Source organism: Streptomyces calvus (genome assembly GCF_006782915.1).
GTDB lineage: Bacteria > Actinomycetota > Actinomycetes > Streptomycetales > Streptomycetaceae > Streptomyces > Streptomyces calvus.
Genome location: NZ_VCNP01000047.1, coordinates 1 through 57,671, shown reverse-complemented (window position 1 = coordinate 57,671; position 57,671 = coordinate 1). Strand labels below are relative to the sequence as shown.

At 71.5% G+C, this 57,671-nt stretch carries 43 protein-coding genes, 2 tRNA genes and 2 pseudogenes; 13 read left to right on the top strand and 34 right to left on the bottom strand.

All coding sequences use genetic code 11. The features are described 5' to 3' along the window. Positions 1–8: 8 nt before the first annotated feature. The 8 genes and pseudogenes from obgE to FGW31_RS23005 form a co-directional block, all read right to left on the bottom strand. Entirely contained in the window at positions 9–1,454 is a 1,446-nt protein-coding gene (obgE, locus tag FGW31_RS23040) for a GTPase ObgE (RefSeq protein WP_142195383.1), read from the bottom strand. Between the two features lie 125 nt (positions 1,455–1,579). Next, positions 1,580–1,834, bottom strand: coding sequence for a 50S ribosomal protein L27 (gene rpmA, locus FGW31_RS23035; RefSeq protein ID WP_006132816.1), 255 nt, complete (start codon positions 1,832–1,834; stop codon positions 1,580–1,582). 14 nt (positions 1,835–1,848) lie between these two features. Beyond that, positions 1,849–2,169, bottom strand: a complete 321-nt coding sequence (gene rplU / locus FGW31_RS23030; RefSeq protein WP_004931419.1) for a 50S ribosomal protein L21 — start codon at positions 2,167–2,169, stop codon at positions 1,849–1,851. Between the two features lie 219 nt (positions 2,170–2,388). Beyond that, positions 2,389–3,450 carry an iron-containing alcohol dehydrogenase family protein gene (locus tag FGW31_RS23025; RefSeq protein ID WP_142195382.1) on the bottom strand — a complete coding sequence of 354 codons (1,062 nt, stop codon included), beginning with the start codon at positions 3,448–3,450 and terminating at the stop codon, positions 2,389–2,391. Then, complete coding sequence (locus FGW31_RS23020) at positions 3,438–4,199, bottom strand: phosphocholine cytidylyltransferase family protein (protein WP_142195381.1); 762 nt, start codon at positions 4,197–4,199, stop codon at positions 3,438–3,440. The genes FGW31_RS23025 and FGW31_RS23020 overlap by 13 nt, the downstream gene beginning before the upstream one ends. A gap of 166 nt (positions 4,200–4,365) precedes the next feature. Then, positions 4,366–8,526, bottom strand: a complete 4,161-nt coding sequence (locus FGW31_RS23015; RefSeq protein ID WP_142195380.1) for an Rne/Rng family ribonuclease — start codon at positions 8,524–8,526, stop codon at positions 4,366–4,368. Between the two features lie 261 nt (positions 8,527–8,787). Continuing rightward, positions 8,788–9,564 (bottom strand): TIGR03936 family radical SAM-associated protein, encoded by a 777-nt coding sequence (locus tag FGW31_RS23010; protein ID WP_142195379.1) that lies wholly within the window; start codon positions 9,562–9,564, stop codon positions 8,788–8,790. A 48-nt stretch (positions 9,565–9,612) separates the two neighbouring features. Then, positions 9,613–10,688, bottom strand: a pseudogene (locus FGW31_RS23005) (hypothetical protein). A gap of 271 nt (positions 10,689–10,959) precedes the next feature. On the opposite strand from FGW31_RS23005, the gene FGW31_RS23000 reads away from it, so the two are divergent. Further along, positions 10,960–11,745, top strand: a complete 786-nt coding sequence (locus tag FGW31_RS23000) for a DUF2637 domain-containing protein (RefSeq protein ID WP_142195378.1) — start codon at positions 10,960–10,962, stop codon at positions 11,743–11,745. A gap of 234 nt (positions 11,746–11,979) precedes the next feature. Beyond that, a complete protein-coding gene (locus FGW31_RS22995; protein WP_233452558.1) occupies positions 11,980–12,702 on the top strand; it encodes a hypothetical protein in 723 nt (240 codons plus the stop codon). A gap of 88 nt (positions 12,703–12,790) precedes the next feature. Here FGW31_RS22995 and FGW31_RS22990 read toward each other — a convergent pair whose 3' ends face one another. The 12 genes from FGW31_RS22990 to FGW31_RS22935 all read right to left on the bottom strand — a co-directional run bounded on the left by FGW31_RS22990 (position 12,791) and on the right by FGW31_RS22935 (position 29,563). Beyond that, on the bottom strand, positions 12,791–14,764 hold the full coding sequence (locus tag FGW31_RS22990; protein WP_142195377.1) for a TIGR03960 family B12-binding radical SAM protein: 1,974 nt from the start codon (positions 14,762–14,764) through the stop codon (positions 12,791–12,793). Positions 14,765–14,885: 121 nt separating this feature from the next. Further along, a complete protein-coding gene (locus tag FGW31_RS22985) occupies positions 14,886–16,391 on the bottom strand; it encodes a CYTH and CHAD domain-containing protein (RefSeq protein ID WP_142195376.1) in 1,506 nt (501 codons plus the stop codon). 173 nt (positions 16,392–16,564) lie between these two features. Continuing rightward, positions 16,565–17,767: a rod shape-determining protein RodA gene (gene rodA / locus FGW31_RS22980; protein ID WP_142195375.1), complete on the bottom strand. Its 1,203-nt coding sequence runs from the start codon at positions 17,765–17,767 to the stop codon at positions 16,565–16,567. Next, a complete protein-coding gene (gene mrdA, locus FGW31_RS22975) occupies positions 17,764–20,103 on the bottom strand; it encodes a penicillin-binding protein 2 (protein WP_142195374.1) in 2,340 nt (779 codons plus the stop codon). Before mrdA ends, rodA begins: the two co-directional genes overlap by 4 nt. A 115-nt stretch (positions 20,104–20,218) precedes the next feature. Continuing rightward, positions 20,219–20,887, bottom strand: coding sequence for a rod shape-determining protein MreD (gene mreD / locus FGW31_RS22970; RefSeq protein WP_142195373.1), 669 nt, complete (start codon positions 20,885–20,887; stop codon positions 20,219–20,221). A gap of 14 nt (positions 20,888–20,901) precedes the next feature. Beyond that, positions 20,902–21,843 (bottom strand): rod shape-determining protein MreC, encoded by a 942-nt coding sequence (gene mreC / locus FGW31_RS22965; protein WP_142195372.1) that lies wholly within the window; start codon positions 21,841–21,843, stop codon positions 20,902–20,904. 170 nt (positions 21,844–22,013) lie between these two features. Beyond that, positions 22,014–23,033 carry a rod shape-determining protein gene (locus tag FGW31_RS22960; RefSeq protein ID WP_142195489.1) on the bottom strand — a complete coding sequence of 340 codons (1,020 nt, stop codon included), beginning with the start codon at positions 23,031–23,033 and terminating at the stop codon, positions 22,014–22,016. Positions 23,034–23,338: 305 nt separating this feature from the next. Further along, positions 23,339–23,752: a nucleoside-diphosphate kinase gene (ndk, locus tag FGW31_RS22955; protein ID WP_142195371.1), complete on the bottom strand. Its 414-nt coding sequence runs from the start codon at positions 23,750–23,752 to the stop codon at positions 23,339–23,341. Positions 23,753–23,817: 65 nt separating this feature from the next. After that, entirely contained in the window at positions 23,818–24,168 is a 351-nt protein-coding gene (locus tag FGW31_RS22950; RefSeq protein ID WP_142195370.1) for a DUF4233 domain-containing protein, read from the bottom strand. A 6-nt stretch (positions 24,169–24,174) separates the two neighbouring features. After that, positions 24,175–25,695, bottom strand: coding sequence for a bifunctional tetrahydrofolate synthase/dihydrofolate synthase (folC, locus tag FGW31_RS22945; RefSeq protein ID WP_142195369.1), 1,521 nt, complete (start codon positions 25,693–25,695; stop codon positions 24,175–24,177). A gap of 44 nt (positions 25,696–25,739) precedes the next feature. Next, positions 25,740–26,789: an acyltransferase family protein gene (locus FGW31_RS22940; RefSeq protein ID WP_142195368.1), complete on the bottom strand. Its 1,050-nt coding sequence runs from the start codon at positions 26,787–26,789 to the stop codon at positions 25,740–25,742. A gap of 149 nt (positions 26,790–26,938) precedes the next feature. Beyond that, positions 26,939–29,563 carry a valine--tRNA ligase gene (locus tag FGW31_RS22935; RefSeq protein WP_142195367.1) on the bottom strand — a complete coding sequence of 875 codons (2,625 nt, stop codon included), beginning with the start codon at positions 29,561–29,563 and terminating at the stop codon, positions 26,939–26,941. 138 nt (positions 29,564–29,701) lie between these two features. On the opposite strand from FGW31_RS22935, the gene FGW31_RS22930 reads away from it, so the two are divergent. Next, the gene (locus tag FGW31_RS22930; RefSeq protein WP_142195366.1) at positions 29,702–30,664 is read left to right on the top strand and encodes a hypothetical protein; all 963 of its coding nucleotides are present in this window, start codon (positions 29,702–29,704) and stop codon (positions 30,662–30,664) included. 76 nt (positions 30,665–30,740) lie between these two features. Here the strand turns inward: FGW31_RS22930 and clpX are convergent, their stop codons facing one another. The 5 genes from clpX to FGW31_RS22905 form a co-directional block, all read right to left on the bottom strand. Next, positions 30,741–32,027, bottom strand: coding sequence for an ATP-dependent Clp protease ATP-binding subunit ClpX (gene clpX / locus FGW31_RS22925; RefSeq protein ID WP_030818444.1), 1,287 nt, complete (start codon positions 32,025–32,027; stop codon positions 30,741–30,743). A 181-nt stretch (positions 32,028–32,208) separates the two neighbouring features. After that, on the bottom strand, positions 32,209–32,889 hold the full coding sequence (locus FGW31_RS22920) for an ATP-dependent Clp protease proteolytic subunit (RefSeq protein WP_142195365.1): 681 nt from the start codon (positions 32,887–32,889) through the stop codon (positions 32,209–32,211). A gap of 111 nt (positions 32,890–33,000) precedes the next feature. Beyond that, on the bottom strand, positions 33,001–33,606 hold the full coding sequence (locus FGW31_RS22915; protein WP_161173871.1) for an ATP-dependent Clp protease proteolytic subunit: 606 nt from the start codon (positions 33,604–33,606) through the stop codon (positions 33,001–33,003). Between the two features lie 378 nt (positions 33,607–33,984). After that, positions 33,985–35,373 carry a trigger factor gene (gene tig, locus FGW31_RS22910; protein ID WP_142195363.1) on the bottom strand — a complete coding sequence of 463 codons (1,389 nt, stop codon included), beginning with the start codon at positions 35,371–35,373 and terminating at the stop codon, positions 33,985–33,987. Between the two features lie 170 nt (positions 35,374–35,543). Continuing rightward, positions 35,544–35,620 (bottom strand) — tRNA-Pro (locus FGW31_RS22905). A 166-nt stretch (positions 35,621–35,786) separates the two neighbouring features. Between FGW31_RS22905 and FGW31_RS22900 the strand changes: the two genes are divergently transcribed. Next, a tRNA-Gly gene (locus FGW31_RS22900) sits at positions 35,787–35,857 on the top strand. An 83-nt stretch (positions 35,858–35,940) separates the two neighbouring features. Here FGW31_RS22900 and FGW31_RS22895 read toward each other — a convergent pair. Further along, positions 35,941–36,135 (bottom strand): hypothetical protein, encoded by a 195-nt coding sequence (locus FGW31_RS22895; RefSeq protein WP_142195362.1) that lies wholly within the window; start codon positions 36,133–36,135, stop codon positions 35,941–35,943. Positions 36,136–36,781: 646 nt separating this feature from the next. On the opposite strand from FGW31_RS22895, the gene FGW31_RS22890 reads away from it, so the two are divergent. Next, positions 36,782–37,975 (top strand): acyltransferase family protein, encoded by a 1,194-nt coding sequence (locus FGW31_RS22890; protein ID WP_142195361.1) that lies wholly within the window; start codon positions 36,782–36,784, stop codon positions 37,973–37,975. Positions 37,976–38,027: 52 nt separating this feature from the next. Here FGW31_RS22890 and FGW31_RS22885 read toward each other — a convergent pair whose 3' ends face one another. Together FGW31_RS22885 and FGW31_RS22880 are read right to left on the bottom strand one after the other, a co-directional pair. Further along, positions 38,028–38,465: an HD domain-containing protein gene (locus FGW31_RS22885; protein ID WP_142195488.1), complete on the bottom strand. Its 438-nt coding sequence runs from the start codon at positions 38,463–38,465 to the stop codon at positions 38,028–38,030. Between the two features lie 41 nt (positions 38,466–38,506). Beyond that, the gene (locus tag FGW31_RS22880; RefSeq protein ID WP_142195360.1) at positions 38,507–39,685 is read right to left on the bottom strand and encodes a PP2C family protein-serine/threonine phosphatase; all 1,179 of its coding nucleotides are present in this window, start codon (positions 39,683–39,685) and stop codon (positions 38,507–38,509) included. A 195-nt stretch (positions 39,686–39,880) separates the two neighbouring features. On the opposite strand from FGW31_RS22880, the gene FGW31_RS22875 reads away from it, so the two are divergent. Next, entirely contained in the window at positions 39,881–41,131 is a 1,251-nt protein-coding gene (locus tag FGW31_RS22875) for a GNAT family N-acetyltransferase (RefSeq protein WP_233452557.1), read from the top strand. Between the two features lie 108 nt (positions 41,132–41,239). Here FGW31_RS22875 and FGW31_RS22870 read toward each other — a convergent pair whose 3' ends face one another. Together FGW31_RS22870 and FGW31_RS22865 are read right to left on the bottom strand one after the other, a co-directional pair. Then, positions 41,240–42,076, bottom strand: coding sequence for an Fpg/Nei family DNA glycosylase (locus FGW31_RS22870; protein WP_142195358.1), 837 nt, complete (start codon positions 42,074–42,076; stop codon positions 41,240–41,242). A 50-nt stretch (positions 42,077–42,126) separates the two neighbouring features. Next, complete coding sequence (locus FGW31_RS22865) at positions 42,127–42,612, bottom strand: ribose-5-phosphate isomerase (protein WP_142195357.1); 486 nt, start codon at positions 42,610–42,612, stop codon at positions 42,127–42,129. Positions 42,613–42,851: 239 nt separating this feature from the next. Here FGW31_RS22865 and FGW31_RS22860 point away from each other — a divergent pair, with 239 nt between their 5' ends. Then, on the top strand, positions 42,852–44,318 hold the full coding sequence (locus FGW31_RS22860; RefSeq protein WP_142195356.1) for an amino acid permease: 1,467 nt from the start codon (positions 42,852–42,854) through the stop codon (positions 44,316–44,318). Positions 44,319–44,473: 155 nt separating this feature from the next. On the opposite strand, the gene FGW31_RS22855 is transcribed toward FGW31_RS22860, so the two are convergent. Further along, positions 44,474–45,058, bottom strand: a complete 585-nt coding sequence (locus FGW31_RS22855) for a biotin transporter BioY (protein WP_142195355.1) — start codon at positions 45,056–45,058, stop codon at positions 44,474–44,476. A gap of 366 nt (positions 45,059–45,424) precedes the next feature. Here FGW31_RS22855 and FGW31_RS22850 point away from each other — a divergent pair, with 366 nt between their 5' ends. Further along, positions 45,425–46,843, top strand: coding sequence for an amino acid permease (locus FGW31_RS22850; protein WP_142195354.1), 1,419 nt, complete (start codon positions 45,425–45,427; stop codon positions 46,841–46,843). Between the two features lie 252 nt (positions 46,844–47,095). Continuing rightward, complete coding sequence (locus FGW31_RS22845) at positions 47,096–47,338, top strand: hypothetical protein (protein WP_142195353.1); 243 nt, start codon at positions 47,096–47,098, stop codon at positions 47,336–47,338. Positions 47,339–47,341: 3 nt separating this feature from the next. Here the strand turns inward: FGW31_RS22845 and FGW31_RS22840 are convergent, their stop codons facing one another. Next, positions 47,342–47,989 carry a mycothiol-dependent nitroreductase Rv2466c family protein gene (locus tag FGW31_RS22840; protein ID WP_142195352.1) on the bottom strand — a complete coding sequence of 216 codons (648 nt, stop codon included), beginning with the start codon at positions 47,987–47,989 and terminating at the stop codon, positions 47,342–47,344. A 139-nt stretch (positions 47,990–48,128) separates the two neighbouring features. Here FGW31_RS22840 and pepN point away from each other — a divergent pair, with 139 nt between their 5' ends. Together pepN and FGW31_RS22830 are read left to right on the top strand one after the other, a co-directional pair. Beyond that, positions 48,129–50,705 carry an aminopeptidase N gene (pepN, locus tag FGW31_RS22835; RefSeq protein ID WP_142195351.1) on the top strand — a complete coding sequence of 859 codons (2,577 nt, stop codon included), beginning with the start codon at positions 48,129–48,131 and terminating at the stop codon, positions 50,703–50,705. Between the two features lie 202 nt (positions 50,706–50,907). Further along, positions 50,908–51,957 (top strand): hypothetical protein, encoded by a 1,050-nt coding sequence (locus FGW31_RS22830; protein WP_182674557.1) that lies wholly within the window; start codon positions 50,908–50,910, stop codon positions 51,955–51,957. 197 nt (positions 51,958–52,154) lie between these two features. Here the strand turns inward: FGW31_RS22830 and FGW31_RS22825 are convergent, their stop codons facing one another. Further along, positions 52,155–52,613, bottom strand: a complete 459-nt coding sequence (locus FGW31_RS22825) for an NUDIX hydrolase (RefSeq protein WP_233288680.1) — start codon at positions 52,611–52,613, stop codon at positions 52,155–52,157. An 82-nt stretch (positions 52,614–52,695) separates the two neighbouring features. Between FGW31_RS22825 and FGW31_RS22820 the strand changes: the two are divergent. Together FGW31_RS22820 and FGW31_RS22815 are read left to right on the top strand one after the other, a co-directional pair. After that, positions 52,696–52,911, top strand: a pseudogene (locus FGW31_RS22820) (CGNR zinc finger domain-containing protein); the annotation flags it as partial. Between the two features lie 222 nt (positions 52,912–53,133). Next, complete coding sequence (locus tag FGW31_RS22815; protein ID WP_142195349.1) at positions 53,134–56,436, top strand: S8 family serine peptidase; 3,303 nt, start codon at positions 53,134–53,136, stop codon at positions 56,434–56,436. A 130-nt stretch (positions 56,437–56,566) separates the two neighbouring features. Here the strand turns inward: FGW31_RS22815 and FGW31_RS35080 are convergent. Then, a partial coding sequence (locus tag FGW31_RS35080) for a hypothetical protein (protein WP_185907437.1) occupies positions 56,567–57,671 on the bottom strand: 1,105 nt, incomplete at its 5' end.

The following is a 57,671-nucleotide window of genomic DNA, read 5'->3' as shown; positions in this document are numbered from 1 at the left end:
GACGGGTCCTAGAAGGGCTCGAAGTCGTCGTACTCCTGCTCGGCGTCGTCCCGCTCGGCCTGCCGGTCGCGGCGGCGCTGGGCAGCCGGCCGGGGAGCCTCGAAGCGGTGGTCCTCGCCGCGGCGGCCGAGCATCTCCGCACCGGCGGTGACGGTGGGCTCCCAGTCGAAGACGACGGCGTTCTCCTCGGGGCCGATGGCCACGCCGTCGCCGGACCGGGCGCCGGCCTTCATCAACTGCTCCTCGACGCCGAGGCGGTTGAGCCGGTCGGCCAGGTAGCCGACGGCCTCGTCGTTGTTGAAGTCGGTCTGGCGGACCCAGCGCTCGGGCTTCTCGCCGCGCACCCGGAACAGCGGCTCCCCGCCGGTGTCCTCGCGGGTGACGGTGAAGCCGGCGTCGTCCACGGCCTTCGGCCGGATGACGATGCGCGTGGCCTCTTCCTTCGGCTTGGCGGCGCGTGCCTGCGCCACCAGCTCGGCGAGCGCGAACGACAGCTCCCGCAGGCCGATGTGGGCGACGGCCGACACCTCGAAGACGCGGTAGCCGCGCGCCTGAAGGTCGGGGCGGACCATGTCGGCGAGGTCCTTGCCGTCCGGCACGTCGACCTTGTTGAGGACGACGATGCGGGGACGGTTGTCGAGGCCGCCGTACTGCCGCAGTTCCTCCTCGATGGTGTCGAGGTCGGAGAGGGGGTCGCGGTCGGACTCCAGGGTGGCGGTGTCCAGCACGTGCACGAGCACGCTGCACCGCTCCACGTGCCGCAGGAACTCCAGGCCGAGGCCCTTGCCCTGGCTGGCGCCGGGGATCAGGCCGGGCACGTCGGCGATGGTGTAGACGGTCGAACCGGCGGTGACGACACCGAGGTTCGGCACGAGGGTGGTGAAGGGGTAGTCGGCGATCTTCGGCTTGGCGGCGCTCAGCACGGAGATCAGCGACGACTTGCCGGCGCTGGGGTATCCGACGAGCGCCACGTCGGCGACGGTCTTGAGCTCCAGGACGACGTCCCTGAGGTCACCCGGCTCGCCGAGCAGCGCGAACCCGGGCGCCTTGCGGCGCGCGGAGGCCAGGGCCGCGTTGCCGAGCCCGCCGCGGCCGCCCTGGGCGGCGACGTAGGAGGTGCCGTGTCCCACCAGGTCCGCGAGGACGTTGCCCGCCTTGTCCAGCACGACGGTGCCGTCCGGCACGGGCAGGACCAGGTCCTGTCCGTCCTTGCCGCTGCGGTTGCCGCCCTCGCCGGGCTTGCCGTTGGTGGCCTTGCGGTGCGGGGAGTGGTGGTAGTCCAGGAGGGTCGTCACGGACTGGTCGACGGTGAGGATGACGTCGCCGCCGCGGCCGCCGTTCCCGCCGTCGGGCCCGCCGAGCGGCTTGAACTTCTCACGGTGGACGGAGGCGCAGCCGTGGCCTCCGTTACCCGCGGCGACATGCAGTTCGACGCGGTCCACGAAGGTGGTCATGGGGGGTGCCTCCAGCACTGCGAGAACGTACGGATCTGTTGTGGGTGTAACACGCGAAAGGCGGACCCGCCTTCCCACCGGGGAAGTGAGGTCCGCCTCGCGAAAGGTTCGCTGGTCGGCCTGGATCAGGCGACCGGAACGATGTTCACGACCTTGCGGCCACGGCTGGTGCCGAACTGCACCGAACCGGCCTGCAGCGCGAACAGGGTGTCGTCGCCGCCGCGACCGACACCGGCGCCCGGGTGGAAGTGGGTGCCGCGCTGGCGGACCAGGATCTCACCGGCGTTGACGACCTGACCGCCGAAGCGCTTCACGCCGAGGCGCTGAGCGTTGGAGTCACGACCGTTACGGGTGGACGATGCGCCCTTCTTGTGTGCCATCTCTCCTCAGTCCCTTACTTCGCAGCCGCGGGGATCTCAGTGACCTTGATCGCCGTGTACTGCTGGCGGTGGCCCTGACGACGGCGGTAGCCGGTCTTGTTCTTGTAGCGCAGAATGTCGATCTTCTGGCCCTTGTGGTGGTCCACGACCTCGGCCTGGACCTTGATGCCGGCCAGGACCCACGGGTCGCTGGTCACGGCGTCGCCGTCGACCACGAGCAGGGTCGAGAGCTCGACCGTGTCGCCGACCTTGGCGGTGGAAATCTTGTCAACCTCGACGATGTCGCCGACAGCAACCTTGTGCTGGCGGCCACCGCTGCGCACGATGGCGTACACGCGGATCTCACTCTCTCACTCGAAGAACGGCACCCCCGCAGGCCAGCCACCCGGCGCAAGCACGCGGGCGACCTCTCCCGATCGCGGCCCGCGCCCGGGAGGAAGAGGTTTACGGGGATGTGGCAGTCCAGATGGACACGCCGACGGTCAAGGTTACGGGCCCCGGCCCACGAGGGTCAAACCGGACCCGTGGACCGGGCCGCGGCCCGCGTGCGTGGATCAGTCGGCGACCGACGCGACGTACTCCGCGTAGGCGTCCTTGATCCGCGTCGGCGACAGCGCCAGGTGCTCCAGGATCGTGTAGCGGCCGGGCCTGGTCTCCGGGGCGAACTCCACGGCCCGGACGAACTCGTCGTCGGTGAAGCCGATCTCCTGCGCCACCACCGGCAGTCCGTGCCGGCGGAGCGCGTCGGCCATCAGCCGGGAGCTGTCGTGGTCGCCGCGCAGGTGCATCGCGAACGCCGCGCCGATGCCGACCTGCTCGCCGTGGCTCGCCGCCCGCCGCGGGTGGAGCAGGTCGAGCGCGTGGCTGATCTCGTGGCAGGCGCCCGAGGAGGGCCGGGTGTGCCCCGCGATGGACATGGCGATGCCCGACAGGACCAGCCCTTCGGACAGCACGGTCAGGAACCCGTCGTCGCCGCAGCCGCCGGGGTGGCGCAGCACCGCCTCGCCGGCCTGCCGGGCCATGGCGGCGGCGAGGCCGTCGACCTTCTCGCCGTTGACGCGGTTGGCCAGCTCCCAGTCCGCCACGGCGGAGATGTTGGACAGCGCGTCACCGATGCCCGAGCGCACGAAGCGGATCGGCGCCTCGCGTATCACGGCGAGGTCGATCAGCAGGGCGATGGGCGTGGGCACGCCGTACGAGCCGCGGCCCGCGTCGTTGTCCAGGATGGACACGGGCGAGCAGATGCCGTCGTGGGAGAGGTTGGTGGCGACGGCGACCATGGGCAGCCCGATGCGCGCCGCGGAGTACTTGGCGCAGTCGATGACCTTGCCGCCGCCGAGGCCCACGACCGCGTCGTAGCGGCCGGACTTCATCCTGTCGGCGAGCCGGACCGCGTCGTCGATGGTGCCGCCGCCGACCTCGAACCAGTCGGCGCCCGGCAGCGCCGGGGAGAGCCGCTCGCGCAGCCGCGCCCCGGAGCCGCCGCTGATCGCCACCGCGAGCCGGCCGGACTGGGAGATCCGCTGGTCGGCGAGGACGGTGGCGAGGTCGTCGAGGGCACCCGGGCGGATGTCGACGACGACCGGGGACGGAATGAGCCGGGTCAGTACTGGCACGCGATCTCCCGTCCGCGGGCGAGGTCGTCGTGGTTGTCGATCTCGACCCACGGGACGTCACCGATCGGCGCCACATCGATCCGGAAGCCCCGGTTCACCAGCTCCTGGTAACCGTCCTCGTAGTACAGCTGCGGATCCCGCTCGAACGTCGCCCGCAGCGCGTCCGCCAGCTCCTGCGCCGCATCGCCCTCGATCAGCGTCACACCGATGTACTCACCGGTCGCCTCCGCCGGATCCATCAGCTTGGTGATCCGCCGCATCCCCTTCTCGGGATCCACGACGACCTTCATCTCCTCGTCGGCCAGCCGCTTCACCGTGTCCAGCGCCAGAATGATCTTCTTGTCGCCGCCCCGCGCCGCCAGCAGCGTCTTCTCCACGGAGACCGGGTGCACGGTGTCACCGTTGGCCAGGATCACCCCGTCCTTCAGCGCGTCCCGGCCGCACCACAGGGAGTAGGCGTTGTTCCACTCCTCGGCCTTGTCGTTGTCGATCAGCGTCAGCTTCAGGCCGTACTTCTGCTCCAGCGCCGCCCTGCGCTCGTACACGGCCTCCTTGCGGTACCCGACGATGACCGCGACCTCGGTCAGACCGACCTCCGCGAAGTTGCCGAGCGTCAGGTCCAGGACCGTCACCGCGTCGGGGTCGCCCTCCGTACCCGAAGGCCCGACCGGCACCAGCGCCTTGGGGAGCGTATCGGTGTAGGGGCGCAGACGCCGTCCGGCGCCGGCCGCAAGCACGAGGCCTATCATCGCGGTTGTTCTCCTTACGTTCCCCGGGTCCGACCGAGTCGGGGATGGTGTCATCTCGGCGGCAGAACTGTCGGGCGGGCACGTCCACGCGGGGGTGGACGTCTGCTCGCGGAAAAAGGGTGTGGTCCTGTCCGGGCGGACAGGACCACACAGGCTGGACGGCCGCTCAGCCCTCGTCGGTCACGGCCGTGACCGACGGCGACGGCTGCTCGGCCGCGGCCACGGTCTTCTTCGACGCCGCCTTCTTCGCGGTCGTCTTCTTGGCGGCCGACTTGGTGGTCTTCGCCGCCGTCTTCTTGGCCGTCGTCTTCTTGGCGGCGGTCTTCTTCGCCGTCGCAGTCTTCGCCGTGGTCTTCTTCGCGGCGGCCTTCTTCACCGTGGCCTTCTTGGCCGCCTTGCGGGCGGCCTTCTTGGCCGGAGCGGCTTCCTGCGCGGCGGCGGGTGCCTCCGCGGGCTCTGCGGCCCCGGCGGACTCCGCGGTCTCGGCAGCGGGCGCGCTCTCCTCCGCCGGGGCCGACGGGAGGACCACGACGGCCGTCTCCTCGGACGCGGTGGAGGTGGTCGGCTTGCGCACCGCACGGCGGCGCGGGCGGGCCGGGGCCTCCGCCTCGGCGGGCGCCTCGGACGGGGCCTGCGCGGGCGCCGGCTCCGTCACCTCGGCGGCCGCGGACTCGGCGACCGTGACCACCGCGGCCTCGGCACCCGCCGGGGAACCGGCCGGCGCGGACACCTTGCGGGTGGCCCGGCGACGGGTACGGCCCTTGGGCGCGGCCTCCTCGGCGGCCGGCGGAACCACGGCGTCCTCGACGGCGGCGGGCTCGGCGAGCGCCTCGGCGGCCGACTCCGGCTGCACCGGACGGGCGGCCTCCTCGGCGACCGTCACGTCCTGGGCGGTCGGGGCCTCGGCCACCGCCTTCCCGGACTCCTCGGCACGCTGCCGGTCGGCGCCGGCGGTCTCCCGCTTCGGCGCGCCCGCCGGGGACGACACCCGTCGGCTCGCCCGGCGGCGCGTACGCCCACGGGTGGCCGCGGCCTCCGCCTCGGCGGCGCTGCTGTACAGCTCCTCGTCCGGCGTGAACTCCGGGGCGGGCAGCGCGACCGGCTCGGCGGCCTCGGCGGCGACCTCGGCCGCCGTCTCCGCCTCCGCCTCCTGCTCGGCCGTCTCGACGCTCGCGGCGGTCTCGTGCTCGTGCGGCTGCTCGGCCGCACCGGCACGGGCCCGCTTGCGGCGCTTGCCGCCGCCCGCGGCCGCGGGCTGGTCGAGGTGGACGATGACACCGCGCCCGTTGCAGTGGACGCAGGTCTCCGAGAACGACTCCAGCAGGCCCTGGCCGACCCGCTTGCGGGTCATCTGGACCAGGCCCAGCGAGGTCACCTCGGCGACCTGGTGCTTCGTACGGTCCCGGCCCAGGCACTCCAGCAGGCGCCGCAGCACCAGGTCCCGGTTGGACTCCAGCACCATGTCGATGAAGTCGATCACGATGATGCCGCCGAGGTCGCGCAGCCTGAGCTGACGCACGATCTCCTCGGCCGCCTCCAGGTTGTTCCTGGTGACGGTCTCCTCGAGGTTGCCGCCCTGACCGGTGAACTTGCCGGTGTTGACGTCGATGACGACCATCGCCTCGGTCCGGTCGATCACCAGCGAACCGCCGCTGGGCAACCACACCTTGCGGTCCAGCGCCTTGGCGAGCTGCTCGTCGATCCGGTACGTGGCGAAGACGTCGACCTCGCTGGTCCAGCGCTGCAGCCGGTCCGCCAGGTCCGGCGCCACGTGGGCGACGTAGCCGTGGATGGTCTCCCAGGCGTCGTCACCGCTGACGACGACCTTGGTGAAGTCCTCGTTGAAGATGTCCCGCACGACCCGGACGGTCATGTCCGGCTCGCCGTACAGCAGCGTCGGCGCGCTGCCGCCGTTCTTGGACTTCTTCTTGATCTCCTCCCACTGCGCCTGGAGCCGCTCGACGTCGCGGCGCAGCTCCTCCTCGCTCGCTCCCTCGGCGGCGGTGCGCACGATGACGCCCGCGTCCTCGGGGACGACCTTCTTGAGGATGGTCTTCAGCCGGGCCCGCTCGGTGTCGGGCAGCTTGCGGCTGATGCCGGTCATCGAGCCCTCGGGGACGTACACGAGGTAGCGGCCCGGGAGGGAGACCTGGCTGGTGAGGCGGGCGCCCTTGTGGCCGATCGGGTCCTTCGTCACCTGGACGAGGACGGACTGGCCGGACTTGAGGGCGGACTCGATACGGCGCGGCCCGCCGGACATGCCGAGCGCCTCGAAGTTGACCTCGCCCGCGTACAGCACGGCGTTGCGGCCCTTGCCGATGTCGATGAAGGCGGCCTCCATCGACGGCAGCACGTTCTGCACCTTGCCCAGGTACACGTTGCCGACGTACGAGGTGGCCTGCTCCTTGTTGACGTAGTGCTCGACGAGCACGCCGTCCTCCAGGACGCCGATCTGCGTGCGGTCGCCGTGCTGGCGGACCACCATGACGCGCTCGACGGCCTCGCGGCGGGCCAGGAACTCGGCCTCGGTGATGATCGGCACCCGGCGGCGGCCCTGCTCGCGGCCCTCGCGGCGGCGCTGCTTCTTGGCCTCCAGACGCGTGGAGCCCTTGATGGACTGCACCTCGTCCGACGGCTCGGCTGCCTTGCGCGGCTCGCGCACCTTGACGACGGTGCGCTCCGGGTCGTCGGCGGCGGGCTCGGCCTCGCCACCGCTGTCACCGGCGCGGCGACGACGACGGCGACGGCGGCGGCTGCTGGTGGACCCGGCGCCGGACTCGTCGTGGTCCTCGGCCGACTCGGCCGCCTCCTCGGCGTCCTCCTCGACCTGCTCGGCGGTGTCCTCGGCGTCCTGGGACGCCTGGTCGGCGGAGACCCGCTCGGTGTCGGTGTCACCGGACTCGGTGTCGGTCTCGGCGGACTCGCCACGGCGGCGGCGACGGCCACCGCGACGGCGGCGACGGCGCGAACCTGCCGACTCGTTCTCGTCCTGGTCCTCGGCGTCGGCGTGGTCCTCGGCCTGCTCGTCGGCCTCCTCCGCCTCGTCCTCGTCACGGGCCTGCGGCGCGGCCTCGGCGGCGGGCGCGGCCTCGGCGGCGGGCGCGGCCTCGGCCTCGTCGCCCGCACCCCGGCGCCGGCGACGGCGGCGGGAGGCGGCGGGCTGCTCCTCGGGCAGTTCCCGGGTCTCCTCCGGCTCCTCCGGCTCCGCCGGTTCGGCGACCTCGGCGGCCGCTTCGGCGGCGGCGCGCTCCGGGGTCTGGAAGCGGGGCTCGGTGAACACCGGCGGCTGGAACACGGCCACGGCCGGACGCGCGGGGCGCCGCCGCGGAGACTCGGCCTCGGCGGGCTCGGCGGTCCCGGCGGCGGCCCGGGCGGGACGCGCGGGCTCGGCGAAACCGGCGGCGGCCTTGCGGACCACCCGGCGACGACGGCGCGGAGCGGCGTCCTCGGCGGGTGCACCGGCACGCTCGGACGCCTGCGCGGCGGGCTCCGCGACGGGGGCCTCGGGAGCCTCGGGGGTTCCCGTGGTTTCGGCAGGGGTCTCGGCCGCGGGGGTCTGCGCGGGCTCGGGCGCGGACTCGGCGGAGGTCGCGGCCTCGGCCGGCACCTCGGCGGGCGCGGAGGCGCGGCGCGAGGCACGACGCCGGGTACGGCGCGGAGCGGCCTCTTCGGCCGCCTCGGCGACCCCGGCGGCCTCGGAGGTCGCGGGGCTCTCGGTGACCGCGGGCGTCTCGGTGGCGGCGGTGCGCTCCGGGGCTGCCGCGGTCTCGGCGGCGGCGGTGTCCGCGGTTGCGGCGGCGGGCGCCGTCGGCGAGGTCACGCTGCGCGTCGCGCGGCGGCGGGCACGCCGCGGAGCGGCGTCCTCGGAGGTGTCGGCGGCGACCGGGGCCGGCTCGGGCGCCGGAGTCGTTTCGGGCGCGGACTGCGTCACCGGTACGACGGTCTCGGCGGCCTCCGCCGATGCCGGAGCCCCGGCGGGCGCGGCCGCACGGCGGACCACCCGACGGCGGCGGGGCGCGGCGGGCGCAGCCTGAGCGGCCTCGGTCTCCTTGTCCGCCTCGGCCGTGACGTCGGCCTCGGCGTCGGTCTCCGCGTCGGCTCCCTCGGGCTCGACGAGCTCGGGGTCCTCGGCGGGGTCGACGGCCTCGGTGAGGTCGGCGGCCCCGGCGGCCGGTATGGCCGGTGCGACGGTCTCGGCCGTCGTGTCGGCCGCGGCGGCGGGCGGGCCCGCCGGGCGGGACGCGGCACGGCGCCGCCTGCGCGGCGGCAGGGTGTCGCTGGGGGTGTTCGGTTCGGAGCCCTCGGTGGGCTCGATCGGTTCGAGCATGCGGGCGTTTCTCCCGTCAGGCTCCCGGGCGCCGCACCCGGTCCGGCGTTGCCGGTGACGTCCGCGGCTCGCGCGATGCGCGTGTGCCGCCGTCCGGGGCGCGGGCGCCGCACGGGAGCTCTCTGTGTCCTGTCTCGCCGGTTCCGTACGCCGAATGCGTACGGCCTGGCGAAAGTCTTCTGGTCGGTGCGCTGCCCGACCCAGGTGGCTCCCGAGTTCGAGGGCGGCGCTTACGACGTCCGTCCCTACGCGGGACCTTCCTTACGCCGGCGCCGTCGCGGTGGCAGTGGCGCCGGCCGGTTGCGGCTCGGTCGCTGCTGCCTCGCGGTCGGGCGCGAGCGGGTCGGTCACCGTGCCGGTCTCTTCATCGAACAGCCCCTGCGCCAGCCTGGTCACCGCTGCGGGGACCGGCGGCGCCAGGTCGGCCACGGCGCGGAGACCGGACAGGACGTCGTCGGGTCGTACGGCAGGCGTCACGTGCCGAACAACCAGCCGCAGTATCGCACAGGGCTGGTCGGTCGGCCTATCAGCCGGGGAACTGTGTGTTTCACCGCTCTCCAGGCTCGCGACCGCGGACCGGGCGTCGAAGGTACGGACGCCGTTCTTGGTCAGGCGCTGCACCTCGACGGTCTCGGCGCCGTTGAACGCCTCGACCGCGCGGCGCGCGTCGGCCGGGTCCACGCCGTCCAGCCGCAGCTCCCACACGGAGGCCGTCAGCCGGTCGGCGAGTCCGGAGGTCCGGGCCTCGACCGCCTCGACGATGTCGAGCCCGGCGGGCAGCGACTCGTCGAGGAGCACACGCAGCTGCTCCGGATCACGCGGCTCGGTGAGCGCGATCTCCAGGTACTCCGCCTCACTGCCCGTGCCGGTGGGTGCGGCATTGGCGTACGACACCTTCGGGTGCGGCGTGAACCCCGCCGAGTACGCCATCGGCACCTCGGCACGGCGCAACGCACGCTCGAAGGCGCGCTGGAAGTCACGGTGGCTGGTGAACCGGAGGCGGCCGCGCTTGGTGTAGCGCAGTCGGATGCGCTGCACCGCGGGTGCGGGCGGCGGGCCTTCGGGCTGTCGCTTGCCCAGTGTCGTTCAGTCCTTCGTGAGAGCGGTCGTACTGCTACCAAGAGTACGTGTCTCTCCGCCGGTAGGTTCCCGCCGGTGCGTGAGCTGCGGTTCCTTCGGTGTTCCGGCCGGTTCGCCGAACAGTGTCCGGCGGATGTCGGCGCGGGCCTGCCGGACCGAGGCGCGGGCGGCGGCCAGGGCCTGCCGGCCGGCCCGCCCCACCGCACGCGCGGCCGCGGCGGCCGGCCGCAGCACGGCGGCGCGCACCGCGTGACCCACGGGCGTGAGCACACTCCGGTACACCCACCGCACCGGCTCCACGAAGACCCACCGGAACACCGCCGCCAGGAACCGCCCGACCGCGAGCGAGACGTGCCCGGCGACCCGCCAGGCGTGCCCGAGGGCGGCCCCGACCTCCCGGGCGACGACGGCGAGCACCCGCCCGACGGGCACCAGGACCCGGCGCCACACCGTGAGCGCGGGCAGCACCAGCAGGATCCGCACGGTCCAGTACAGGACCATGCCGATCCCGGTGACGATCGTGTTCACCAGCCACACCAGCCCCTTGCCGCACCACAGCAGCGCTCGGCCGCACCGCACGAGGGCGTGCCCCAGCGGCGTGAGCACCCACCGGTACAGCCAGGCCGAGGGCAGGACGACCAGGTACCGCCCCAGCCACACCAGTCCCGTCCACAGCGCGGCGCCGATCGCGGCGAGCAGGTGTCCGACCGGGGTCAGCACACGCGCGTACAGCCAGCCGAGCGCATGACCAAGGGGGGTCACAGTACATATCGGTAGAAGGCGAGGGCGGGAAGGACCAGCAGCACGTTCCCGAGCCAGAGCAGCGCCTTGCCGAGCGGGACGAGCACATACCGCCACAGCCCCACGAACGGCCACACGAACACCGCCCGGCCCACCCACAGCAGCGCCCGCCCCAGCGGCCGGAGGACCGTGTGGTTCAGAAACCGTCCCGTGACGACGAGCGCGTCCCACACCATCCGCACGGGCACGACCAGCACGAGCACCACGATCCGCACCGGGATGCGGACCGCCACGACGAGACAGCCCTCACGCGCCGGCGCCGGCGACTTCTCCAGTTCCATACCGACCAGGACGCGCGAACGGCCCCCTCCGGATCCCCGGCCCACGGACCGCACCCTTCATATGCTGAACACCGATATAAAGAACCGAATTCCGAGAATTTCTATGAAGCGCTTTTCTCCACGGCCGTTCACTCATTTGCCACGCATCCAAGTGAAACACCCGCCGTTAGTCGCTATATGACGAAGGGACGCAGGTCAGGGACGCTCCAACTGCCCATCAGACCACCGCACTTGGGTGATCCGTACGCCGACCCGATGAATCACTCCTGACATGAATGATGAACGCTACGACCCACTCCGGTACGGCGCCGACGGCTCGGCCCCGTTCGACGGCGCAGGCACCGGCCGGCACCGGGCCGGAGCCGTCTACACGGACCCCATGGAACCGGCCGTCCCGCCCTGGGACCCCGCCGAGGAACTCGCCTACCTCCTCCAGGAGGCCCGCAGCGACGAGTACGGCAGAACCGTCCCGAACCCGCGCGAGGAGTCCTCCGTCACCGCGCCCCCGGCCGGCAGCCCCATGGGCAACCTGCAGGAGATCACCGCGGAACTGCCACCGCTGCGCGCGACCCCGCGAGGCCACCGGAAACACAACCCGCGCAAACGCCCCGACGCCCTGCGCATCGCCAGCTACGTCATCGCCGCCCTGGCCGCGGTCACCGTGTCGATGGTGAGCGTCTTCAGCGGCGTGGTCACCTACGAACCGCTGCTCCTGGTCACCACGGCCCACAGCAGCGGCAGTTCCTCCGCCTGGTGGCCCGTCCTGGTCTACGGCCCCTGGCTGGCCGGCTCGCTGTCCATCCTCCGCGCGGCCCTGCACCAACGACGCGCCCTGCACTCCTGGTTCGTCGTCCTGCTCTTCTCGTCCGTCGCGGTCATGCTCTGCGTGGCCCAGGCCCCCCGGACCGTCACCGACACGGCCGCCGCGGCCCTCCCCGGAGTCGCCGCCCTGGCCTGCTTCCAGCAGCTCGTCCGCCAGATCACCCTGACCCGCCCACCCCGCCGCACGGCCCCGCCCCGCCACCGCGTACGCCCGTACCGGCGCGACCTCCCCTGAGACCCGAACCCCGGAAGCGGCCCCACCGTCGGTGGGGCCGCTTCGCCGTGGACCCGCGACCGGGACGGAACTGCAGCGGAACGAGGCGGTTCAACCCACCGCGAGCTGCGTAGTCTCCTCGATGACTTCGGGTACGGCGACAGGGAGGGGGCGGGGATGAGCGGGGGCGGGACGCCGTGGAATCCGTACGGCGGGGGGCGGCCGGCGGTGCGCCGGCTGACGTTCGGAAGGCTGTTGAATCCGATCGCCGTGGCGCGGGCGGTGTTCACGCCGTCCCGGCCGGACCGCGTGGACGATCCGGTGGTCAGACGCGCGCAGATCTTCCGCACGGTCGTCGGCCTGGCCGCCGTCACATGGATGCTGTTGTCCTACGGGCTGGCGCCGGACGCCGACGCCGTACGGGACGACCGCTTCGACCAGATCCGCACCAGCCTCATCGCGCTGGCGATCACCTTCCCGGTCGCCGTGACCGTCTTCATCGCGGCGGCCCGCCCGCCCAACCGGCGCCTGTTTCTGCGCCGCGCGGGCAAACCCGCCGGAGCGCTGCTCGCCCTGTTCGTCACGCTCGCCGCACCGAGACTGGTCGTGGGCCTGGGCTACGTGGACGAGAACACCGACTGGACCGCGTCGGCGGGTCGGGTGCTGCTGCTGTTCGCCATCGGCGCCTTCCTGCTGTGGCTGGCGCCCTTCGCGCTCTACGGCATCGTCCAGTCACTCGTGCACGTCTTCCGGACGGCGGACCTCCACGAGACCGTTCCGCCGCTGCTCGCGACGCTGCTCGTGTGGGAGGTCGCCCTCTTCGACGTGTTCCGGGGCGCGTACGACACCGTGCCGTTCGCGGTGCGGATGGTCCTCACCCTGGGAGGTCCGCTGTCCGTCACGGCCCTGGCGCTGTGGGAACTGCGACGGCTGCGCACGCGGTACGGCATCACCCTGCGCGGCGCGCTGCTCCGCTGAACCCGGCTCCGGGCCCCGCACCCGGCCGTCACGCACGGCAGCCGCCGGGCGACCGATGTCGCCCGGCGGCTGCAGCGTGGCCCGCGCGTCAGTGCGTGTGCCCGCCCGGCGCCGGTGCCGCGTTGGTGACCGTCAGCGGCAGCAGCTTCTTGCCGGTGGGGCCGATCTGGATGCTCGTGTCCATCTGCGGGCACACCCCGCAGTCGAAGCACGGGGTCCAGCGGCAGTCCTCGACCTCGGTCTCGTCGAGGGCGTCCTGCCAGTCCTCCCACAGCCAGTCCTTGTCGAGGCCCGAGTCGAGGTGGTCCCAGGGCAGGACCTCCTCGTAGGTGCGCTCGCGGGTGGTGTACCAGTCGACGTCGACGCCGAACTGCGCGAGGGCCTTGTCGGCGCAGTCCATCCAGCGGTCGTAGGAGAAGTGCTCGCGCCAGCCGTCGAAGCGGCCGCCGTCCTCGTAGACCGCGCGGATGACCGCGCCGATGCGGCGGTCGCCGCGGGAGAGCAGGCCCTCGACGATGCCGGGCTTGCCGTCGTGGTAGCGGAAGCCGATGGAACGGCCGTACTTCTTGTCGCCGCGGATCTTGTCGCGGAGCTTGGCGAGGCGCTCGTCCGTCTGCTCGGCCGACAGCTGCGGGGCCCACTGGAACGGGGTGTGCGGCTTGGGGACGAAGCCGCCGATGGAGACCGTGCAGCGGATGTCGTTGGAGCCGGAGACCTCGCGGCCCTTGGCGATCACACGGGTGGCCATGTCGGCGATCTGCAGGACGTCGTCGTCGGTCTCGGTGGGCAGGCCGCACATGAAGTACAGCTTCACCTGGCGCCAGCCGTTGCCGTAGGCGGTGGCGACGGTCCGGATGAGGTCGTCCTCGGAGACCATCTTGTTGATGACCTTGCGGATGCGCTCGGAGCCGCCCTCGGGGGCGAAGGTCAGGCCCGAGCGGCGGCCGTTGCGGGTCAGCTCGTTCGCCAGGTCGATGTTGAAGGCGTCGACGCGGGTGGAGGGCAGGGACAGGCCGATCTTGTCGTCCTCGTAGCGGTCGGCGAGGCCCTTGGCGATGTCGCCGATCTCCGAGTGGTCGGCGGAGGACAGGGAGAGCAGGCCGACCTCCTCGAAGCCGGTCGCCTTCAGGCCCTTGTCGACCATCTCGCCGATGCCGGTGATCGAACGCTCGCGCACCGGGCGGGTGATCATGCCTGCCTGGCAGAAGCGGCAGCCGCGGGTGCAGCCGCGGAAGATCTCCACCGACATGCGCTCGTGGACGGTCTCGGCGAGCGGGACGAGGGGCTGCTTGGGGTAGGGCCACTCGTCGAGGTCCATCACCGTGTGCTTGGAGACGCGCCACGGCACGCCCGAGCGGTTCGGTACGACACGGGCGATACGGCCGTCGGGGAGGTACTCGACGTCGTAGAAGCCGGGGACGTACACGCCGCCGGTCTTCGCCAGGCGCAGGAGGAGTTCCTCGCGGCCGCCGGGACGGCCGGCCTCCTTCCAGGCGCGGATGATCCGGGTGACCTCCAGGACCGCCTGCTCGCCGTCGCCGATGACCGCGCAGTCGATGAAGTCGGCGATCGGCTCGGGGTTGAAGGCGGCGTGGCCGCCGGCCATGACGATCGGGTCGTCGAGGCCGCGGTCCTTGGCCTCCAGCGGGATGCCGGCGAGGTCCAGGGCGGTGAGCATGTTGGTGTAGCCCAGCTCGGTGGAGAAGCTCAGGCCGAACACGTCGAAGGCCTTCACCGGGCGGTGGCTGTCGACCGTGAACTGCGGGACGCCGTGCTCCCGCATCAGCGCCTCGAGGTCCGGCCAGACGCTGTAGGTGCGCTCGGCGAGAACGCCCTCCTGCTCGTTGAGCACCTCGTAGAGGATCATGACGCCCTGGTTGGGCAGTCCGACCTCGTAGGCGTCGGGGTACATGAGCGCCCAGCGGACGTCGCAGCTGTCCCACGGCTTGACCGTGGAGTTGAGCTCTCCGCCGACGTACTGGATCGGCTTCTGCACATGCGGGAGCAGAGCTTCGAGCTGCGGAAACACAGACTTCACAGACTCGGCGGCTTCGGCAGGCATCTCGCGACCTTCGTGTGCTGACTGGGGTCCCCCCGGCCGATGGCTGGGGGCGGGTGACCATCCAGACTAACGCGGCCGGGCGGGTTCCCCGTACGCCGATCGACGGCCGCCGGGCCGGCGGTCACAGGGCGGTGTTCTCGGTGATCGAGTTCCAGGCCTCGGGGAGGGCCGCCTCGGCGAGCTCGGCGCGGCGTTCCTCGCGGGCGTGGAGGACGCCGTAGGTGAAGGTGCTCTCGCCGGCGGCGTGGGCGACGGCGGCCAGCTCGCGCAGGGTGCGGCGGGCCATGACGCTGTCCTGGTGGTCGCCGAGCAGGCCCTGGAGCGTCTTCATGGACTTCACCAGCTTCTTGGCGGGCGCGCCGAGCGCCGGGGTGGCGGCCTCGGCCGCGTACCGGGTGCGCTTGGTCTTCTTGCGGGCCTCGTGCAGGGCGACGTCGCGGTCCTCGCCGGGCGGGAGGTCCAGGGCCCGGCCGACGAGTCCGGAGAGTGTGCCGAAGTCCTTGCGTACGGCCTTGGCGAGCGGTTTGCCGGGCGCGTGACCGGCCTTCCCGCGCAGCGGCGGGTCGGCGAGGACGGCGTCGAGGGTGTCGAGCAGGGTGAGGTAGCGGCGGGAGTCGAGGACGCCGGTGAGCCGGTTGCGGGCGCCGCGGTGCGCGGTCGCGGACCAGGCGGCGAGCCGGTCGGCGACGGGGCCGTGGACGAGGGCGGCGGGCAGGTCGTCCAGGGCTGACCGGAGGCGTTCGGCGAGGACTTCCTGGTCGCGGTCCAGGCCCAGTTCGCCGGCCAGCCACTTCAGGTCGGTGGCGATCGGGTCGGTCGCCTCGCGGCCGAGGACGCCGGCGAAGGTGCGGAAGGTGCTGCGCAGACGGCGGGTGGCGACGCGCATGCGGTGCACGGAGTCGGGTGCGTCCTGGCGGACGGCGGGGTCGAGCGCGACGAGGGCGTCGCGCTGCTCGCGGACGTACGCCAGGACGTGGTCGCCGGCGGTGACGGGGGCGCGGTCCTTGCGGGCGCGGGCGGTGCGGCCGGGCGGGGCCGTCTCGGCGAGGGCCCTGGCCAGCTTGGAGGACGACGTGGAGGGGCGCACGCCGGCCTTGCGCAGGCGGGTGTCCACCGTGTCGAGGAAGGCGGGGTCGCCGCCGTCGGCGAGTTCGACCTCGATCTCGGTCCACTGGGCGGTGCCGCCGGTGCCGGTGAGGCGTTCGGCGTGGACGGTGTCGACGCTGACCTCGGCGAGCAGTCGGCCGTCGGCGTCGACCAGGTGGCGCACCTCACGGTCGGAGCGGAGCCGGACGAGGGGCAGCAGTTCGCCGTCGCGGACGCGGGAGCGGACGAGGGCGGCCAGCTCGTCGGGCAGCGTGTCGGAGAGCGGGGCGCGGATCTCGTCGCGCACCGAGGGAGCGACGGGGAACTTCAGGTGCCAGCCGGCGTCGGATCCGCCGGTGCGGCGGCGCAGGGTGACGGAGGCCGCGGCGAGGCGTTCGTCGGCGGTGTCGTGGTAGGTGGCGTCCAGGTGGGCGACGCCCTTGTCGAGGACCGATGCGACGCCGGGGACGTGGGTCAGGTCGGGCAGTCCGCTGTCGTCGGACTCGTACTTTCGCTCGATCTCGCGTGTGATGTCCGCCATGCAGCGAATCTAGTCGCCGTGGGTGCGGAGCGGCAGTGGGCCGCTCCGCACCGGTGGCTCCGGTGGCGCGTACGCGGTGGCCGGCGGCAGTCGGTGGGTGGTCGGGCGGGAGACGGTGGGTGGCCGGGCGGCAGACGGTGGGTGGTCGGGCGGGAGACGGTGGGTGGTCGGGGTCAGGCGGACATCGGGCGTTGCACCCGGATCGACTGGAGCAGGCCCACCGCCAGCCATACGGCGAACATCGACGAGCCGCCGTAGGAGACGAAGGGCAGGGGCAGGCCGGTGACCGGCATGATGCCGAGGGTCATGCCGATGTTCTCGAACGTCTGGAAGGCGAACCAGGCGACGATGCCCGCGGCGACGATGGTGCCGTACAGGTCGGTGGTGTCGCGGGCGATGCGGCAGGCGCGCCAGAGGATGACGCCGAGCAGGCCGATGATCAGTGCGCCGCCGACGAAGCCGAGTTCCTCACCGGCGACGGTGAAGACGAAGTCGGTCTGCTGCTCGGGGACGAACTGGCCGGTGGTCTGGGAGCCGTGGAAGAGGCCGGAGCCGGTCAGTCCGCCGGAGCCGATGGCGATGCGGGCCTGGTTGGTGTTGTAGCCGACGCCCGCGGGGTCGAGCTCGGGGTTGGCGAACGCGGCGAAGCGGTTGATCTGGTACTCGTCGAGGATCCCGAGCTGCCAGACGGTGACCGCGCCGATCGCTCCGGCGCTCATCAGGCCGAAGATCCAGCGGTTGGACGCGCCGGAGGCGAGCAGCACGCCGAGCACGATGACGACCATGACCATGACCGACCCGAGGTCGGGCATGAGCATCACGATCAGCATGGGGACGACGGCGAGACCGAGGGCCTGGAGGACCGTGCGGTGGTCGGGGTGGGGCCGGTCGCCCGCGTCGACGCGGGCGGCGAGCAGCATCGCCATGCCCAGGATGATCGTGATCTTCACGAACTCGGAGGGCTGGAGCGAGAAGCCGCCGGGGAGTTTGATCCAGGAGTGGGCGCCGTTGATGGTGGAGCCCAGAGGCGTGAGCACCAGCAGGATGAGCAGGACGGAGACGCCGTACAGCAGCGGGACCGCCGTGCGCAGGGCGCGGTGGCCCAGCCAGATGGCGCCGACCATCAGGGCGAGTCCGATGCCGGTGTTGAGCCAGTGGCGGACCAGGAAGTAGTAGGGGTCGCCCTGGTTGAGTTCGGTGCGGTTGCGGGTGGCCGAGTAGACCAGCAGGGAGCCGAGCAGGGACAGGGCGATCGCGGAGAGCAGTATCGGCCAGTCGAGGCGGCGGGCCAGGGAGTCCCGGGCGAAGACCCGGGTCCAGCCGGCCCGCTCGGGCCCGTATCCGGAGACCTGGAAGCTGTTGACGCCGCCGGTCACGAGTCCGCCCTCCGTGCTCCGCTGCCGGCGCGCCGGGCGCGGGCGCGGCGGCGGGTCCCGCCGTCGCCGTGGCGTGGTCCGCCGCCCCGTCGTCGCTCGCGGCGGCGGGTGTCGCGGTTGCCCGCCTCCGGTGAGGGGACCGTGCCCGCCTGCTGCCCGCCGGCCGGGTCGTCCTGGCCGTCCTGCGGGGCGGTCGCCCGGGCGTCGGGCGAGGGGGTGGCCCGGTCCTTGGCGGGGTCCTTGGAGACCTTCGGGGCGTTGATGGTGCCGTCGGTGCGGACCTGCGGGAGGTCCTTCTGCGGTGTCGGCAGCAGCGCCTTCTTCTTGTCGATCTCGCCGTCCTCGGAGACGCCGTAGAGGGCGTTGTAGATGTTGCGCACGGCGGGGCCCGAGGCGCCGGAGCCGGTACCACCCTGGGAGATCGTCATGACGATCGAGTAGTCCTCGGTGTAGGTCGCGAACCACGAGGTGGTCTGCTTGCCGTAGACCTCGGCGGTACCGGTCTTGGCGTGCATCGGGATCTTGTCCTGTGGCCAGCCCCCGAATCGCCACGCGGCCGTACCGCGGGTGGCGACTCCTTCGAGGGCTGCGTCTATCTGGCCGAGGGTCTTCTTCGTCATCGGCAGCTTGCCGTGGGAGCGCGGCTCGAACTCGGTGACGGTCTTGCCGTCGGGGCTGATGACGGCCTTGCCGACGGTGGGGTCGTACAGGGTGCCGCCGTTGGAGATGGCCGCGTAGATGGTGGCCATCTGGATGGGGGTGACGAGCGTGTCGCCCTGGCCGATGGAGTAGTTGACGGAGTCACCGGCGCGCAGCCGGTTGCCTTCGAGGCAGTTCTCGTAGGCGATGCGCTCGGCGTAGCTGCCGTCCTTCTTGCCGGTCTTGCACCAGACGTCCTTGTTGGCCTTCCAGTAGTCCAGCTTCCACTGGCGGTCGGGGACGCGGCCGGTGACCTCGTTGGGCAGGTCGATGCCGGTCTCCTGGCCGAGGCCGAACTGGTGGGCGGTCTTGTAGAACCAGTCGTGGGCGTTCTTCTTCGGCTTGTTGCCGCCGTCGCGCTTCCACTCCTGGTGGGACAGGGCGTAGAAGACGGTGTCGCAGGAGACTTCGAGGGCGCGGCCGAGGCTGATGGCGCCGTGGTTCTGGGACTCGAAGTTCTTGAAGACCTGACCGCCGATGGAGTACGAGCTGGAGCAGTTGTAGGGGCCTTCGAAGGAGTATCCGGCGTTGATCGCGGCGGCCGTCGGGATGACCTTGAAGATGGAGCCGGGCGCCGACTGGCCCTGGATGGCGCGGTTGAGCAGCGGGTAGTTGGACTTCTTGCCGGTGAGGGCGGCGTAGTCCTTGGCGGAGATGCCGCCGACCCAGGCGTTGGGGTCGTAGGTCGGATTGGAGGCCATGGCGACGACGCGGCCGGTCTTGGCCTCCATGACGACGACGGCGCCGGAGTCGGCCTCGTAGTTGCGGTTGGTGTTGCGGTCGTGTTCCTTGCGGGCGGCCTTCATCGCCTCGTTCAGCTCGTACTCGGCGATGCGCTGGACGCGGGAGTCGATGCTGGTGACGAGGTTGGCGCCGGGCCGGGCCGGGTCGTCCTCGGCCTTGCCGATGACGCGGCCGAGGTTGTCGACCTCGTAGCGGGTGACGCCGGCCTTGCCGCGCAGCTGCTTGTCGTACTGGCGCTCCAGTCCGGAGCGGCCCACCATGTCGGAGCGCAGGTAGGGGGAGCTGGTGTCCTGGGCCTGCTGGATCTCCTCGTCGGTGACGGGCGAGAGGTAGCCGAGGACCTGCGCGGTGTTGGCCTTGCCGGGGCTCGGGTAGCGGCGCAGGGCCTGCGGCTCGGCGGTGATGCCGGGGAAGTCCTCGGCGCGTTCACGGATCTGCAGGGCCTGCTTGGGGGTGGCCTCGTCGGTGATGGGGATCGGCTGGTACGGCGAGCCGTTCCAGCAGGGCTGCGGGGTCTCGGAGTCGCACAGCCGGACCTTCTGCATGACGTCCTTCGGCGTCATGCCGAGGACACCGGCGAGCTTGGTGAGGACCGCCTTGCCGTCGTCCTTCATCTTCAACAGGTCGGTGCGGGAGGCGGAGACGACCAGCCGGGTCTCGTTGTCGGCGAGGGCCACGCCGCGCGCGTCCAGGATGGAGCCGCGGACGGCGGGCTGGACGACCTGCTGGACGTGGTTGCCGGAGGCCTCCTTGGCGTACTGGTCGCCCTCGCGGATCTGGAGGTACCACAGGCGTCCGCCGAGGGTGCCGAGGAGGGAGACGACGAGGACCTGAATGACGACGAGCCGGATCTGGACCCGCGGGCTGCGGCCGGTCTCGGGGATGTTGGTCACGCGGTTTTCCTCCCCTCTCAGAGCGCGTACGGGTGGGTGGGTACGAGTGGTGAACGGCCGGTCCGCGTCCCGGGTTTCCGTCGCCGGTCACTCGTTCCGGTGAAGTTCCGTGAGGTCACAGGCGCTTGACCCCCTTGATCCGTCCGGCCCGGGCCACGCGCGCGCGGGCCGCCTTCACCCGCAGTCCGTTGCGCCGGCCGCCGATGCGCAGCCCGGTGCCGCCGGAGAGCCAGCCGGAGGAGATGTCGCCGGAGGTGGCGGAGGCGGTCTCGGCGAGCGGGTCGTTCTCGGCGCGGCGGGCCAGGGCCATCACGCCGGGGACGACGAACGGGGCGAGCAGCAGGTCGTACAGCGCGGCGGTGAACAGCAGGGAGCCGAGGCCGACATGGCGGGCGGCGGTGTCGCCGACGAGGGCGCCGACGCCGGCGTAGAGCAGGGTGGAGCCGATCGCGGCCGCGACCACCACGACCATGGGGCCGGTGGCCGACTTGACCTGCCCGGTCTCGGGTTTGACGAGTCCGGCGAGGTAGCCGATGACGCACAGCACGAGGGCGTAGCGGCCGGCGGCGTGGTCGGCGGGCGGGGCGAGGTCGGCGAGGAGTCCGGCGGCGAAGCCGACGAGGGCCCCGCCGACGTGGCCGTAGACCAGGGCGAGGCCGAGGACGGTGAGCAGCAGCAGGTCGGGGACGGCGCCGGGGAGGTGGAGGCGGGCGAGGACGCTCACCTGGAGCACCAGGGCGACGACGATCAGCGAGCTGGAGAGCAGGATCCGGTTGACGCGCATGGGGGTGACAGCTCCTACTGCTCTTGCTGGTACTGGCCGTCGGCAGGGGCGGAGGGCGTGACGGTCACCGTCACGGTGGGCGTGGGCTTCGGCTCGGTCTTCTCGGGGAGCACCGTGTCGCGCGGGTCCTTCTCGGGAGCCTGGACGACGACACCGACGACGTCGAGCTTGCTGAAGCTCACGTACGGCGTGACGTAGAGGGTGCGGGTGAGGTCGCCGCCGGAGGGGTCGACGCGGGAGACGACGCCGACGGGGACGCCGGGCACGAACGGCCTGTCGGCCTGCGAGCCGAAGGTGACCAGGCGGTCGCCCTTCTTGATCTCGGCCTTGCTGTTGAGCAGTTCGACGCGGAGCGGGCGGTCGCCCTGGCCGGAGGCGAAGCCGAGTTCGTCGCCGGACTCCATGCGGGTGCCGACGGTGAAGTCGGGGTCGGTGGCGAGCAGCACGGTGGCGGTGTTCGGTCCGACGGTGGTGACGCGGCCGACGAGTCCGTCGCCGTTGAGGACGGTCATGTCGCGCTTGATGCCGTCGTTGGCGCCGGCGTCGATGGTGATGGTCCAGGAGAAGCCCTGGGCCGCTCCTATGGCGATGACCTGGGCGCCCTTGATGCCGTACTGGCCGCGGCCGGAGATCTTCAGGAGCTTGTCGAGCTGCTCCAGGCGGCTGCGGCCGCGGTCCTCGCTGCCGAGTTCGGCCTTGAGCGCGGCGTTCTCCCGCTCCAGTGCGGCGAGCCGGTCGTGCCGGTCGCCGGACTCGCGGACCGCGGTGACGGCGTTGCCGATCGGGTCGACCGCGCCGGACACACCGTTCTCGATCGGGCCGAAGACGGTCGCCGCGGCCTGCCGGGCACCGTCGACCGGTGAATCCTCCCCGCCGCGGATGTCCACCGTGATCAGTGCGAACGCGATGGCGATCAGCAGCACCAGGAGCAGCCGGCTCTCTCGTGTGTCCCTCACGTGCGGCGGCCGTGCCTTCCTCGTCGAGAACGGATTTGAGGTGTCGGAATTTTCAGGTGTCGTGCGATGTGCAGGGGATTTCCGAGGCGTTGCGGGAGAGCTTATGCCTCGATATCAGCGATCCGCCGTACGAGAGAAGAACGTCCCGTACGGCGGAATCGACATGTGGGTCATCTGCGGGGCTGGGCGTCCAGCACCTGCTGCAGCGCCTCGAACTCCTCGACGCACTTGCCGGAGCCGAGCGCGACGCTGTCCAGCGGGTCCTCGGCGATGTGGATCGGCATGCCCGTCTCCCGGCGCAGCCGCTCGTCGAGTCCGCGCAGCAGCGCCCCGCCGCCGGTCAGAACGATTCCTCGGTCCATGATGTCGCCGGACAGCTCCGGCGGGCACTTGTCGAGGGTCGTCTTGACGGCGTCGACGATGGCGTTGACCGGTTCCTCGATCGCCTTGCGCACTTCGGCGGCGGAGACCACCACGGTCTTCGGCAGCCCGGAGACGAGGTCCCGGCCGCGGATTTCGGTGTGCTCGTCGGTGTCGAGTTCGTACGCCGAACCGATCGTGATCTTGATCTGTTCGGCCGTCCGCTCACCCAGCAGGAGCGAGTACTCCTTCTTGATGTGCTGGATGATCGCGTTGTCCAGTTCGTCGCCCGCGACGCGGATGGACTGGGCGGTGACGATGCCGCCGAGGGAGATGACCGCGACCTCCGTGGTGCCGCCGCCGATGTCCACCACCATGTTGCCGGTGGCCTCGTGGACCGGCAGTCCGGAGCCGATGGCGGCGGCCATGGGCTCCTCGATGATGTGCACCTGGCGGGCTCCGGCCTGCGACGACGCCTCGATCACGGCGCGGCGCTCGACGCCCGTGATGCCGGAGGGCACACAGACGACGACCCGCGGACGAGCCAGATACCGCCGCTTGTGGATCTTCAGGATGAAGTAGCGGAGCATCCGCTCGGTGATCTCGAAGTCGGCGATCACGCCGTCCTTCAGCGGCCGCACGGCAACGATGTTGCCGGGCGTGCGCCCGATCATCTTCTTCGCTTCGGCACCGACCGCGAGGATGCCACCGGTATTGGTGTTGATCGCGACGACGGACGGCTCGTTGAGTACGATCCCACGACCCCTGACGTACACCAGCGTGTTGGCGGTCCCGAGGTCGACAGCCATGTCACGGCCGATGAACGACATTGAGTTCCCCATCAGGATTCGTCTGGCCTTCCCACGAGCTTTTGAGGGCTTTTCAGGTTGGCGAGGTGGGTGCGGTGACGTTGAAGGCTTCCATGGTAGACGCGCCTTCGCGAACACCGTGCGAGGGTCTTCGCCATTGTCATCAGACGGCGTGTCCCGCTGCTTGTGGAGACGGGCCATCGGGGGCATCCGTTCCCCCGAACGCCGTGCATATGCCAAAAATGGTCCGGGGGCAAAGCCCCCAGACCATCCGACAGGCGGCAAACGCGCTGGACGCGGCCGCGACGTGATCGTTATGCGCGGGTTTACGCGCGCCCCGGGAAGAAGATCTTCACCTCGCGTTCGGCGGACTCCTCGGAGTCGGACGCGTGGATCAGGTTCTCCCGGACGATGACGCCGAAGTCACCGCGGATCGAGCCCGGCGCGGCGGCGATCGGGTCGGTAGGACCGGCCAGTTGGCGCAGTCCCTCGATGACCCGCTCACCCTCGACGATCATCGCCACGACCGGGCCGGAGGCCATGAACTCGACCAGCGGCTCGTAGAACGGCTTGCCCTTGTGCTCGCCGTAGTGCTGCTCCAGCGTGTCCTGGTCCAGGGTGCGCAGCTCCAGCGCGGTGATCTGCCAGCCGGCCTTGCGCTCGATACGGCTGATGATCTCGCCGGTCAGGCCACGACGGACCGCGTCGGGCTTGAGGAGGACGAGGGTGCGCTGGGTCACGGCGGAGCTCCTTGTACGTGAAGTCGTGCGGGAAGACGAGGTTACCGGGCGTGTCGCGGCATCTGTCACGCAGCGTCAGGTTGGTCGGCCCCGGCCGCGAACCGCGCCTTCGCTTCGTCCACCTTCCGCCCGAAGTGCACCGACGCCCACCACAGCAGCGCGAAGACCGCGCCCAGGAAGAACATCAGCGGCACGAAGACACCGGAGGCGACGAGCGCGATCTGCAGCGCCCAGCCGAGGGCCACACCGCCGGGCCGGGTGATCACGCCGCACAGGGCCACGCACAGGAACATCGCGATGCCGCAGACCGTCCACACCGTGCTCGTGGCCAGGTCGGGGTACTTCATCGCGACCAGTCCGGCGAACCCGATGACGAACAGCTCGCCGATCAGCGTCGAAGCGCAGAGCGTACGCAACGGATCTCAGCCCTTCCCCAGAAGCAGTCGGGCCTCGCCGACGGTGATGACGGAACCGGTGACGAGCACGCCGCCGCCGGCGAACTCGCCCTCCTCCTCGGCCAGCGTGATCGCGGCCTCCAGCGCGTCCGGCAGCCGCGGCTCGACCTGCACGCGGTCCTCGCCGAACACCTCGACGGCGATCGCCGCCAGTTCGTCGGCGTCCATCGCGCGGTGGCTGGAGTTCTGCGTGACGACGACCTCGGCGAAGACCGGCTCGAACGCCTCCAGCAGCCCGCGCACGTTCTTGTCGCCGCTCGCGCCGACGACACCGACGAGCCGGCTGAACTGGAACGCCTCACCGATCGCCTCGGCCGCGGCCCGGGCGCCCGCCGGGTTGTGGGCGGCGTCCAGGACGACGGTCGGCGAGCGGCGCACGACCTCCAGCCGGCCCGGGGAGGCGACGGCGGCGAACGCCTTGCGCACGGTGTCGATGTCGAGCCGTTCGGCGCGCTGGGCGCCGACGCCGAAGAACGCCTCCACGGCGGCGAGCGCCACGGCCGCGTTGTGCGCCTGGTGGGCGCCGTGCAGCGGGAGGAACACCTCCTCGTACTCGCCGCCGAGCCCGCGCAGCGTCACCAGCTGGCCGCCGACGGCGACCTGCCGGGCGACCACACCGAACTCCAGGCCCTCCCGGGCCACGGTGGCGTCCACCTCGACGGCCTTCTTCAGCAGCACCTGCGCCGCGTCCACCGGCTGCTGCGCCATGATCACGGTGGCGTCCCGCTTGATGATGCCGGCCTTCTCACCGGCGATCTCGCCGGGCGTGCTGCCGAGCCGGTCGGTGTGGTCGAGGTCGATGGGCGTCACCACGGCGACGCTCCCGTCGATCACATTGGTCGCGTCCCAGCTGCCGCCCATGCCGACCTCGACGACGGCCACGTCCACGGGGGCGTCGGCGAAGGCCGCGTACGCCATGCCGGTGAGCACCTCGAAGAAGGACAGCCGGTACTCCTGCTGCGCGTCGACCATCTCGACGTACGGCGCGATGTCCCGGTACGTCTCGATGAACCGCTCGGCACCGATCGGCGCCCCGTCGAGGCTGATCCGCTCGGTGATCGACTGGACGTGCGGGGAGGTGTACCGGCCGGTGCGCAGCTCGAAGGCACCGAGCAGCGCCTCGATCATGCGGGCGGTGGAGGTCTTGCCGTTGGTGCCGGTGATGTGGATGGCGGGGTACGACCGCTGCGGCTCGCCCAGCACGTCCATCAGCGCGGCGATGCGGCTGACCGACGGCTCCAGCTTGGTCTCGCCCCAGCGGGTCGCGAGCTCCGCCTCGACCTCGCGCAGGGCCTTGTCGACCTCGGGGTCCTCCGGCCGTGCGGGCACGTCGGCCTGCGGCGGGCCGCCCTGCGTGCGCAGGGTGCGGCTGCCGGCCTCGATCACGGCGAGGTCGGGGTCGCGGCGGGTCTCCTCCTCGACGAGCTCGGCGAACTCGTCGAAGGTGTCGTCCGGGTCGGGACCTGCTGATTCTGGGCGCTCGCTCACGGTACCCAGTCTACGGAGCCGCCCGACCGGGCCGGGCTCCCGCCTCAGCCGAGCCATCTCCGCAGGCCCAGCCGGCCCCACAGGAGGCTCGCGGCGAAGGACAGCGCGGCGGCGGCCGTCGCCGTCACCGCGAGCGCCAGGGGCGCGGCGACACCGTGCGGCACCATCTCCGCGACCGGCCTGACCAGCACCATCACGAACAGCAGATGCACCAGGTAGGTCCCGAACGACGCGTCCGACAGCCGCCCCAGCAGCGCCCGCGCCCGCTCCGGCACGCGCACCCCGGCCGCCGCGCCGAGCACGGCGAAGGTCAGTGCGGCCACCGCGACGCTGCCGTACGCGGCGGGGTGCCGCACGGTGAACTGGTACACGACGAGGGCGGTGAGCGCGAGCGCCGCGACCGCGAGCCACAGCGGCCGCGGGCCGCGCCGCCGGGCGGCGAGCAGGGCCGCGCCCGCGACCGCGTAGCCGAGCGAGGACAGCGACACGCTCCACTCCCAGGCGGGCAGCGGCAGCCCGGTGACGGTCCGCACGTCCTCGCTCAGCACCGGGGCGACGGCGACGGCGACGAGCAGCAGCGTCGACCAGCGGGGCGTGGCGCGCTGCTTGAGGACCAGCACGGCGACGCCGAGCAGCAGCAGGAGCGGCACGTAGGCGTACAGGTACCAGAGGTGGAAGGCGGCCTCCACGGAGCCGAAGAGCGCCCGGACCGCCTCCTTGGCGCCGCCGTCCAGGGGCGGCCCGAACAGGTACTGCCAGGCGAGGTAGAGCGCCGTCCACACCGCCATCGGGCGCAGGATCCGGCCGAGCCGGGTGAGCAGCTGGGCGTCGCCGCGCACCGGCGAGCCGGCCAGGGCCGCCCAGCCGGCCATCGCGAAGAACGCGGGCACCGCGAACCGGCCGGCCGAGTCGCCGAGGATGCCGCTCGTTCGGTGGCCGGCGTCGATGAACTCGGCGGCGGCGTGCACCAGCACGACGGCGGCGGTGCACACGACCCGCAGGAGGTCGATGTCGTACCGCCGCTCCCGGCCGGGTCTGCCCTGCCCGGCCGGTTCGGCGGGCAGCGCGGTGGTGAGGGGCGCGGTTCGGGGCATCGTGGGGGTGCTCCTGATGGCGTGGGCCTGGCGACGGGCGAAGACGCAGGCTCTCCCGGGCGGGTTACGCGCGGCCCACCGCAACGTGAACGGCCCCCGACCGGGAGGTCTCCGGTCGGGGGCCGCGGGGTGTGCGGGCCGGCTGCCCGTCAGGCGGCGGGCAGGCGCTCCAGCTGGGCCTGGATGCGGGTGATGTCCTCCTCCGCCTTGGCCAGCCGCGTGCGGATCTTGTCCACGACGTGGTCCGGTGCCTTCGCCAGGAACGCCTCGTTGCCGAGCTTCGCCGTCGCCTGCGCCTTCTCCTTCTCGGCCGCGGCGAGGTCCTTCGCCAGCCGCTTGCGTTCGGCGGCGACGTCGATCACGCCGGACAGGTCCAGCGCGACCTCGACACCCGCGACGGGCAGGGTCGCCGTGGCGGTGAAGGAGTCGCCCTCCGGCTGCAGGCGCAGCAGCTGCCGGATGGCCGGCTCGTGCGGCGCGAGCGGCGAACCGTCGAGCGTCAGCCGGGCCGGGACGCGCTGGCCGGGCTGGAGACCCTGGTCGGCGCGGAACCGGCGGACCTCGGTGATGACGGACTGGAGCGTGGCGATCTCCCGCTCGGCGTCGGCGTCCCGGAAGCCCGAGTCCGCCGGCCAGTCGGCGACGACGACCGACTCGCCGCCGGTCAGCGTCGTCCACAGCGTCTCCGTGACGAACGGGACGACCGGGTGGAGCAGCTTCAGCGTGACGTCGAGGACCTCGCCGAGGACGCGCTTGCTGACCTCGGCCGGCTCGCCGCCCGCCTGGAACGTCGTCTTGGACAGTTCGACGTACCAGTCGAAGACCTCGTCCCAGGCGAAGTGGAACAGGCTGTCCGACAGCTTGGCGAACTGGAAGTCGTCGTAGTACGCGTCGACTTCCGCGACGACCGTGTTCAGCCGGGACAGGATCCAGCGGTCGGTCGGCGACATCCTGGACGGGTCCGGCAGCGGGCCTTCGACGGTGGCGCCGTTCATCAGCGCGAAACGCGTCGCGTTCCAGATCTTGTTGGCGAAGTTGCGCGAGCCCTGGACCCAGTCCTCGCCGATCGGCACGTCGACGCCCGGGTTGGCACCGCGCGCGAGCGTGAAGCGCAGGGCGTCCGAGCCGTACTTGTCCATCCAGTCGAGCGGGTTCACCGCGTTGCCGAAGGACTTCGACATCTTCTTGCCGAACTGATCGCGGACCATGCCGTGCAGGGCGATGGTGTGGAACGGCGGGGTGCCGTCCATCGCGTACAGGCCGAACATCATCATCCGGGCGACCCAGAAGAAGAGGATGTCGTAGCCGGTGACCAGGACGGAGTTCGGGTAGAACTTCGCGAGGCTCTCGGTCTGTTCGGGCCAGCCGAGCGTGGAGAACGGCCACAGGCCGGAGGAGAACCAGGTGTCGAGGACGTCGGTGTCCTGGTGCCAGCCGTCACCGCTCGGCGGCTCCTCGTCCGGTCCGACGCAGACGACCTCGCCGTTCGGCCCGTACCAGACCGGGATGCGGTGGCCCCACCACAACTGCCGCGAGATGCACCAGTCGTGGAGGTTGTCGACCCAGTCGAAGTAGCGCTTCTCCATCTCCTGCGGGTGGATCTTGACGCGGCCGTCACGGACCGCGTCGCCGGCCGCCTTCGCCAGCGGGCCGACCTTGACCCACCACTGCATGGACAGGCGCGGCTCGATGGTGGTCTTGCAGCGCGAGCAGTGGCCGACGGAGTGGACGTAGGGCCGCTTCTCGGCGACGATCCGGCCCTCGGCGCGCAGCGCGGCGACGATGGCGGAGCGGGCCTCCAGCCGGTCCAGGCCTTGGAAGGGGCCGTGCGCGGTGATGACGGCGTGCTCGTCCATCACGGCGATGGCGGGCAGGTCGTGGCGCTGGCCGATCTCGAAGTCGTTCGGGTCGTGCGCCGGGGTGACCTTGACGGCGCCGGTGCCGAACTCGGGGTCGACGTGCTCGTCGGCGACGACCGGGATGGAACGGTCGGTCAGCGGCAGCTTGATCAGCTTGCCGACCAGGTGCTTGTACCGCTCGTCGTCGGGGTGGACGGCGACGGCCGTGTCACCGAGCATCGTCTCGGCACGGGTGGTGGCGACGACGATCGTGTCGTCCCCGTCGCCGTACTTCATGGAGACGAGCTCGCCGTCGTCGTCCTGGTACTCGACCTCGATGTCGGAGATCGCGGTCAGACAGCGCGGGCACCAGTTGATGATGCGCTCGGCGCGGTAGATCAGCTCGTCGTCGTAGAGCCGCTTGAAGATGGTCTGGACGGCCTGCGAGAGGCCCTCGTCCATGGTGAAGCGCTCACGCGACCAGGCGACGCCGTCGCCGAGGCGGCGCATCTGCCCGCTGATCTGACCGCCGGACTCGCCCTTCCACTGCCAGACGCGCTCGACGAACGCCTCACGGCCGAGGTCGTGGCGGGACTTGCCCTCCTTGGCCAGCTCCCGCTCGACGACGTTCTGCGTGGCGATGCCGGCGTGGTCCATGCCGGGCTGCCACAGCGTCTCGAAGCCCTGCATCCGCTTGCGGCGGGTCAGGGCGTCGATCAGCGTGTGCTCGAAGGCGTGGCCGAGGTGCAGGCTGCCGGTGACGTTCGGCGGCGGGATGACGACGGTGTACGGAGGCTTCTCGCTCTTGGCGTCCGCCTCGAAGTAACCGCGCTCTACCCAGCGCTCGTACAGCGGCCCCTCTACATCGGCCGGCGCGTACTGGGTCGGCAGTTCGGTGGTGGGCGCTGGTGGCTGCTGATGAGCGTTCTCGGTCACGGGGGTCAGTTTAGAGGCGTCACCGCGGTGTCTCGAAACGCGATTGTCTTGTAACGGTGCGGCACCCGGTGGCCTGATCGTGTCGTGGCTGCGTCAGGATGTCGGCAGCAGACAAGCATCTTGAGGGGGAACCCTGTCATGAGTTACAACCAGCCGGGCCCGTACGGCGGGCAGCCCCAGCAGCCCGGGCCGTACGGCCAGCCGGGTCCTTACGGCCAGCAGCCGCAGGCTCCGCAGCCCGGCTACGGCTACCCTCAGCAGGCCCCTCCGCCCGGGCAGCCCGGTTACGGCTACCCGCAGCAGCCCGGCCAGCCCGGTGTCCCGCCGCAGCAGCCCCCGTACGGCCAGCAGCCGCCCTACGGCCAGCCCCAGTACGGCATGCCGCCCCAGCCCCCGGCGTCGGGCGGCGGCGGCAAGAAGGCCGGCATCGTCATCGGCGCGGTCGCGGTCGTGGCGGCGCTCGGCGTGGGCGCGTACTTCGTCTTCGGCGGAGGCGGCGGCGCGGGCGGCGGCCTGGAGGACGACGGTCCGCACAAGCTGTCGGCTCCGCAGCAGGTCCTCGGGGAGTACACCCGCGTCGGCGAGGGCGGCGAGGACTCCAGCTCGAGCACGGTGGACGACCTCGCCGAGGGCGGCATCAAGGACGGCAAGTCCGTCGGCGCCCAGTACTCGACGGCCGACTTCAGCAACTACGACCCGCAGGACCCGAGCACCATCCCGGACAAGACGGAACTGCTGGGGGCCAAGGGCGTGACGTTCTTCGGCGCCTACGGCAAGGTCGCGGACCCGGAGGCGGCGCTCGACAAGGTCTTCGCCTCCATCAACAAGGAGACGAAGGAGAACTCCGGCAACGGAGGGCTCATGTCCGAACTGGTCGGCGAGCCCGAGTCGGTGGAGATCGACGGCGCGGTCATGAAGTGCCAGGCGGGCAAGGGCACCAACGACCTCACCCAGAAGGAAACCACCAACTGGTTCTGCGCCTGGGCGGACTACAGCACGATCGCGATCGTCTCCCCCGGTGACAACACCAAGGACATCACCAAGGACGCGGCCGTGGACATCACCACGAAGCTGCGCGGCGAGGTCCGCGTCAAGGCCTGACAACCTCGACAAGGCGAAGGGGCCCCGGTCGACCGGGGCCCCTTCGCCTTGTCCGCCGCCGCCGTCGCGGCGGCGGTCACGCCGTCTTCTGTTCGCCCGAGCCGCGGCCGCGGGCGTCGCGGGGGATCAGGGTCGGGTTGACGTTGGAGAGGACCACGTCGGCGGTGATGACGACGCGGGCGACGTCCTTGCGGGACGGGACCTCGTACATCACGCCCTGGAGGACTTCCTCCATGATGGCGCGCAGGCCGCGCGCGCCGGTCTGGCGGAGGATGGCCTGGTCGGCGATGGCCTCCAGCGCCTCCCGCTCGAAGTCCAGTTCCACACCGTCGAGTTCGAAGAGCCGCTGGTACTGCTTCACCAGCGCGTTGCGCGGCTCGACGAGGATCTGGAGGAGGGCTTCACGGTCCAGGTTGTGGACGCTCGTGATGACCGGGAGGCGGCCGATGAACTCGGGGATCATGCCGAACTTGACCAGGTCCTCCGGCATGACCTCCTCGAACTGGTCCTTGGACTCCCGCTCCTGCTTGGAGATGATCGTCGCGCCGAAGCCGATGCCCTTGGCGCCCGCCCGGCCCTCGATGATCTTCTCCAGTCCGGCGAAGGCACCGCCCACGATGAACAGCACGTTCGTCGTGTCGATCTGGATGAACTCCTGGTGCGGGTGCTTGCGGCCGCCCTGCGGCGGCACCGAGGCGGTGGTGCCCTCGAGGATCTTCAGCAGCGCCTGCTGGACGCCCTCGCCGCTGACGTCACGGGTGATCGACGGGTTTTCACTCTTGCGGGCGACCTTGTCGATCTCGTCGATGTAGATGATCCCGGTCTCGGCCTTCTTGACGTCGTAGTCGGCCGCCTGGATCAGCTTCAGCAGGATGTTCTCGACGTCCTCGCCGACGTACCCGGCCTCGGTGAGCGCCGTGGCGTCCGCGATCGCGAACGGGACGTTCAGCATGCGGGCCAGCGTCTGGGCCAGGAGCGTCTTGCCGGAGCCCGTGGGGCCCAGCAGGAGGATGTTGGACTTCGCCAGCTCGATGGCGTCGTCACGGCCCTGCGCGCCGCCGTTCTCGCCGGCCTGGACGCGCTTGTAGTGGTTGTACACGGCGACGGAGAGGGCCTTCTTGGCCGCCTCCTGCCCCACCACGTACCCCTCGAGGAACTCGTAGATCTCGCGGGGCTTGGGCAGCTCCTCCCAGCGCACCTCGCTGGTCTCGGCGAGTTCTTCCTCGATGATCTCGTTGCAGAGATCGATGCACTCGTCGCAGATGTACACACCGGGCCCTGCGATGAGCTTCTTGACCTGCTTCTGGCTCTTTCCACAGAACGAGCACTTGAGCAGATCGCCGCCGTCACCGATGCGTGCCACGGTGTGCTTCCCCTTCGCCTGGGAGACGCGGACGCGGGCGTCCGGCGGCTCCTGGTGCTGCCTTATGTCCGACGGTACCTTGCCGAGCCCCCCGTTCGGGCCCCCCTTGGCACGGTTCACTTTGACGTGGACCGTGCCAAACCGTGCCAAGGGGCGGCAGACGTTACTCCCCCGCCTCGCCTCAGCGCAGGCTGGAGTTGTCCATCTTCCGGGTGGTGATGATCTGGTCGATCAGGCCGTACTGCAGCGCGTCCTCGGCCGTGAGGATCTTGTCGCGCTCGATGTCCTCGCGGATCTTCTCGATCGGCCGGGTGGAGTGCTTGGCCAGCATCTCCTCCAGCTGCGTGCGCATGCGGAGGATCTCGTTGGCGGCGATCTCCAGGTCGGAGACCTGGCCGCGGCCGGTCTCGCTGTACGGCTGGTGGATCAGCACACGCGCGTTCGGCAGGGCCATGCGCTTGCCGGGCGTACCGGCGGCCAGCAGGACGGCGGCGGCGGAGGCCGCCTGGCCCATGCACACCGTCTGGATGTCCGGCTTCACGTACTGCATCGTGTCGTAGATGGCGGTGAGCGCGGTGAAGGATCCGCCCGGGCTGTTGATGTAGACGGAGATGTCCCGGTCGGGGTCCATCGACTCCAGGCACAGCAGCTGCGCCATGACGTCGTTGGCGGAGGCGTCGTCGATCTGCACGCCGAGGAAGATCACGCGCTCCTCGAAGAGCTTCGCGTACGGGTCGTACTCGCGGATGCCCTGGGAGGTGCGCTCGACGAAGCGCGGGATGACATAACGGGACTCGGCCGCGGGGCCGGTGTACTCGGCGCGGGTGCGGTCGTACAGGCCGCTGCCGGGGAAGTCGTTCACGGTGTCTCCTGGAAAGGGGCTGAGGCGGTCGGCTGGGGCTGCTGGGGCTGTTCGGCGGGCCCTGAGGGGCCCGGCGTGGCCCACGGGGCCGCAGGGGCTCCGTGGGGCCGCTCAGGCCCCGGTGCCGCCGCCGCCCGGCATGCCGGCGGCCGTGGCGATCACGTCGTCGATGAGGCCGTACTCCTTGGCCTCGAAGGCGTCGAACCAGCGGTCGCGGTCGGAGTCGCGGGTGATCTGCTCGACCGACTGGCCGGTGTGCTGGGCCGTGAGCTCGGCCATGCGCTTCTTGGTGTGCAGCAGCCGCTCGGCGTGGATCTTGATGTCCGAGGCCGAGCCGGCGAGACCGGCCGACGGCTGGTGGATCAGGATCTCGGCGTTGGGCAGCGCGAAACGCTTGCCGGGCGTGCCGGCGCTCAGCAGGAACTGGCCCATGGAGGCGGCCAGGCCCATGGCGATCGTCACCACGTCGTTCTTGATGTACTGCATCGTGTCGTAGATCGCCATGCCGGCGGTGATGGAGCCGCCGGGGCTGTTGATGTACAGGTAGATGTCCTTGTCCGGGTCGGAGGCAAGGAGCAGCAGCTGTGCGGTGATCTTGTTCGCGATGTCGTCGTCGACCGGCTGGCCGAGGAAGATGATCCGCTCGTTGAGCAGCCGGTTGTAGACCTGGTCGCCGAGGCCACCACCGATGGAAGGCTCGCCGGCGGCGGAGGGCATCAGATTCGTCACGTATCCACCTGCTCGTCTTACGACGGCGCCGGGCCGTCTCACGTTTCCCTGCGGGGGCCTTCGGCGGTTTCGCCGCGGTATTCGGGCCCCGTATTCATGGACCCTAACGCGGGGGCTCCGCCGGGGAATCCCGGTAACGGGGGTGTTCGCCGGGGGCGTAGAGGGGTGTACTCGGCGGTGGGCCGCGCAAGCGGGGGCGGACGCCGTCCCGCCGCGGGGCCACCGGCCGTGGCGGCCGCGGCCCCGTGGGGGTCGGTCGCACGGTTCCCCGCCTCCCGGGCCGGCGGCCCCGGAGGCCAGACACCGGGGCCCCGGAGTGTCGCCTACCCCGGGGCCCTGGTGATCACGTCGGAGGTGACGCGAGGGTCAGCCCTCGGTCTTCTCCTCGGCCGGGGCCTCGGCGGCCTCGGCCTCGGTGGACTCGGCGGCCTCGGCCTCGTCCTCCTCGTCGTCGAGGTCGACGATCTCGCCGTTGGTGTCCTTGACCGTGGCCTTCTCGACCACGAGGGCCAGGGCCTTGCCGCGGGCGACCTCGCCGACGAGCAGCGGGACCTGGCCCTGCTCGACGACGGCCTGGGCGAACTGGTCGGGGGACATGCCGGAGGAGGCGGCGCGGCGCATGAGGTGCTCGGTGAGCTCCTCCTGGTTCACGTTCAGCTTCTCCTGCTTGACGAGCTCGTCGAGCACGAACTGGGTCTTGATGCCCTTGACCGCGGCCTCGCGGGTCTCGGTCTCGAACTCCTCCTCGGTCTTGCCCTGGATCTCCAGGTACTTCGCGAGGTCGAGGCCCATCTGACCGAGCTGGTGGTGCTCGAGGTTGTGCTTGCGGGTGTTGATCTCGTCCTCGAGCAGCTTCTCGGGGACCGGGACCTCGACCAGCTCGAGCAGCTTCTCCAGGACGCGCTCCTGGGCCTGCGTGGCCTGGTCGTACTGCTTCATGTTCTCCAGGCGCTTGCGGCTGTCCGCCTTCAGCTCCTCGAGGGTGTCGAACTCGGAGGCGAGCTGCGCGAACTCGTCGTCCAGCTCGGGCAGCTCACGCGCGGCGACCTGGGTGACCTTGACGGTGACCTCGGCCTCCTTGCCGGCGGCGGAGCCGCCCTTGAGCTCGGAGGTGAAGGTGGCCTCGCCACCGGCCTGCAGGCCCTTCACGGCGTCGTCGATGCCGTCCAGCAGCTCACCGGAGCCGATGGTGTAGGAGACGCCGTTGGCGATGCCGTCCTCGAGGACCTCGCCGTCGACCTTGGCCTCCAGGTCGATGGTCACGACGTCGCCGTCCTCGGCGGCGCGCTCGACCGGGGAGGTGGAGGCGAAGCGCTCACGGAGCTGCTCGACGGACTTCTCCACGTCCTCGTCGGTGACCTCGACGGCGTCGACCTCGACCTCGATACCGGAGTAGTCCGGGATCTCGATGGTCGGACGGATGTCGACCTCGGCGGTGAAGTTCAGCGTCTCGCCGTCCTTCAGCTCCGTGATGTCGACCTCGGGCTGGCCCAGCGGGCTCAGCTCGGCCTCGTTGACGGCGTCGGTGTAGAACTTCGGGAGGGCGTCGTTGACGGCCTCCTCCAGCACCGCACCGCGGCCGAAGCGCTGGTCGATGACCCGGGCCGGGACCTTGCCCTTGCGGAAGCCCTTCACCGTGACCTGCTGGTTGATCTTCTTGTACGCCGCGTCGAGGCTGTCCTTGAGCTCCTCGAAGGGCACCTCGACAGTGAGCCGAACCCGGGTCGGGTTCAGGGTCTCCACGGCGCTCTTCACGGTTCGGTCTCCTTGTGGCTGACTTCTCGGGTTCTGCCGGGACCAGAGCGGTCCGGCCGATTCGCCGCCCGGAGGACTTCAGACGCTGAGACACACGGGCGTGCAGCTTGCATAGTAACGGCAGCGGCTACGGCACCCAAAAGGCGATCACTGGTGCGTGTGCTGGTGGCTGGTCGGGGTGGCGGGATTTGAACCCACGGCCTTCCGCTCCCAAAGCGGACGCGCTACCAAGCTGCGCCACACCCCGTCTGGTGCGACACGTAGGGTACATGCACCCGGGCGCGGGGACCGCCGTATTTCCCGGCGCGGTGCGGTGCCGGGAGGGGTGCGGGAAACGGGGTGTGCGACGAGGGCCCACGACCCGCTACGATGCCTGTCAGTGCCGCGGTCGTGCGACGCGCGGCGCGCACTGTGCGGGCGTAGCTCAATGGTAGAGCCCTAGTCTTCCAAACTAGCTACGCGGGTTCGATTCCCGTCGCCCGCTCTGTACGGCCCGGGGCCGGGTCGAGGAGATCTCCTCGACCCGGCCCCGGTCGTTTCCGTGGATCTCGGCGGGGCGGGGCGGGATCAGAAGCTGATCGAGTTGATCATCCCGGCTATCGAGTCCAGGAACCGCTGGATGTCGTCGGCCATGCCGGTGGAGGCGAGGAAGAAGCCGAAGAGCACGGCGACCACCGCCGGCCCGGCCTTGAGGGAGCCGCCTCTGATCAACACCACCAGGATGATCGCCAACAGCAGCACCACAGACAGTGAAATGGCCACAACTGATCACACCCTTGGTCGGTTCGGCTTCCCCGGCCCGGGCGACGCGACCCCGCGCACCCCGCCAGAACCATCGTGCCACCAACACGGCCGCCCTATGCGGCGGCTGACGCATCATCCACCTCACGAGGGCCCGTCGCGCGTGCGCGCGCTCGCCCGCGAGGATCAACGGCTTTACCTCGCACGGCAATTCGAAGGAACACCCGGACAGGGAATTCGACGGGATCGTTTCCGTGTCCACACATTGCGTTCGCAGCTAATTCGAATCACGCACGCACACGTGTCGACTTGCTCACCGGGACGCGCCGGCCGACCCGCGAACGGGCCCTGAACACCACACGAAGGCGGACATTTCACCGGAGTCGCCTGCCGGTCTTATGCACCGTTCAGTCATGAAGAATCACGACAAATGCCACCCATCGCTCATCAACGCCGCTGGTCATGGCATGTGTTGGCCCTCACGTCGACAACACCGTTCACTTTCCCGGAGACGGGGTACGCGGGCGGGATAACCAGGAATGACGACGGGCGTTTTACGGATTCCCGCGTACGACGCTAGGGTGCCTCAGATGTTTTACGCTGCCTCGTCCCCCGCAAGCGCAGCGAGCTCACCGACCGTCTCCCCGAGTTCCTGCCAGGAGGGTCAGTGACGAACTCGCAGCGACCGTACGACGACCGCAGGACGCCGCTCCCGCCGGTGCAGTCGCCGGCGTCCGGAGTGCCGAGCCCGCGGGTCAGGGCCGGGCAGGACGTCCGGCCGGCGAAGCCCGGCAAGCAGCGTGACGCGTTCTTCGACAACGCCAAGTACCTGGCCATCGTGCTGGTGGCCGTCGGCCATGCCTGGGGCCAGATCCTGGACGACCGGACGGTGGAGACCCTGTACCGGGTCGTGTACACGTTCCACATGCCGGCGTTCGTCCTCATCTCCGGCTACTTCTCGCGCAACTTCGACCTGAGCCCCCGGCACGTCAAGCGGCTGGTCTCCGGAGTGGTCGTCCCCTACGTCGTCTTCGAGATCGCCTACTCGCTGTTCCAGCGCTACGGGAACGACGACCCGGACCACTCCGTCACGCTGCTGGACCCCACCTACCACCTGTGGTTCCTGTGCGCGCTGTTCGTCTGGCGGCTGACCACGCCGCTGTGGCGGACGGTGCGCAACCCGCTGGCGGTCTCGCTGGCCGTCGCCGTCCTGGCCTCCGTGTCACCGCTGATCGGTGACGACCTCGACATGCAGCGGGTGCTGCAGTTCCTGCCGTGCTTCGTGCTGGGCCTGCTGCTGCGGCCCGAGCACTTCCAGCTGGTGCGGCGCCGCTCGGTGCGCATCCTGTCCGTGCCGGTGTTCGCCGCGGCCACGGTCGTCGCCTGGTGGTCGGTGCCGCGGATGCGGCTCAACTGGCTGTACCACAACACCGCCGCCCAGGAGATGGGCGCGCCGTGGTGGACCGGTCCGGTCATGGTGCTCGCCACGCTCGGCTGCTCCCTGCTGCTGACCGCCTGCTTCTTCGCGTGGGTGCCGCGCCGCCACATGTGGTTCACGGCCCTCGGCGCGGGCACGATCTACGGCTATCTGCTGCACGCCTTCCTGGTGAAGGCCGGCAACTACACGGGCTGGTTCGACCAGCCGGCGCTCGCGCACCCGCTCGGCGTGCTCGCGCTGACCGTGTGCGCGGCCGCCGTCGTCACGGTGCTGTGCACCAAGCCGGTCCAGCGGGCCCTGCGCTGCGTGGTGGAGCCGAAGATGGAGTGGGCGTTCCGCGACAACCCGGGCGGAAGCGCCCCTGACCGCCGGCCGCGGGAGGCCGCCGAGCGGCGCGAGCCGGCCGAGAAGGTCTCCGCCTGACGCACCGTCCGTCCCAGTCCCCCCGGGTTCGTCTCCGTACCCGGGACCCGGCTCAGTCGGCCAGGCCGAGGAGCGCACGCATGCGCGTGTACTTCCCGGCCAGCCGGGTGCGGGTCGCCTCGTCCAGTACGGCGAGGCGGGCCGGGTCGGCGTTGTGCGCCAGGTCCGCCTCCTTCACCAGCAGCGCGCCCGGCGTCGCGAGGATGCGGGCCGCGTACGCCTCGGGCGGCTCCCCGGACCGTTTGGTGACCGCGAGGACGATGTCCTTGGTCCGCTGGGTCAGCGCGGCCTCGCGCAGCCACTGCTCCGTCAGCCGGTCGTCCTCCACGGCGTCGTGCAGCCACGCCGCCGCGATCTGCTCCTCGTCGCCGCCGCGCGCGCGGACGCCCTCCGCGACGGCCCGCAGGTGTTCGGCGTAGGGGCGGCCCGCCTTGTCGGTCTGCCCGGCGTGCGCCGCGCGGGCGGTGGCCTCGACCTCGGCGGTGGTCATCGGGGTGCGCGGTGTCTCGGTCACCCGTCCAGTGTGCCCGCTCAGCGGGCGGCGGCGGCCGTCGGTCCCTCGCGGCAGATGAGCAGCAGGGCACGGTCGTCGTTGACGTCCTTGGCGACCGCCTCGATCAGGTGCCAGGCGGCGCCGTGGAAGCCGCCGGCGACATAGCGGTCGGCCTCGCCGGTGAGCCGGTCGATGCCCTCGACGATGTCCCGGTCGGAGGTCTCCACCAGCCCGTCGGTGAACAGCATCAGCACGTCGCCGGGGCGCAGGGAGCCCTTCACGGGGTCGAACTGGGCGCCGTCGTACACGCCGAGCAGGGGGCCGTCGGCCGCCTTCTCCTCCCAGCGTCCGCTGCCCGCGCTGAGCTGGAGGCCGGGCGGGTGCCCGGCGGAGTACAGCTCGTAGTCGCCGGAGTCGAGGTCGAGCACCAGGTGGATGGAGGTGGCGAAGCCCTCGTCCCAGTCCTGGCGGAGCAGGTAGCCGTTGGCGGCCGGGAGGAAGGCGTGCGGGGGCAGGCTGCCGAGGAGTCCGCCGAAGGCGCCGGACAGCAGCAGGGCCCGCGACCCGGCGTCCATGCCCTTGCCGGAGACGTCCGTCAGCACGACCTCCAGGGTGCGCCCGCCGTTGGTGCGGGCCGCGACCACGAAGTCGCCCGAGAACGACTGCCCGCCGGCCGGGCGCAGCGCCATCTCCCGGTGCCAGCCGTCCGGCAGCTTGGGCAGCTTGCTCTGCACCCGGATGCGTTCGCGCAGGTCGAACAGCATGGTGCCGCCGCGCCGCCAGGGCACGCCGACCCGGCTGCGGAACTGCGCGACGAGCAGGCCGAAGAAGCCGCAGGCCGCGACGACCAGGACCACGCCCGGGGTGACCCGGGCCGCGCCCTCGGTGTAGGGGCCGAGCTGCACCGACTCCACGATCAGCGCGGTCGCCGCCGCCGCGTACAGGCCGAGCAGGCTCGCCGGGCGCAGCAGCAGGCCGCCCGCGACGATGGGCACGACCAGCGCGGACGGCGCGCACCACACGGAGTTGGCGAGCGTGCCGGCCGCGATCAGCGGGACGGTGAGGAGCAGTCCGGCGAGTGCGACCCAGTCCGAGCCGTCGCCGCGGAAGTAGTCGACGGCGGCCCGGCGCACGCCGACGCGGGCCCGGTGCCACTGCTTCTTCAACCGGGCCGTGAACGTGTCGGCTTCCGCGCGCCGCTGTCGTTCTGCTGCCATTAGTCCGGGACCCTATCCATCGGACCGGCCGCTTGGCACGGGAGGTCCTGGTTGTCCCCCCGACGGGGACCGAACTCACAGGGGACGTCACCCGGCGCCGGCGCGGTGCCCGCCGGGCGAAATTCCCTCGCTCGTCCCTCGGGGCCCTGGTAGGCATGGTTCATGGCGAACGCGCGCACGAGTGGGACAGGTGACGTGACCGGTGGAAGGGCGGGCTTCGGTGCCGCGCTCAGGACCCTGCAGCCAGACGAATGGGACAAGTGGTACGCGAACCTCCTCCGTGCCTTCGCCGGTGTCGTGGAAGCCGACGAGGAGCGTCAACTCTGGCACGGGCTCGCCGAGTTCGATCGTTTTCTGGCCGCCTGGGACGGTGCCGAGTGCGTGGGGTCGGCGGGCGCGTTCTCGTTCCGGCTGACCGTGCCCGGCGGCGAGTCGGTGCCGGCCGCGGGCATCACGGGCGTCGGCGTGGCCGGTACGCACCGGCGGCGCGGCATCCTGACCTCGATGATGCGGCGCCAGCTGGACGACGTGCGCTCCTGGGGCGAGCCGCTGGCGGTGCTCACCGCCTCCGAGCCGGCGATCTACGGCCGGTACGGGTACGGGGCCGCCTCCTTCCAGTTGAAGGCGGAGATCGACACCGGCCGGACGACCCTGTCGGTGCCGGAGGGCACGGACGGGGTGCGGCTGCGGTACGCCTCGCCCGTCGATGTGCTCGACGCGTGCGAGGCGGTGTACGCGCTGCTGGTGCCGGGGCGGCCGGGCATGCTGGCCCGGCGGCCCGGCTGGGAGCGGCTGGGGACGCTCGACCCGGAGAGCGACCGGGGCGGGGCGTCGCCGTTGCAGTGCGTGCTCGCGGAGCGGGACGGGGAGACCGTCGGGTACGCGCGGTTCCGCACGAAGCTGGGCTGGGGCCGGTCCGGGCACGACGGCACGGTGATCCTCAGCGACCTGGCCGCGCTGGATCCGGCGGCGGACGCCGCGCTGTGGCGGTTCCTGTTCGGCATCGACCTGACGACGACGCTGGTGGCGACCGGCCGGCCGGTCGACGAGGCGTGGCAGTACATGGTGTCCGACATCCGCCGGTGCCGGCCGGAGATGCGCGACGCGCTGTACGTACGGCTGGTGGACGTCGGTGCGGCGCTGGGGGCGCGGACGTACCGGACGCCGGTGGACGTCGTGCTGGAGGTGGAGGACGCCTTCTGCCCGTGGAACGCGGGGCGTTGGCGGCTGAGCGGCGACGCCAAGGGAGCGTCCTGCGAGCGCACCCGGGACGCGGCGGATCTCGCCCTGTCGGTACGGGAGTTGGCGGCGGCGTATCTGGGCGGGGTGAGTTTGACGGCGCTGGCGGCGGCCGGCCGGGTGCGGGAACTGCGCGAGGGCGCGCTGGCCGAGGCGTCGCTGGCCTTCGGCAGCACCATGGCGCCGTGGCTGCCGCACGGGTTCTGACCGTCCGGATCCGACCGGCCGGATCCTGTCGTTCGGGTCGGCCCGGCTGCGACGCCGCGGACGCGCGGGCCGGGGCCCGCGGCGCCGGGACGATCGACGCGACGGGTTCTAACGCCCCGGCGGCCGCTGGCAGTCGGGGCACCAGAAGAGATTGCGGGCGGCGAGGTCGGCGGTGCGGACCTCGCCGCCACAGATGTGGCAGGGCAGGTGGGCCCTGCGGTAGACGTAGACCTCGCCGCCGTGGTCGTCGACGCGCGGCGGGCGGCCCATCGCCTCGGGGGTGTGCTCCGGGCGGACGGTGTCGATGCGGTTGGTGCGGACGCCCTCGCGCATCAGCGCCACCAGGTCGGCCCAGAGGGCGTCCCACTCGGCCGGAGTGATGTCACGGCCCGCGCGGTAGGGGTCGACGCCGTGCCGGAAGAGGACCTCGGCGCGGTAGACGTTCCCCACTCCGGCGATGACCTTCTGGTCCATCAGGAGTGCCGCGATGGTGGTGCGGCTGCGGCTGATCCGGCGGTAGGCGAGGGCCGGGTCGGCGTCCGGGCGGAGCGGGTCGGGGCCGAGGCGCCGGTGGATGGCCTGTTTCTCGCCGTCCGTGATCAGGGCGCAGGTGGTGGGTCCGCGCAGGTCGACGTAGGCGGTGTCGTCGGCCAGGCGCAGCCGCACGGTGTCGGTGGGCGGGGGCACGGGGGCGGTGCCGAAGGCGACCTTGCCGAAGAGGCCGAGGTGGATGTGGACCCAGTCCGTGTGCCCGGGGCCGACGTCGCCGAAGCCGAGGAAGAGGTGCTTGCCGTGGGCGTCGGTGGTGTGCAGCGGGCTGCGGTCGAGGAGGGCGGCGGCGTCACTGAACTTGCCCTGGGGGCTGGTGACGCGGAGGGGGGCGCCGGCCGCGAACGCCGCGGCGTAGTCCTTGGCCAGCCGGTGGATGGTGTGGCCCTCGGGCACGGGTCGGCTCCCCCCTCGCTCGCTCTTCCGCCTTCCGCCGTGTCCTGCCGCTACTGCTGCGGGTGGTGGGCGGGGATCGGGGGGAGGTCGCCGGTGGTCTCGTAGGCGGCGAGCATCTCGATGCGGCGGACGTGCCGCTCGTCGCCCGAGAACGGGGTGGCGAGGAAGGTCTCGACGAACTTGGTCGCCTCGTCCTGGGTGTGCATGCGCGCGCCGATCGCGACCACGTTGGCGTTGTTGTGCTCGCGGCCCAGCGCCGCCGTCTGCTCGCTCCACGCGAGGGCGGCCCGGACGCCGTCGACCTTGTTGGCGGCGATCTGCTCGCCGTTGCCGGAGCCGCCGATCACGATGCCGAGGGCGCCGGGGTCCGCGGCGGTCCGCTCGGCCGCGCGGAGGCAGAAGGGCGGGTAGTCGTCCTGGGCGTCGTAGATGTGCGGGCCGCAGTCGACGGGCTCGTGGCCCGCCGCCCGGAGCCATTCGACGAGGTGGTTCTTGAGTTCGTAGCCCGCATGGTCCGAGCCGAGATACACGCGCATGCGTCGAGTGTGACATGCGCGCACACGGGCGGCGGCGCGGGGTGGCATGCGCCGGAGAACGCGCGGGGCGACGCGCGAGGAGACCCTCAAAAACTAAGGGATTCCACAGAACCTCAGGGAAAGCTCAAATAACGATCCGAAATCAAAGGTTCCCCTATTCGTTCACCTCCGTTTCACTGGTCCGGCTCGTACACCGCTCGTACGGGAACCGCTCAACCGGCGCAAAGGAAGACCACCCCATGACTTCGCAGCCGACCCTTTCCAAGGCCGAGAACGGGCCCGGTGGCCACGGGGCCCCGGGAGGTTCCGGGCTCCAGGCCGGGCTCAAGAACCGGCATCTGTCGATGATCGCCATCGGCGGTGTCATCGGAGCCGGCCTCTTCGTCGGATCCAGCACCGGCATCGCGACCGCCGGCCCCGGCATCCTCCTGTCGTACGCGCTCGTCGGCACGCTCGTGGTGCTGGTGATGCGGATGCTGGGCGAGATGTCGGCGGCCAACCCGACCTCCGGGTCCTTCTCGGCGCACGCCGACCGTGCGCTCGGCCCGTGGGCCGGCTTCTCCATCGGCTGGCTCTACTGGTTCTTCTGGGTCGTGGTGCTGGCGGTGGAGGCGACCGCCGGCGCCGCGATCCTCGAAGGGTGGATCCCGGCCGTTCCCCAGTGGGCCTGGGCGCTGATCGTGATGGTGGTGCTGACCGCCACCAACCTGGCCTCCGTCGGGTCCTACGGCGAGTTCGAGTTCTGGTTCGCCGGGATCAAGGTCGTCGCCATCGCGGCGTTCATCGTCGTCGGCGGGCTGGCCGTCTTCGGTGTGCTGCCGGGCGTCGACAGCGACCAGGCGGGGCTCGCCAACCTCACCGAGCACGGCGGCTTCCTGCCCAACGGCGCCGGCGCGATCCTCACCGGCATCCTGCTCGTCGTCTTCTCGTTCATGGGCAGCGAGATCGCCACACTGGCCGCCGGTGAGTCGGAGGACCCGCAGCGGGCCGTGACCAAGGCGACCAACAGCATCATCTGGCGGATCGGCGTCTTCTACCTCGGTTCGATCTTCGTCGTGGTGTGCCTGCTGCCCTGGGACAGCACGTCGATCGCCGAGGACGGCTCGTACGTCGCCGCCCTGGACTCCCTCGGCATCGCGCACGCCGGCCAGATCATGAACTTCATCGTGCTGACGTCCGTGCTGTCCTGCCTCAACTCCGGGCTCTACACGGCCTCCCGGATGGCCTTCTCGCTCGGTGAGCGCGGGGACGCGCCGAAGGCGTTCGCCCGGACCTCCAGCCGGGGCGTGCCGCGGACCGCGATCATCGCGTCGGTGGTGTTCGGCTTCGTCGCCGTCTTCTTCAACTACAAGTTCCCCGACTCCGTCTTCCTCTTCCTGGTCAACTCCTCCGGCGCGGTCGCGCTGTTCGTGTGGCTGGTGATCTGCTTCTCGCAGCTGCGCATGCGGAAGATCATCGAGGCGGAGGCGCCGGAGAAGCTGGTCGTGCGGATGTGGCTGTACCCGTATCTGACGTGGGCCAGCGCGGCGCTGATCGTGTTCGTGCTGGGCTACATGCTGACCGACACCGAGCACAACGGGCGCACCACGGTGCTGCTGTCGCTGCTGGTCGCCGGCATCGTGCTGGCCATCGCCGTCGTCAGGCAGCGCGCGGCGGGCCGCCGGGCGGCGGACGGCGAGGCGCGCGACGAGGTGCGCGCGGGCTGACGCCGCGCCTCTCCCGGTACCGGGCCGCCCTGCACGACACAGGGCCGCCTTCTGAAGGCGGGATCTCATGACACAGGGCCGGGGGCCCGCGGCACGTGTGCCGCGGGCCCCCGGCCCTGTGGGTTCGTGAGCCGATCGGCGCCGGTCGGCGCCGGTCAGCGCCGGTCGACGAGCTTCCAGGCCGTGGGCAGCAGGCCCATCGCCAGGGCCGCCTTCAGGGCGTCGCCGATGAGGAACGGGGTGAGGCCGGCCGCGATCGCGGCGGAGGCGGACATGCCGGTGGCGAGCGCCAGGTACGGCACGCCGACCGCGTAGATGATCGCGGAGCCGAGCAGCATGGTGCCCGCGGTGCGCCAGGCGGAGCGGTCGGCGCCGCGGCGGGCCAGGGCTCCGACGACGACGGAGGCGAGCAGCATGCCGAGGATGTAGCCGAAGGACGGCATGGCCGTCCCGGAGCCGCCCTCGGCGAACCACGGCACACCGGCCATGCCGGCCAGCGCGTACACGGCGAGGGAGGCGAGGCCGCGGCGGGCGCCGAGGGTGGTGCCGACGAGCAGCGCCGCGAAGGTCTGGCCGGTCACCGGGACCGGGGAGCCGGGGACGGGCACCGCGATCTGGGCGGCGAGGCCGGTGAGCGCGGCGCCGCCGAGCACGAGCGCGGCGTCCCGGACACGGGAGGCCGGGATGAGGTCCGCGAGGACCTGGCCGGATCGGGCGGACGTGACGGCAGCGGTGCTCATGGAGGTCTCCGCGGGGTGAGGGCAGTTGAGGACACGGTGACGCTATACCGGGGTCCGTGCGTCGATCACCGTCAGCGCTCGACAAAGGCGCGAACAGGGACTTGGTGGGCTCCGGACAAAGAGCCGGGGTGAGGGGCCGCACGAGGTGACACCGGTCACGGAGGTGAGGTGGTTCCGGCTACAGGAGCGGGCGGGAGGCGGGCTGTAGGGACTCACCAAAGGCGACGGGCCGCGAAGGCAAGGTAACCGGACGGACACCCTCCGTATGGCGTCCGTCCACATGCTGGGCACCCCCTTCGCGGGCGCGAGAAGGCCGCCCAGACTGGGCGGCGTTTTGTCATCTCCCGCATTGGACGAGCCGCGCCCATGCCCAGCACCTCCCCCAAGCCTTCGGCCACGGCCGACCAGGCGGCACCCCCGGTCGGCACGCCCCCGCAGGCGGACGGCGTCTCCCTCTCGCACGGCCTGAAGCAGCGCCATCTGTCGATGATCGCCCTCGGCGGGGTGATCGGCGCGGGGCTGTTCGTCGGCTCCGGGGCGGGCATCGCCGCCGCCGGACCCTCCATCGTCCTCGCCTACACCCTCTCCGGCCTCCTGGTGATGCTGGTGATGCGGATGCTGGGCGAGATGTCCGCCGCGTACCCGTCGTCGGGCTCGTTCTCCGCGCACGCCGAGCGGGCGATCGGGCCCTGGGCCGGGTTCACCGCGGGCTGGTCGTTCTGGGTGCTGCTGTGCACGGCGGTCGGCCTGGAGGGCATCGGCGCCGCGAAGATCGTCACCGGATGGCTGCCGGGCACGCCCGAGTGGGCGTGGGTGGCGCTGTTCATGGTGGTCTTCTGCGGGACGAACCTCGCGGCGGTGAAGAACTTCGGCGAGTTCGAGTTCTGGTTCGCGGCCCTGAAGGTCGGCGCGATCACCCTGTTCCTCGGCCTCGGCGTGCTGGCCATCGCCGGAGTGCTGCCCGGCACCGACTCCCCCGGCGCCTCCCACCTCACCGACTTCCTCCCCAACGGCGGCGAGGGCCTGGTGATCGGACTGCTCGCCTCCGTCTTCGCGTACGGCGGCCTGGAGACGGTGACCATCGCGGCGGCCGAGTCGGAGAACCCGGTCAAGGGCGTGGCGAGCGCGGTCCGTACGGCGATGTGGCGAATCGCGCTGTTCTACATCGGCTCGATGGCGGTCATCGTCACGCTGGTGCCGTGGGATGCCCCCGAGGTCGTCGAGGCCGGCCCGTACGTCGCCGCGCTGGACCGCCTCGGCATCCCGGGCGCCGGCCAGCTGATGAACGTCGTGGTGCTGGTGGCGCTGCTGTCCGCGATGAACGCCAACATCTACGGAGCCTCGCGCATCGGGTACTCGCTGGTGCAGCGCGGGCAGGGCCCGAAGGCGCTGGGCCGGGTGTCGGGCGGGGTGCCGCGGATCGCCGTCCTGGCGTCCTCGCTGTTCGGCTTCCTGTGCGTGCTGCTCAGCTACTGGCGTCCGGACGACGTCTTCGCCTGGCTGCTGAACATGATCGGCGCGGTGATCCTGGTCGTCTGGATCTTCATCGCCGTCTCCCAGCTGCGGCTGCGCCGCCGGCTGGAGCGGGAGGCGCCGGAGAAACTGGTGGTGCGCATGTGGGCGTTCCCGTGGCTGACGTGGGTGGCGCTGGCCGGCATGGCGGCGATCTTCGTCCTGATGGCGCGGGAGCCGGACACCCGGGTGCAGCTGTACTCGACGGGCGCGATGACGCTCATCCTGGCGGCGATCGGCTACGCCTGGCAGCGGGCACGCGCCCGCACCTGACCGCCCTCTCCTCTGCGGCGACGGCCCTCGCGTGGACACGCGGGGGCCGTTTCGTGTGCCCGGGACCCACGGACGGCTCTTCCTGTTACTGGCCCGCACTTGCAAGTAACATGCAATAAGGCACAGCAACAGCCGTCCCGCCCCGTGATCGTCTTCTCACCGTTCACCCGGCAGACGGAAGAACGAAGCCCCCGCGACTGACGTCACTCGCGGGGGCTTCCGGTATGCGGCAATCCGGGTCATGGTTGCGCAATGGCGACACAGAGGACCATGACGGACTACTGCGTGACCTGCGGCGGCGACCAGGTGCACCGCCGGCTGGACAGGAAGGAGGAGGACTGGCTCAAGGAACGGCTGGGCCGGGCGGGGGTCGGCGAGTTCTGGCTCTGCGTCAACGTGCTCGACCCCGACACCGGCCGGCAGTGCCGCAACCTGCGCACGGGCTTCAACAAGAAGCCGTTCGCCGCACCGATCAAGGCACCCGTCCTGGAGTGACGGTCACAGGTTGCTGAAGTCCGGGCCCTTGGTCCGCGTGCGCTTGATCTCGTAGAAGCCGGGGACGGAGGCCACCGCGAGGGTGCCGTCCCACAGACGGGCGGCCTCCTCGCCCTTGGGGGCCGGGGTGACGACCGGGCCGAAGAAGGCGAGCTGCTCGCCGTCGGCGCCCGGGACCGCGATGACCGGGGTGCCGACGTCCTGGCCGACCTTGTCGATGCCCTCCTTGTGGGAGGCGCGCAGCTCCGGCTCGTAGGGAGTGGAGTCCCAGTGCTCCATGAGCGACTCGGGCAGGCCGACGTCCTCCAGGGCGGCGGCGACCGTCTCCCGGCCCGGACCCTCGTCCTTGTTGTGGATGCGGGTGCCGAGCGCGGTGTAGAGGTCGCCGAGCACCTCGGCGCCGTGCTCCTGCTGCGCCGCGATGACCACCCGGACCGGGCCCCACGCCTTGGTCTCGAGCATGTCCCGGTACTCCTCGGGAAGCTCGTCGAGCTTGTCCTCGTTGAGGACCGCGAGGCTCATCACGTGCCAGCGGACCTTGACGTCACGCACCTTCTCCACCTCCAGCATCCAGCGGGAGGTCATCCAGGCCCAGGGGCACAGCGGGTCGAACCAGAAGTCGACGGGCGTGGCGGGGGACTTGTCCGACATGTCGCTCCTTGTAGTGGCAGGCGTTTCCCCGTCACAACGCGGCGCCCGCTCCCGGCCATTCCCGGCTGACCGCCGTCAGGGGCACATGGCAGGATCGGTCCTGTTCATCCCTGTCGACGACGCCTGAGGAGTGCTGCCCGTGCCCGGTGAGAATCTGACCCGCGACGAGGCCCGGGAGCGGGCGGCCCTGCTGTCCGTCGACGGGTACGAGGTGAGCCTCGACCTGCGCTCGGCGGTCGGCGAGCACTCCGGCGGAGGACCGCGCACCTTCCGCTCCGTGACCACCGTCCGGTTCCGCTGCGCCGAGCCCGGGGCGAGCAGCTTCGCGGACCTGATCGCGCCGAGTGTGACGGCCCTCTCCCTCAACGGGCGGGACCTGGACCCCGGCCAGGTCTTCGACGGCTCGCGGATCCTGCTGGAGGACCTCGCCGCCGACAACGAACTCGTCGTCGACGCGCAGTGCGCCTACTCCCGCACCGGCGAGGGCCTGCACCGCTTCGTCGACCCCGAGGACGGCGAGGTGTACCTCTACACGCAGTACGAGCCGGCCGACTCCCGGCGCGTCTTCGCGGGCTTCGAGCAGCCCGACCTCAAGGCGCCCTACCGCTTCGAGGTGCGCGCGCCCGAGGGCTGGACGGTGTGGAGCAACGGCGCCGGTGAACTCGCCGACGGCGTGTGGCGGTTCGCCGAGACCAAGCCGATCTCGACGTACATCACCTGTGTGGTGGCGGGCCCGTACCACTACGTCACGGACACCTACGAGCGCACCTTCGAGGACGGCACGCGGCTGGAGATCCCGCTCGGCGCGATGTGCCGCAAGGGCCTGGCGCCGCACTTCGACGCCGACGACGTGTTCCTGGTGACCAAGCAGGGCCTGGACTTCTTCCACGACCACTTCGACTACCCGTACCCGTTCGGCAAGTACGACCAGGCGTTCGTGCCCGAGTACAACCTGGGCGCGATGGAGAACCCGGGGATGGTCACCTTCCGGGAGGAGTTCATCTTCCGCGGCAAGGTCACACGCGCCTCCTACGAGGGCCGCGCCAACGTCATCCTGCACGAGATGGCGCACATGTGGTTCGGCGACCTGGTCACCATGGAGTGGTGGGACGACCTGTGGCTGAAGGAGTCCTTCGCGGACTTCATGGGCGCGTTCTCGCTGGTCGGCGCGACCCGCTTCACCGACGGCTGGATCACCTTCGCCAACCGCCGCAAGGCCTGGGCGTACCGCGCGGACCAGCTGCCGTCCACGCACCCGATCACCGCCGACATCCGCGACCTCCAGGACGCCAAGCTCAACTTCGACGGCATCACGTACGCCAAGGGCGCCTCCGTGCTGAAGCAGCTGGTCGCGTATGTCGGCCAGGACGCGTTCCTCGAAGGCGCCCGCCGCTACTTCAAGCGGCACGCCTACGGCAACACGCGCCTCGGTGACCTGCTGTCGGTCCTTCAGGAGACCAGCGGGCGGGACATGGGCGCCTGGGCGCGGGCGTGGCTGCAGACGGCCGGCGTCAACTCGCTGACGCCGCAGGTGCTGTTGGACGCCGAGGGCAGGATCGACGAGCTGGCGGTCGTGCAGGAGGCCGCCGAATCGCATCCCGAACTGCGCCCGCACCGCGTGGCGGTGGGCCTGTACTGGCGCACGGCCGGCGGCACCCTGGAGCGGTACGCGCAGGCGGAGACGGACGTCGACGGGGCGCGTACGGTCGTGGCGGAGCTGGCCGGGGCGGACGCGCCGGAGCTGGTGCTGGTCAACGACGACGACCTGACGTACTGCAAGACCCGCTTCGACGAGACCTCCCTGGCGACGCTCCGCGGCGGCCTGGGCGACATCACCGATCCGCTGGCGCGGGCCCTGTGCTGGTCGGCGCTGTGGAACATGACGCGGGACGCGCTGCTGCCGGCCCGGGAGTTCATCGGGCTGGTCCTCGAGTACGCGGGCCGCGAGTCCGACATCGGTGTGCTGCAGATGCTGCACGCGTGGGCGGAGTCGGCCGCCGTGCACTACACCGCGCCCGAGCGGCGGCAGGAGGCCGGCCGCCGGCTCGCCGAGGGCGCCTCGCTCCAGCTGTACGCCGCCGAGGCGGGCAGCGAGCACCAGCTGGCGTGGGCGCGGTTCTTCGCGCGGGTGGCCGACGCGCCGGCCGCCTTCGAGCTGCTGACCTCGCTGCTGGACGGCACGGTGACGCTGCCGGGCCTGGAGGTGGACCAGGAGCTGCGCTGGGCGTTCCTGGAGCCGCTGGCCGCGCACGGTGTGGCGGACGAGAAGGCGCTGGACGCGGAGCTGGCCCGGGACGACACCGCCTCCGGCAAGCGGCACCACGTGCGCTGTCTGGCCGCCCGCCCGTCGGCGGCGGTGAAGGCGCAGTGCTGGGCGCAGGTGGTGGAGTCGGACGCGCTGTCCAACGCGCTGGTGGAGGCGACGATCTCGGGCTTCGCGCAGTCGTCCCAGCGGGAGCTGCTCGCGCCGTACGCGGAGAAGTACTTCGCGGCGATCGAGCGGGTGTGGAGCGAGCGGTCGATCCAGATCGGCATGGACGTGGTGCGGGGCCTGTTCCCGGAGTACCAGGACGCGCAGGCCACGCTGGACGCCACGGACGCCTGGCTCGCGGCGCACGAGGACGCGGCCCCGGCGCTGCGCCGGCTGGTCCTGGAGGCGCGCGACGACCTGGCGCGGGCCCTGCGCGGGCAGCGCTGCGACGCGGCGGCGGACTGAGCCCGACCGGGCCCGTGTGACGCGGGCCCGCCCGAAGCCGTTACGGAATGCGGGCAATCGAGCCGTAACCCCTGGTCCTCACCCGAACGGACCAGGGGTTTTCGTTTCCGAACATGCGTCCTTCAGTGCGCCCTTGTCCTTGTTTGTCGACGGACGTGTAACACGGGTTCAAAAGCGGGTTGAAGGCGGGAAATTGCCGGGCATGAACCACGACACCCCGCTCTCCCCCCGCCCCTTGCACCAGCTCTGTGACGGCACGCGCCGGGTGCTGACCCAGGCGCAGCTGCGCGCCCGGGGCGTCTCCGGCGCCGAGACCGGCGAACGGTGCCGCCCCGGCGGGCCCTGGCAGCAGCTGCTGCCGGGCGTCGTTCTGCTCCATTCCGGCCCGCCGACCGGCGAGGAGCGGCTGCACGCGGTGCTGCTGTACACGGCGCGGGAGCGGACCGTGGGCGTCCCGGCGCAGCCCGGCGCGGACCAGCCGCCCGTGTCCTCCTACGGCGAGGCGATGATCACCGGGCTGGCCGCGCTGGCCCTGCACGGCTTCTCCGCCGCTCCTCCGCCGGCCTCCCTGGACGTGCTGGACGTCCTGGTGCCGCGGCTGCGCAGGCTGCGCTCGACGGGCTGCGCGCGCATCGTCCGCACCTCGGCGCTGCCCGTACCGGAGCAGATCGCGGGCGTGCCGGTGGCGCCGGTGCCGCGTGCGCTGGCGGACGCGGTGGCGGGCCTGGACGACGCGGGTGCCGTGCGGCTGCTGCTGACGGAGGCGGTGCGCGGCGGGCACTGCGAACCGGCGGCGGTGGTCCGGGAGTTGACCGGCGCGAAGCTGCTGAACCGGCCGCACGTGGTGGACGCGGTGGACTCGCTGCTGGCGGAGGGGCGGGCGCTGGCGGAGGCCCGGCTGTACCGGATGGTGCGCGAGTACGGGCTGCCGGAGCCGTTCTGGAACGTCGACCTGCGCCTGCCGGGCGGCCCTCACCTCGGGGTCATGGACGCGTACTGGCCGGAGCAGGCGGTGGCGCTGGAGCTGGACACGCGCGCGCCGCGCCCGGGCCGGCGGCCCGAGGACGAGGCCGAGTGGTCCGAGTACGCCCGCCGGCGCGAGCACCTCGAACGCCTCGGCGTCACGGTCGTCCACCTCACTCCGCGCAAGCTGCGGGACGCGCTGGAACAGCAGGCGGCGGTGGTCCGCACCGCGCTGATGGCCGCGGCGGACCGCGATCCGGCGGCGTACGTCGTGATCCGACCCCGGTAGCCGGCGGCGTACGTCGTGATCCGACCCCGGTAGCCGGCGGCGTACGTCGTGATCCGACCCCGGTAGCCGGCGGCGTACGTCGTGATCCGACCCCGGTAGCCGGCGGCGTACGTCGTGATCCGGCCCCGGTAGCCGGCGGCGTACGTCGTGGTCCGGCCCCGGTAGCCGGCGGCAGGGGCCACCGGGGTGCCGTGCGGTCAGGGCTCCGCGGTCTCCACGTGGCCCGCCGCCGGGCGTTCCCGCCACAGTCTCAGCGCGATGTCGACCAGCCGCACCCGGACCAGTCGGGGCACGGCGTCCAGCGGCTGCCAGGCGGCGAGTTCCGTGGAGCCGCCGATCTCGTTGCGCAGTTCGCCGCCCGTGACGCGGCCCTCGTAGATCAGCCGTACGCCGTGGTGGTCGACGGTGCGGCCGAGGCGGCCGGGGAAGGTGCGGCGGGTGGAGTGCACGCCGAGCAGTCCGGTGACCTCGACGTGGTAGCCGGTCTCCTCCTCCACCTCCCGCCGCACGGTGTCGTAGGGGTCCTCGCCGTGCTCCATGCCTCCGCCCGGCAGCACCCACTCGGGCTCGCCCGCGGGGCCCGGGGAGCGGGCGAGCAGGAACTGTCCGTCGCGCACCACCACGGCGTAGGCCGCCACCCTCAAGTTCCGTCGCACCGGGCGACGTTATCGCGGCGACCGCGGATGGGCAGGGGAGAATTCGGGCGCGGACCCGGCGCGGCGGCACGGCGGCCGGGGTGACGACGCCTCCTGGGGGCCGGCCTGGCTCGCCGCCCGCGACTACCTGCGGCTGCTGACCGTCGCGCCGGACCGGATCCGCGGCTGCGCGCACGAGGCGTGCGTCCTGCACTTCTTCGACACCTCGCGCAACGGCACCCGCCGCTGGCGCTCCATGGCCGCCTGCGGCAACCGGGCCGAGGCGTCCCGGCACTACGCGCACACGAAGGACGCCTGAGACACCGCACCCCATGGGCGACTTGTCACCTTCGGGGTGCATCTCCCCATAAGGGCACCGGGGGTTTTCCCCATACATCCATATCGATTCGGCCAACGCTCGCCAAACATCTACCCCTTGCGTAAGGCTCACGATCGTCCGGACTCGTATTCCGGACCGTTGCGGCCAGGGTCGATCGGCTCCGGTCGCTCCACGATCGTTCCTTACCTACAAGGGATGCCGATGACCCACTCCTCCCAGCGCGACCCGATATCGGGCGCGAGACGCGTGGCCCGTATAGCCGTGGCCGCCGGTCTCGTCGCCGCGCTCTCCGCGGCCGGCCCGATTCCCGCGGCCTTCGCGGCCGACGCGCCGCCCGCCGACGCCGACGTCAAGTCCGCGGCCGAAAAGCTCGGTTCGGACGACGCGGAGCTGCTCGCCGAGGCCAAGGCCGACGGCGCCAAGAACGTCACGATGATGATCGCCACCGCTCCCGGGAAGACCGAGCAGGTCGCCGAGCAGCTCGACGCGGTCAAGGGCGGTTCGGTCGGCCGGACCCACGACGGGCTCGGCTACGTCCGCGCCACCGTCCCCACCGGCAAGGCCGACGCGGCGATCGCCGCCGCCACCGAGCTCTCCTCCGTGCACGGCGTCGACCTGCGCGAGGAGATCCCGCTGGACGACCCGACCCCGGCCGCCGACACCGCGCGGCAGGCGGGCGCCCAGGGCAGCACCTCCTACCCGGCGCCCGGGAAGCGGACCCCCGCGGAGAACCCGTACAACCCGTCCTTCGAGACCGGTGCCGTCGAGTTCGTCGAGGACCACCCGAAGGCCGACGGCCGCGGCGTCACCATCGGCATCCTCGACTCGGGTGTGGACCTCGGCCACCCTGCGCTGCAGAAGACCACCACCGGCGAACGCAAGATCGTCGACTGGGTGACGGCGACCGACCCGATCGTCGACAGCGACCGCACCTGGCGTCCGATGGTCTCCTCCGTCTCCGGGCCGACGTTCACCTACAGCGGCAAGACCTGGCAGGCCCCGGCCGGCGACTACCGGATCAGCACCTTCCTGGAGTCGTACACCACCGGCGGCGACGCGGGCGGCGACGCCAACCGCGACGGCGACACCACCGACTCCTGGGGCGTGCTCTACGACGCCGCGGCCGGCACGGTCCGCGTCGACCTGAACAACAACCAGGACTTCGCCGACGACACCCCGATGAAGCCGTACAAGGACGGCTTCCAGGTCGGGTACTTCGGCACCGACGACCCGACGACCGACGTCGCCGAGCGCCAGCCGTTCGTCGTGGAGGTCCGCAAGGACGTCCCGATGGACCCCTACGGCGGCGACTGGATCGGCAAGACCGCCGACTTCGTCAACATCGGTGTCATCGAGGGCTCGCACGGTTCGCACGTCGCCGGCATCACCGCCGCCAACGGCCTGTTCGGCGGGCGGATGGACGGCGCCGCCCCCGGCGCGAAGATCGTCTCCTCGCGCGCCTGCACCTGGTCCGGCGGCTGCACGAACGTCGCGCTCACCGAGGGCATGATCGACCTCGTCACCAAGCGCGGTGTCGACATCGTCAACATGTCGATCGGCGGCCTGCCGGCGCTCAACGACGGCAACAACGCCCGCGCCGAGCTGTACACCCGCCTCATCGACACCTACGGCGTCCAGCTGGTGATCTCCGCGGGCAACTCCGGCCCCGGCGCCAACACCATCGGCGACCCGTCGCTGGCCGACAAGGTCATCTCCGTCGGCGCGTCCGTCTCCAAGGAGACCTGGGCCGCCAACTACGGCTCCGTGGTGGAGAAGGACTACGCCATGATGCCGTTCTCCTCGCGCGGCCCGCGTGAGGACGGCGGCTTCACGCCGACGCTGGTCGCGCCCGGTGCGGCGATCAACACCATCCAGACCTGGCTGCCCGGCGCCCCGGTCGCCGAGGCGGGCTACTCCCTGCCGGCCGGCTACGGCATGCTCCAGGGCACCTCGATGGCCTCGCCGCAGGCCGCCGGCGCCTCCGCGCTGCTGCTGTCCGCCGCGAAGCAGAAGGGCATCGACCTCACTCCGGCGAAGCTGCGCACCGCCCTCACCTCCACCGCCGAGCACATCAGCGGTGTGCAGGCCTACGAGGAGGGCGCCGGCCTCATCGACATCGAGGACGCCTGGGACGCCATCCGTGACGGCGCCACCGCGCACACGTACACGGTGAAGGCGCCGGTCGACACCGCGATCGACCAGTTCCTGAAGACGCCCGGCTTCGGCACCGGCCTGTACGACCGCGAGGGTGGCCTGAAGGCCGGCCAGAAGAAGACGTACGACATCACCGTCACCCGTACGTCCGGCCCGGACCGCGCGATCCGCCACGAGCTCGACCTCGAGAACAACGCGGGCCGCACCTTCCGCATCGTCGGCGACGACGACATCGCGCTGCCGCTGAACAAGCCGGTGACCGTGAAGGTCCAGGCGGCACCCGGCTCGGCCGGTCTCAAGAGCGCGATCCTGGAGGTCGACGACCCGCGCACCGAGGGCGTCGACCAGCAGATCCTGACCACCGTGGTCGTCTCCGCGCCGCTGGAGTACACCTTCTCCGCCGCCGGCACGGCCCAGCGCAACGACACCACCTCCTACTTCGTCACCGTGCCCGAGGGCGCGAAGACGCTGGAGGTCGCGATGAGCGGGCTGAAGGACAAGAGCCAGACCCGGTTCATCGCCATCCACCCGTACGGTGTGCCGGCCGACCCGACGTCGACGGTCAACTGCTACGCGAACTACACCAACCCGGCCAACACCTGCCGCCCCGACGTGCGTTCGTACGCGAACCCGCAGCCGGGCGTCTGGGAGATCGAGGTCGAGTCGCGCCGCACCTCGCCGCTGCTCGACAACCCGTACAAGCTGGACGTCGCCGTCCTCGGCGCGGCCTTCGACCCGGAGACCGTGACCGTGCCCGAGGCGAAGGTCGGCACGCCGGCCGCCGCCTCCTGGACGGTGAAGAACGAGCTGGCGGCGCTGGAGGGCAAGCTGGTCGGCGGCCCGCTCGGGTCGTCCAAGACCACCCGGCCGTCCATCGCGACGGGTGACACGCACACCACGACCGTCGAGGTGCCCGAGGGCGCCGCGTCGCTCGACGTGGCCATCGGCAACGTCTCCGACGCCGCCGCCGACCTGGACCTGGCCGTCTACGACCAGGACGGCAACGAGGTCGGCTCCTCCGCCGACGGCGACTCCGAGGAGTCCGTCTCCATCGCCTCCCCGGCCGCCGGTACGTACACCGTCGAGGTCGTCGGCTACGCCGTCCCGGCCGGCACCACGGAGTACGACTACCGGGACGTGTTCTTCGCCGCCTCGCTCGGCTCCGTCACCGTCGACGGTGCCGCCGCGGTGAAGCTCGGCACGGGCCAGTCGGCCACCGTCTCCGGTGACGTCACCGTCGCCGCGGCGGCTCCCGAGGGCCGTGCCTTCTTCGGACGCGTCCAGCTGGTCAACGCGCGCGGCACGGTCGCGGGCGTCGGCAACGTGGCGATCGAGAAGGTCGTTCCGTAGCGGCAACGACTGTGCACGAGAGGGGGGCGGGCGTCCGTACGGGCGCCCGCCCCTTCGTCGTGTCCGGCGTCTTCGCTGGTGAGCTGGTTGACGGGTTCGTCGGGTTCGTGTGGTTCGTCGTGCCTGTCGTTCAGTCGCAGGACAGGCCGCGCGACCGGGGAAGCGAGTCGGCGATCCGGGTCCGTTCGGGGGCGATGTGCTGCTCGCCGGCGATCAGCGTGTCCGGGCGGTCGCCGTGCCGGGGCAGGCCGACCAGCACGCCGTCGCCCGGGTGCAGCGGCGGGCCGCCGGCCGTCTCCCTCAGGAAGACGATCTCGCGGTCGCCCGCGCCGTCGTCCTCGCCCTCGCTCTTGTAGACGCGGCTCGCCTCCAACGTGACGCGTTCCGTCCCGGCGCTTCCCGGCACCGGCTCCACCGCCAGCACGGTGCCCTCGGCGACCAGACGGGCGCAGGCGAGGTAGCGGGGACTGCCGAAGAGGACCCCGCCCTCCGCGCCCGAGTCCGCCACGGCGGCCTTGTCCGCCGCGGCGTCGGAGGTGCCGCCGGACTGCGTCACCAGCCAGCCCGTACCGACGACCAGCGTGGCGGCGGCAGCGGCGACCAGTGCGCCGAGGGCGACCTTCACCGGGCGCCGGCGCGCACGCCGGGGGCCGGGGCCGTGCGCCTCACGGGAGCCGCGTGAGCCGTGGGAGCCGTGGGAGCCGGCGGTCGGGCGGGACGGCGGGGCGCTCAGCGGGAGCCCGGCGGCCGGCGAGGGCCCCGGCCCGTCGTCGGCGGTCGCGGGGTGCCGCGGGTGCGGGAGTGCGGTCTGCCGGGTGCCGGTGCCTGGTTCCGGCCGCCCGCCGGGGTGAGCGGCCCTGAGTCGCCCCGGAGCGGTGTCCTTCGTGCCGGCCGGAGTGGCGAGTGTGTCGCCGATCAGCGTCAGCTGCTCGCGCAGCACCGCCAGGTCGGCGGCGGCGGCGTCGCGCGCGGCCAGGAACGCCGGGTCCCGTTGGGCGTCCGCGGGCGGCGGCTCGTCGAAGAGCGCGGACATCAGGGCGTCCATGCCGTCGCGCTCGGCGTCGTACGCGGTGCCGTCGCGCTCGGCGTCGTCGTACGCGGTGCCGTCGCGCTCGGCGTCGTCGTACGCGGTGCCGTCGTACGCGGGGTTCTCGTCGCCGGCCGGGATCTTGCCGAGGGCCGGGTTCTTGTCGCCGGCCGGGTTCTCGTCGTGGGCCGGGTTCTCGTCGCCGGCC

What these genes read in the sequence shown, in the direction of transcription:
- FGW31_RS22940 (WP_142195368.1), bottom strand. Translation starts at nt 26,789, where the DNA reads ATGCCCCGAACCGCGCCCCTCACCACCGCGCTGCCCGCCGAACCGGCC.
- FGW31_RS22855 (WP_142195355.1), bottom strand. Translation starts at nt 45,058, where the DNA reads ATGAGCACCGCTGCCGTCACGTCCGCCCGATCCGGCCAGGTCCTCGCG.
- FGW31_RS22850 (WP_142195354.1), top strand. Translation starts at nt 45,425, where the DNA reads ATGCCCAGCACCTCCCCCAAGCCTTCGGCCACGGCCGACCAGGCGGCA.
- FGW31_RS22880 (WP_142195360.1), bottom strand. Translation starts at nt 39,685, where the DNA reads ATGGCAGCAGAACGACAGCGGCGCGCGGAAGCCGACACGTTCACGGCC.
- FGW31_RS23000 (WP_142195378.1), top strand. Translation starts at nt 10,960, where the DNA reads ATGAATGATGAACGCTACGACCCACTCCGGTACGGCGCCGACGGCTCG.
- FGW31_RS22840 (WP_142195352.1), bottom strand. Translation starts at nt 47,989, where the DNA reads ATGTCGGACAAGTCCCCCGCCACGCCCGTCGACTTCTGGTTCGACCCG.
- FGW31_RS22815 (WP_142195349.1), top strand. Translation starts at nt 53,134, where the DNA reads ATGACCCACTCCTCCCAGCGCGACCCGATATCGGGCGCGAGACGCGTG.
- FGW31_RS22845 (WP_142195353.1), top strand. Translation starts at nt 47,096, where the DNA reads ATGGCGACACAGAGGACCATGACGGACTACTGCGTGACCTGCGGCGGC.
- FGW31_RS22860 (WP_142195356.1), top strand. Translation starts at nt 42,852, where the DNA reads ATGACTTCGCAGCCGACCCTTTCCAAGGCCGAGAACGGGCCCGGTGGC.
- FGW31_RS22830 (WP_182674557.1), top strand. Translation starts at nt 50,908, where the DNA reads ATGAACCACGACACCCCGCTCTCCCCCCGCCCCTTGCACCAGCTCTGT.
- FGW31_RS22960 (WP_142195489.1), bottom strand. Translation starts at nt 23,033, where the DNA reads ATGTCGTTCATCGGCCGTGACATGGCTGTCGACCTCGGGACCGCCAAC.
- FGW31_RS22915 (WP_161173871.1), bottom strand. Translation starts at nt 33,606, where the DNA reads ATGCCCTCCGCCGCCGGCGAGCCTTCCATCGGTGGTGGCCTCGGCGAC.
- mreD (WP_142195373.1), bottom strand. Translation starts at nt 20,887, where the DNA reads ATGCGCGTCAACCGGATCCTGCTCTCCAGCTCGCTGATCGTCGTCGCC.
- FGW31_RS22985 (WP_142195376.1), bottom strand. Translation starts at nt 16,391, where the DNA reads ATGGCGGACATCACACGCGAGATCGAGCGAAAGTACGAGTCCGACGAC.
- rpmA (WP_006132816.1), bottom strand. Translation starts at nt 1,834, where the DNA reads ATGGCACACAAGAAGGGCGCATCGTCCACCCGTAACGGTCGTGACTCC.
- FGW31_RS22885 (WP_142195488.1), bottom strand. Translation starts at nt 38,465, where the DNA reads ATGACCACCGCCGAGGTCGAGGCCACCGCCCGCGCGGCGCACGCCGGG.
- FGW31_RS23020 (WP_142195381.1), bottom strand. Translation starts at nt 4,199, where the DNA reads ATGATAGGCCTCGTGCTTGCGGCCGGCGCCGGACGGCGTCTGCGCCCC.
- obgE (WP_142195383.1), bottom strand. Translation starts at nt 1,454, where the DNA reads ATGACCACCTTCGTGGACCGCGTCGAACTGCATGTCGCCGCGGGTAAC.
- FGW31_RS22930 (WP_142195366.1), top strand. Translation starts at nt 29,702, where the DNA reads ATGAGTTACAACCAGCCGGGCCCGTACGGCGGGCAGCCCCAGCAGCCC.
- FGW31_RS22990 (WP_142195377.1), bottom strand. Translation starts at nt 14,764, where the DNA reads ATGCCTGCCGAAGCCGCCGAGTCTGTGAAGTCTGTGTTTCCGCAGCTC.
- FGW31_RS23015 (WP_142195380.1), bottom strand. Translation starts at nt 8,526, where the DNA reads ATGCTCGAACCGATCGAGCCCACCGAGGGCTCCGAACCGAACACCCCC.
- FGW31_RS22865 (WP_142195357.1), bottom strand. Translation starts at nt 42,612, where the DNA reads ATGCGCGTGTATCTCGGCTCGGACCATGCGGGCTACGAACTCAAGAAC.